Origin of the sequence: Nitrosomonas ureae, assembly GCF_900108305.1 — a bacterium.
GTDB classification, from domain to species: Bacteria; Pseudomonadota; Gammaproteobacteria; order Burkholderiales; family Nitrosomonadaceae; genus Nitrosomonas; species Nitrosomonas ureae_B.
In genome coordinates, this window is record NZ_FNUX01000018.1 from 1 (window position 1) to 57,671 (window position 57,671).

Below are 57,671 nucleotides of genomic sequence, written 5' to 3' on the forward strand. Positions count from 1 at the left end.
ATGCCTATCTTGTAATATTTCGAGTCGTACCACAGCGACATGTCATAGTTGGCGCTCGCCGCGCCGCTAGTTGTGCCATAGGTTGTTGCCATGTTGATCTCCTATTAATTTAACAGATTGTTTGTTAACAGAAAAATTTGTTTGAGATGGAAAATAACTTTTACCACTCAACGTAAATTAGACAGATTCTTTCTTCCTGAAAGTTCCCATCAATCTGTGAAAACTCTATCTGGCATTTACAAAGTATTTAGCAGTTCTATAAATGCAGGGATATTCTATAAATTAATATCCAATCTTTCAATTAATTAAAAAATAAATTCAAGTTCACAAGTAACAATATTGTCACAATTCTGCAAAAAAAATGATGTTGTCACAAAAATGTAACATTGCTGTTATATAACCGCTGTCTCGTCTAGTAATTTATTTTTCAACCCTGGATTAACGACAGATAATGAAATTTCTCAGCCTTATTTTAGCAACCCTCGTGATATTCAATTTATGCGTCATCTCCAACGCTTATGCATTGGATTTGTATGTTGATACAAAAACCAAACAAGTTTTTGCGGAACCCGGAGCGGGTAGAGTTCATATGGGTACGTATGTAAAAGCCGATAATCCGCCGGCGCAACCGGAACCCCCCAAAGTAGCTACAACACCATCCGCGGCACCTGCTGAATCAGAGAAAAAAGAAACAGTGGCCGGATCAACTTCAATGCGTGAGGAAAAAGCCACAGAGGTGGCGGATAAAACCATACACGAACGCCTGGCTAGCCAAGTCTCAGTGCTGGAAGAACGCGTTAAGGATGTTGAAAAGATACATGGTACGTTTGATGATCGGGGTTTACATTGGGCCACCAAGGATGGAAATTTTTCAATGTCGATCAATGGACGATTACAACCCGCTTCACAATATAATTTCGTCAATGATCCTGATCCTGCCTTCGGGTCCAATACCGCGAATGAACTGAATAGCGGCATGAATATCCGCCGCGCCCGCCTGGGTGCTGAAGGCACTTTTTATCGAATATGGGATTATAAATTCGAGTTTGATTTTAGCCGTGGCAATGGCTCTGTCGGATCCGGAATTACGGATGCTTTCGTACGCTTGAATCATACGGATGCACTGTCTTACAAAATAGGCTCATTCAAAGAGCCATTCAGTCTGGAAGAGGCTGCCAGCAATCGATTTCTTACCTTTATCGAACGCCACATGTCGGTCAATTCGTTTGTAGATAACCCCAATACTTACAAAACAGGTATCGGCGCTAATTATGCAGTAACACGATTCCAAACCGGGCTGGCTTTTCAAACCGAGCCTATTGGCGCGTGGTCGGCCGCATCAACTTCAGTGAATGCAAACGGCAACCAGAGTCGCAACAACGGTTCCGGTGACACTGGCTGGCAAGGTATAGGCCGTATCAGCGGCAGACCCTGGATGGAAGATGAAACCAAGTTCTTACATGTGGGCATTTCTGCAGGACACACCGCAGTCAACACGCAATATCGTGCTGATGGCACCATGGTTGGAGAAGGCTCTAATGGCGGCGGCGGCGGTATGTCATTCGTCGCATTCCCGGGAACCAACGTGGATCGCAGCAATGTCCTGAATACCGGCAACTTGAGCACAGGCGCGCTCAACGATCCGAACCGGCGCGAGATTAGCAGCTATGATCGATACGGTGCGGAAGCATGGTTTGTTCATGGCCCTTTCTCAGCGCAAGCAGAGTTCTTACGCACCAATATCAATGGGGTTGGTTATGATGGAGAGCACCTGACGGGTTACTATGGTTTCGTGAGTTACTTCCTGACTGGTGAGTCCAAAGCCTATCATGTCAGAAACGGCGCAGCAAACCGGATTAGACCCAACCGGCCGTTTCAATGGAATGGATCGGGATGGGGTGCATTCGAGCTTGCTGCCGGTTATGATTACATTGATATGAATTCGGGAGTCATCAGGGGCGGGCGGGCTGATATGGTCAGGTTTGGTTTCAATTGGTATCCTCACTCGAACGTTAAGTTTCAGGCAAACGTTATACATATGCTGGATATCAATACGGCTAGAACACCCACCACCAATACCGATGGATTCTCTGGCGGAGCCGGGGCACGGACTAATGGCTGGAATGATGGCGATTTGAGTGCATTCCTGACTCAATGGACTATCGATTTTTAAAGGCGTTTTGCGTTGTGCGCACAGCGGGAACCCGGAAAACTCCGGGTTCCCGCTGCACTTTAAATTTATATTCCGAGTCTTAGCTCATGTCACCTCAAAACTATCCCTGCAATCAAACTATAGGCTAACACGATGTGGATTATGATCTATAGTAGGCTGCACAACACAATCCATCTCACACAAGGAGGATGAAATGCCGCAAATATACACCTTCAAAATACCAAACATAATGTTCTTACTCTGTGTAGGTATAAGTATGCCGAGTATTGCAAATGCACAATCGATCATCCAAACTGATGGCTCCAGCACCGTCTATCCCATTACCAAGGCAGTCGCCGATAAGTTTCAAATCGTAAAAAAAAATACAGTGAATGTTACGGTCAATATTTCCGGCAGTGGTGGCGGCTTCAAGAAATTCTGCCGTGGTGAGATCGATATCGTGAATGCCTCGCGGCCCATTCTGAAGAATGAAATGCAGGATTGTAAAAATTCCCGTATTCAATACGTTGAAATCCCGGTAGCTTTCGATGCCTTAACCGTAGCAGTTAATCCGGAGAACCATTGGGGAACGGCCATGACACTGGCAGAATTGAAAAAAATATGGGAACCGGCTGCACAAGGCACGATTACCCGATGGAAACAGGTCAACTCGGCGTGGCCCGATGAAACCATTAAACTCTATGGCGCCGATCCGGATTCCGGCACTTATGATTACTTCACGAAAGCTATTGTAGGTAAAGCAAAATCAAGCCGCAGCGACTACACTGAATCCGCAGATGATAACGTATTGGTTAACGGTGTGGCCAGCGATAGGAATGGCCTGGGATTTTTTGGATTTTCCTATTACATTGAGAATCAGAATAAAGTCACAGCTATTGCCATAGATAATGGAAAAGGACAAGGTGCTGTTTCTCCAGCGGTCGAAACTGTCGAAAACGGCAGCTATCAACCTTTGTCACGTCCGGTTTTTATCTATGTCAATGTTAAAGCTATCGAGAAGCCTGAGGTTAAGGAATTTGTGGAATTTTATCTAAAAAACGCTCTCTTGCTGGTAAAAGAAGCAAAGTTTTTTCCATTGCCACCTCGAGCTTATACCACTATGCTGGAGCACTTTAACAGAAAAAGATCAGGTTCGGTATTTAGTGGGATACCGGCAATAGGTCTCACTATTGACGAACTGATCAGACGCGAGGACCGGCTTCAGTACGAAAATTTTTAAACCCATACAACGAAATACATAATTGTCTGAAAATTGCTTATCGCTTTAAAGAGGTTGAGAAATTTGCATTTGTCATTACCAGTGGAGTGAGGAATCTTTAACAATCAATGCAGTAGATTTATCGCCTTGCTCGAAATGCGCTTGTTTAGAACTTCCATAACAACAACAGTTAATAATTTCTTAATGAAATTATTAACTGTTGTTTTTTTCAAATTCAACATTCATTTATGATATAAGTCCCCCATTGCAATTAAATAACATTATCTCCTCGCAACCATTATCTAATCTATGCCTTTCAGCCCCATTATCCTGTGGACAGATGCACTTATATATTTATTCATCGGCATTGTATTTTTTTTGATTTGGCATGTAAGACAAAACGAACATCTATTGACACCTTGGAGACGTGTAGGACATAGCACCAGCGGCATGTCCGCGCTGACGGTGCTATTTTTTTTCTTGATCGCAGGGTTACTCGATACTATCCATTTTCGCCCTGCTCTCGATCACAAAACCTCGGACGGAGAAAGCGTTTACAGTGTAGAAGTCTTGAGCGTACTTGATCTTCTGGTAACGCCACTGCGTACGAATATGGAAAAGACCTATTCCGCGCCATTGGCTACACATCTCTACGCAAAAGAAACGATTGAGCTTCCCGATGGCCAGCAGGTTCGAACTTTCGCCCGGCTTAAATATGGCGGGGCTCACCTGCAAAATCCAGATACGGATCATGTCAATGACATTACATGGCGCAGCGCAAAAGGTTTGATGACTGGTTTTCTGACCTGGTGCTCGCTTACCGCAGGTTTAATCATGTTATTGTCGCATCGGCATCAGAAAAGTTTTACCCAAACCATTACAGTCATTTTGCGATGCAAAATGGAGATTCCCTGGCACGCCATTTTGATCACGTTATTAATCCTGTTACTGATCATCGGTTGCGGAACAGCATTAGCCAGTCACTACCATGTCTTAGGCACTGACAAGGTTGGACAGGACATTCTGTATCAATCACTCAAGAGCATTCGTGTCGCTTTGGTCATTGGTACTCTAACCACGCTGATTATGCTGCCGTTTGCACTGTTGCTCGGCATTATGGCTGGTTACTTCAGAGGCTGGATCGATGATGTTATTCAATATATTTATACCACGCTGAATTCCATACCCAGCGTATTACTGATCGCCGCTGCAGTACTCATGATGCAGGTATATATCGAAACCCATTCGGAATTATTCGAAACCATCGCCTCACGCGCCGATCTGCGCTTGCTATTTCTTTGTATTATTCTTGGCGTTACCAGTTGGACCAGTTTATGCCGGCTGCTTCGCGGCGAAGCCATGAAGCTGCGTGAATTGGAGTATATTCAGGCAGCACACGCCTTTGGCGTTTCACATTGGCGCATCATTACGCGCCACATTTTACCGAATGTAATGCACATCGTTTTAATCGCGACGGTCATGGATTTCAGTGGTCTGGTTCTGGCTGAAGCGGTTTTATCTTATGTCGGTGTGGGTGTCGATCCTTCCACGATGAGCTTTGGCACTATGATTAACGCGGCACGTTTGGAAATGGCACGCGAACCGATGGTCTGGTGGACATTACTGGCAGCATTCGGATTTATGTTCACCTTGGTATTGAGCGCCAATTTGTTTGCCGATGCAGTACAAAACGCTTTGGATCCGCGCACAAGAACGTTAAAACAAAGCAAGAAATTCTTTCAGGAATCAGAAAACAAACCACAGACACCAGGCAAAATATCCCAGGCTATCGGATCTACCCAATCTTCTCATCAGCCATGAAAAATTTGCTGGAAATAGAACATCTTGAAACCTTGCTGCATACTGGCAATGCACCCGTGTGTGCAGTCGATGGATTGTCTCTGGCAATTTTACCGGGTGAAACATTTGCGTTACTCGGAGAATCCGGATGCGGCAAGTCAATGACAGCACTTTCCATTATGCGCTTGCTGCCCGAAGCGGGTGAAATTGTTGCCGGGCAAATCAAGCTCAATGGCACGGATATCCTGCAACTCTCTGAAATGGATATGCGCACAATCCGAGGCAAACGCATCAGTATGGTTTTTCAGGAACCGATGTTGAGCCTGAATCCAGTCCTAACCATCGCTGAGCAAATTGAAGAAGTATTGAACCAGCATTTGCAATTATCCAAAGACGCAACCCGGCAACGCATTCGGGAATTGCTGGAGCAGGTCGGCATTCCCGATGCAACGCAGCGCATGCATGAATATCCGTTCCAGTTTTCCGGTGGCATGAAACAGCGCGCCATGATCGCCATGGCGCTTGCGGGCGAACCTGAGTTACTCATTGCCGATGAACCGACGACAGCTCTGGATGTGACGATACAGGCACAAGTCCTGGATTTGATGCGACAAGTCCAGCAACGCACGCGCATGGCAATTTTACTGATCACGCATGATCTGGGTGTGGTTGCCGAAATGGCTGAACGCATCGCAGTAATGTACGCAGGAGAAATCGTCGAACTGGCTTCCCGGGATGATTTCTTTCAGCGCCCAGCTCATCCTTACTCGCAGCAGCTGTTTGCATCCTTACCCGGAAAACAAAAACGCGATCAGGCATTAACCGTTATTCAAGGCAGCGTACCCTCCCTTGCACAACAGTTTCATGGCTGCCGTTTTGTTGATCGCTGCAATCAAGCTCTGGCTATCTGCCACCATACCGTTCCCCAATGGCATCCGGCAACATCGGAGAGCCATCAAGTGCGCTGTCATTTGTATTCGTATCAGCAAAATGCCCCGGAAAAACCACCAGCACATAACGCTGATCAGCAGGTAATCGCTTTAGATACACAATCCGCTACGACAGAAGAAATATTATTACAAGTTACCGACCTCAAAGTACACTTCCCGATTCGCAAAGGATTATTCAAGCGCGTGGTCGGTCACGTTAAAGCAGTCGATGGTGTATCGTTAAAAATTGTTGCTGGACAAACTTTGGCATTAGTCGGTGAATCGGGATGCGGCAAAACAACGATCGGCAAAAGCATTCTGCAATTGATTAAACCAACCGCCGGAAGCGTGCGCTTCAGAAACCAGGAACTGGTTTCTCTAAAACGCGCTCAGTTACGGCAAATACGTTCCCAATTTCAAATTATATTCCAGGACCCCTACTCTTCACTGAATCCGCGCATGCGGATTATTGAGATTTTGCGGGAAGGTATGGATGCGCTGATCATCAGTAAAAAAAATGATTCTAAAACTCACGTTCCATCATCAATTGATTCAAGAGAGGAAGAAATTGATGCATTATTACGTCAAGTGGGTTTGCCTGTTGAGGTAAAATGGCGGTATCCGCATGAGTTCTCCGGCGGTCAGCGGCAGCGTATCGCCATTGCGCGCGCTCTGGCGGTTAATCCGGAACTATTAATCTGCGATGAACCGACCAGCGCACTGGATGTATCGGTTCAGGCGCAAATCCTGAATCTGCTCAAATCGCTGCAAAATAATTTAGGGCTTGCATTTTTATTTATTACCCACAATATCGCTGTTGTGGAATATTTGGCTGATGAGGTTGCTGTCATGTATCTGGGACGAATTGTTGAATATGGGCGTATTAATGAGGTGATGAATCACCCCAGGCATCCTTACACCCAGGCGTTGCTATCATCAGTTCCGCAAATTGAATCCAATCCCGACCGCCAAGTCATTGCGTTGAAAGGCGACCTGCCATCCCCGGTCACACCGCCTGCCGGCTGTCATTTCCATCCACGCTGCGCCAGCGCTATGCCAATTTGCCGCATAACCTATCCTCCGGCCAGCACATTCAGCGCAACGCATACAACCCATTGTTTCCTTTATCCACACTAACAAGTTTCTTGAAATTATGAGTATTCATAACGAAGTGGCGCGTCGCCGCACTTTCGCTATCATTTCCCATCCTGATGCGGGTAAAACAACGCTGACTGAAAAATTGCTGATGTATGCCGGTGCGATTCATATCGCCGGCAGCGTAAAAGCACGCAAAGCCAGCCGCCATGCCACCTCGGACTGGATGGAAATCGAAAAACAACGCGGTATCTCGGTCGCCAGTTCAGTCATGCAAATGGAATACCGCGATTGCGTAATTAACTTGCTTGATACTCCCGGTCACCAGGATTTCTCGGAAGATACCTATCGCGTGCTCACCGCAGTCGATGCCGCATTAATGGTAATTGATGCCGCCAATGGCGTCGAAGCACAGACATTGCGCCTGCTGGAAGTTTGTCGCGCACGCAACACCCCGATCGTCACTTTTGTCAACAAAATGGACCGTGAAGTGCGTGAACCGCTGGATTTGATCGATGAAATCGAACGTACCCTCGGTATGGCCACCATTCCTTTCACCTGGCCGGTCGGTATGGGAAAAAACTTTCAAGGTGTCTGCGATCTGAAAAATGATTGTATGCGCATATTTCAAGCTGGATCTGACCGCATCGACAATAAAAATGAAATGATCGTGCAGCTTGATGATCCGGAGATCCAACAACGTTTCGGCACGGATTTGTCCAGCGCTTTACAGTCAATCGAGTTGATTAAAGGGGCTTCACCGGCTTTTGATCATCAAGTGTTTCTTGCGGGCAAACAAACCCCTGTTTTCTTTGGTTCCGCAATCAATAATTTTGGTGTGCGGGAAATTCTCGATTCGTTGGTCGATTTGGCACCACCACCCGAGTCACGTAACGCTATTCAGCGTGAAGTATTGCCAGATGAAAAAAAATTTTCCGGCATGGTATTTAAAATTCAGGCCAATATGAATCTGGCACACCGCGATCGCATTGCCTTTGTGCGTATATGCTCCGGTCATTTCAAGCGCGGTATGAATTTGAAAGTCGCACGCAACGGCAAGGATATCCGCACCAGCACGGTGGTATCTTTTTTGTCGCAACGTCGTGACATTCTTGAAGAAGCTTACCCCGGAGATATCATTGGCATACCGAATCACGGCACGTTGCAACTCGGCGACACTCTGACCGAAGGTGAGGTATTGCAATTCACCGGACTGCCTTTTTTTGCTCCGGAAATTTTCCGTACCGTGGAAATCTCGGATCCGTTACGCAGCAAACAATTGAAGCTGGGATTGACGCAACTGGGTGAAGAAGGTGCGATCCAGGTATTCCGTCCGCATTTGGGTAACATGCTGTTACTTGGCGCCGTTGGCACGTTACAATTTGAAGTGGTCACTCATCGACTGCAATATGAATATGCGGTGGCTGCCCGGATAGCGCCGGCCAAATATCAACTGGCACGCTGGATTACTTGTGACGATGCGCACGAATTACGACGATTTATTGAAGCCAACGCGCATCGGATCGCCTATGATGCCGTGGATGCTCCCACCTTTCTGGCCGCTTTTGGCGCGGAATTAAGTGTCGCGGAAGAGAACTGGCCGACGATTCGCTTTCATAAACTACGCGAACACGCCGGTTTGGTGTTTCAGGATCATATCAACGCATAATGGCACATAGAATGATATGGATACCGGTTATTTTATTATTCATCTTTTTTACGGCATCCACGTCGGCTAGTAATTCAACTTCCGCATCCGCTGACCCTCTCACCCGGTTTGTTGTTATTGGTGACATGCCTTATACCGATACCGAATATGCACTGCTGGAGCAACCTGATGGCGCCATCGCCAAAGCCATTCGCACCCTCAATCCTCCCGTACTCATTCATCTGGGAGACTTCAAACAGAGCCGGTTAAGCTGCAGCGATGAACTGTTCCTGGATCATTACCGCCAAATCGCACAGCTCAATCCCCATAGAACTGTCTATACCCCCGGCGACAATGAATGGGTGGATTGTGACCGGTTTACCTTTGCCGCACGCTACGACGAATTGGAGCGGCTCAACTTCTTACGTCAGCTCTTTTTTCACCAGGATCACCGTCAATTGACCAAAAACATTCCCGGCCTTATCCGGCAAGAAGGGTTTATCGAAAATGCGCGATGGGAATTCAATCAAGTCGTTTTTGCCACATTGCATGTTCCAGGAACCAATAATGGCCGCATGGAAATTTTACGCAGCAACCTGCAGGATGCCATGGATGAAGCCGATTATCGCGACCAATCCAACGAAAAATGGCTACAGCAATTATTCGTCGCGGCGGAATCCGCGTCAGCGCTCGTCATTGCATTCCATGCCGATATTTTTAATTTTGATCATAAGAAACCGGCCTGCACGATCGAGAATCGCACGAATTGCGATGGCTATCGAAAGCTGCGTGATTTGATTAAGAGCCAAGTTGCGCAATTCGGCAAACCGGTTTTGCTCATTCATGGCGACTCTCAGGCATACTGCCTGCATCAACCGTACACCTCGATTCCTAATCTTTGGCGGCTCAATGCCCCCGGAGACTACAAGTACATCGATGCCAGTCAGGTTGTATTTGATCCGGAAAACAAGAACACACCCTTTACCGCTCGCGGCGTGCTTGACCGCAAACCTGCTCCGGCAACCTGCAGCTATAGTATTTTCGGCTCATCCCGACATTCTCCACCTTTATTTCCAAGAACACAGCTATCATGATATTCAGCATGACCGGTTACGCCGCCGTTAGCCAGGAAACACCTCACGGATCTTTCAGCATCGAAATACGCTCAGTCAATAACCGCTATTTGGATATTCTATTCCGCCTGCCGGATGAGTTCCGCAAGCAAGAAGCCGTTATGCGCGAACTGCTCACTACGCAGCTCAGTCGCGGAAAAATCGAATGCCGTCTGAATTTCTCTCCATCAACCGGCACGGTAAATTTACCACAACTGGATCACACGTTATTAGAGCAATTACTGCAACTGGAACAAACGATTAAAACACGGCATGCCGTAGCGGCATCGCTAACCGTGGCAGAAATTCTTAAATGGCCCGGCATACTGGGAAGTAATCATGCAAGAAGCATCGAAGAACTCGATGAAATCACGGTAATGCTACTGCAAACTGCACTGAACGATTTAAAAGCTGCACGAATACGTGAAGGCAATAAACTCAAATCAATTCTACTGAATCGCATCGAGCAAATGCGTCAACTCTTGCAGATAGCATCACCGCGAATTCCCGCACTCATCGCGGCCTTTGAGGAAAAGCTGCGTACCCGTCTGGAAGAAATTTTAGGTAACTATGAAAATGAGCGGATCCACCAGGAAATTACATTGTTTGCCGGGAAAATCGATGTTGACGAAGAACTCTCGCGTCTGCATGCACATTTACACGAAGTGGAACACATTCTGGATAAGGGCGGCTACGTCGGGAAACGGCTCGATTTCATGATGCAGGAATTGCATCGCGAAGCCAATACCATCGGATCAAAGTCCATTGATCTGGAAATCACGCGAATCTCTATGGAGTTGAAGGTAATCATCGAGCAAATGCGAGAGCAAGTTCAGAATATTGAATGATGAAATTGCCCTGAGACTTCATAATCCCTATATATTTTATTGATAGGCGGTAAAACCATCATTGTTTTATCATTTGCCTAAGCTCAAAATTGCTATGCTTAACTTGTACCGCGCCGGTATAGCCAATTTAATCCGGAAGAAATTAATTCATTCTTTGGCAATCCAAAAAATTTATGTTAATAATTGGATTGATGTCATTCCATAGAGAGCTGAAGAAAAATGGGAAAATTATTCTTTTATATCCTAATCGCACTATTGATCTATTGGATAATTAAGAGCCGTCATTCTAAAAAAGACTCAAATATATCGAATCAGGATTCGATTGAAGACACGGTCAATTGTGTGCATTGTGGTGTTTATTTGCCTAAAAGTGAAGCAATCAAGCATCAAGATAAATATTTTTGCTGTCAGGAGCATTGTGACCAATTTTTAAGCTCTCCACCTTAAATTAATTGTTGTGCCGACATCTACTTATCCATCACAAACAAAACACTCAATATTCTGGCCCTTCCATTCTAAACTAGCGAGTGCTGATTACACCGGCCAGTACTGGTGTTCGCTTTACTATTTCAATATTTACCGCATACTATTGGGCAGTAGTCTGCTCATTAGTGTTTGGAAATTTGAGCTCACGAGTTTTGGTTCGCATCATTACACCCTATTTCTGTACGCAGGACTTTCACATGTAGTTTGCAGCTGTATATCCTTGTTGCTGATTAAATTAAGAACCCCGGGGTTTAGTTGGCAATTAGCCATACAAGTAATTTGTGATATTGTTTTTTTTACCATCATGTTACACGCCAGCGGGGGGCTGCAGAGCGGTTTAGGCGCCATACTGCTGATATCCCTCGCGGCAGCGGGATTGATCAGCCGCGGTCGTTTAGCATTATTTTTTGCATCGATTGCGACAATCAGCTTATTACTGCAAGAAACATATTCCTTGCTTACAGTTAACTATTATTCAGCTCAGTATTCACAGGCCGGTTTATTGAGCATGGCGTATTTCGCTGTAGCTTGGTTGGCGCATCAATTAGCCAAACATACTTTAGCCAGTGAACAGCTAGCAAAAGAACGTGGTATTGATCTGGCAAATATGTCGCAAGTCAATCAATTGGTCATTCAGGATCTGCAGGAAGGCGTACTGGTAGTAGATAAACATGGCGTTATCCGACAACATAATAGCTACGCTGATAAGCTGCTCGATTTAAGATCATCTGCAAATGACACAAAATCACTCAAGCTATCCGATTACGCACCTGATATAGCGGAAAGGCTTAAGAGGTGGCAGGGAGACAGCAAAATGAATTTCGATCTATTGCGATTAACGCATAGTCATGCGTTAGTGCGAACCCGCTTTCTACCCATACAAGCTGATTTCAGCAATGGAGTTGTAGTTTTTCTTGAGGATATGGGGCGTATACAGGCACAGTTACAGCAACTCAAACTGGCAGCTGTAGGGCGCTTGACAGCCAATATTGCACATGAAATCCGTAACCCGCTGTCGGCTATCAATCATGCAGCTGAGCTTCTGGAGGAAGAACAACAAGAGAATCATACAAATCCCCGCCTCGTGCATATCATTTGTGATAATACCCGGCGATTAAACAAGATCGTACAGGATGTACTACAACTAAACCGGCGTAACATTCCGAAACCGGATATCTTGGAATCTCACGATTTTATTAAGAAATTTCTTGAGGAGTTTTGTGATGTGGAAAAAATCGATAGGGATGTATTCGTATTTCAAAACACCAATAAATATTTAGTTAGTTTTGATCGTGATCACTTGGCCCAAATACTCTGGAATTTGTGCCGGAATGCATGGCGGCATTGTCGCAAGCAAGCTGGCAGTGTTCTTATTGAATTGTCTACGACAACCAACGGGCATAATGTTTGTCTGAACATTATTGACGATGGCCCGGGTGTGGATCCGCAGCAAGTCAAAGAAATTTTTGAGCCTTTCTTTACAACTGCCGATGGTGGCACGGGATTGGGTTTATATGTGGCGCGTGAACTGTGTGAAACTAATCAGTCATCGCTTGATTATATTGAAGACTCTTCAAGTGGGCATTTTAGAATAATATTGAGTTGCAGTGAACCATGTCGATAGATAACGAACGGATTAATCTGCAAAAGAAGATTCTATCCCCTAGAATACTAGTTGTGGATGATGAGCCTGATATTATTGAATTGTTAGAGCTCACACTGGCCCGAATGGGAATGGAAGTTTCTAGTGCAATGTGTATCCATGATGCCAAAGCGCTGCTGCAATCGCACTCATTTCAATTATGCCTTACCGACATGCGGTTGCCAGATGGTAATGGATTGGAACTGGTTAAATATATTTCGCAGCACTTTATTGATGTTCCTACTGCCGTTATTACTGCGTATGGCACCACAGAAAATGCAGTAGCTGCGTTAAAAGCCGGCGCTTTTGATTACTTACCCAAACCGGTTTCCTTGAAACAGTTACGTGACCTGGTTAAATCGGCTTTAAGCCTTCCACCGGTAAAGATTGAATCAGCAGGGCAAGGTGAAATAAGTCAACAACGCACGCTACTTGGCGAGTCTGAATCCATGCGCCAGTTACGCGCAACCATCGACAAACTCTCGCGTAGTCAAGCTGCGGTATATATCAGTGGTGAATCGGGTAGCGGTAAGGAGTTAGCCGCAAAAATGATTCATGAAAGAAGTGCGCGCCACAAGCAGCCATTTGTTGCTGTCAACTGTGGCGCAATTCCAGAAAATCTGATGGAAAGTGAATTTTTTGGCTATAAGAAAGGCGCCTTTACTGGCGCGGAAAAAGATCACGATGGATTTTTCCTGACCGCCGACGGCGGTACCTTGTTTCTTGACGAAGTCGCCGATTTGCCATTAACGATGCAGGTTAAACTGCTTCGGGTCATTCAGGAAAAACAAGTAAGAAGGATCGGGGATACACAAGAAAAAAGTATTGATGTACGAATTATCAGCGCTACCCACAAAAAGCTAAATCATTGCGTCGCAATGGGTCAGTTTCGACAGGATTTGTACTACCGTTTGAATGTCATTGAACTGAATATGCCTGCATTACGTGAAATGCGCGAAGATATTCCACTCATTGCAGAAGCCATTCTGGAAAAACATTGCCAGGAAGCCAGTCGACCCATCTGTCGCATCGAAAAAGATGCCATGATAATGCTCAAGAACTATGATTTCCCGGGTAACGTTCGTGAGCTTGAAAATGTACTGGAACGCACGTTAGCGCTTTGTCCGGATGTGAACATTGGAATAGAAGAATTACAATTGCCGGATCAGACGGTTGAAGCAACGCCAAACGATACTGCGGAAGTCACTCAGACTCCCGCCACTACCATTCAAGTAAAGACAGATCATAATCTACCGCTACAGGATTATCTCGATAAACTGGAGAAAGATTCCATCATCAAAGCGTTGAATGAAAGCCGATACAATCGTACCAAAGCTGCCAAAGGACTGGGTATCACGGTTCGTTCATTGCGTTACCGGATGGAAAGATTGGGGTTAAACGACTAACAACCTACCACCAACCAGGCAATATTCGTCTTGCACATCAATGAAAGCAACAAATTCGATGTACAAGACGCCGCGCATTATTTCGATAGATCTGCTCTTTTCCTCTTAGTTACCTGTAAATTCTGCCTTACCTTAACGTCCGGTCAGAGCGGATTGCAACAAACTAGCACTGGCTTGTCCGCTTGTCTTGCTTACATAACTTGTAATAACAGGAATAAATTGACCGATCATATCAGGAGAAAGATCCAATTGCTGGAATGACGCCGCCAATGCAGCGGCATTCCCCAACGAACTACTGCTATCACCCATTAATGAAGATAAATTGCCAGATAAATTTGACATCGCAGGCGCAGCGCTCAACATATTATCCATTCCTGGAATGGATCGGGATATTGTCGCAAATGCTTGCGGATCCATATTGCTCTGAGCCATCTGGAATATGGCTCCCGCCCCGCCTAGTGCTTGTTGCGACGATACGCCCAAGCGATGAGACAAAATATCAACCAAACCAATTTGCGCCATTCCAGCCGGATCGCTGGCAGCCGTCGCTCCGGCATTCAGTATTTGCCGACTGCTTTGTGCCGCACCCTCTACAGTGGACAAGCCTTGATCGATTGTCCCCAATGAACCAGCGCCACCCGTATTAGTTGCACACCCGCTTACGGATAAACACACTGCAGTAGCAATTAAATAATAATTGATTTTTCTCATGACAACTCCTTCAAAATAGAAAATATTAAACATTCAATAAATATTTTAATGACAGCATGCCATCAATCGACGTTCAATGCTACATGATACATGCATTGTCATAAATTCTTCAAAATACGGTCATCAAATTTTCACATTTTTTAGTTATGCTGTTCTACGTCATAAATAACAAGGAGAAGAACAATGTACTGCTTAATTAAAGAATGGCCCAATAAAATGGCAACACTAATGACTGAAGATGGCGTCGTACTCTGGACATTTAGCGATGTGGAAGAAGCTCGCAAAGTATGGCAAGACTGGTGTTCCCTTCAGAATGACAAAAACGCAAGTCAATCGAGCCAAATCGAACACCCTTGTACAGCAGATTTATCCGAGCAAATTTTCTAAACATTCGGTCATAATTTAACATCTCCCCTCTTTTTGGGATGATCCATAATGATCAGATTTATCTTTTGCCTTCCTGTTCAGCCCACTTCTCACCAATCATCCCCCACACGGTAATCAAAATGCTTAAAATAAGCCCCTGTCCTCTTTATTCAGGCAAGCTTAATGCATACAAAATCTTACTCGGAATCTCGGCACCGGCAAACCGATCATACCGCACAAAGCAGCGCAGCCGACAAAGCCGGCCTTCCTGCCGGAACATTGATGCACATTGGAACAAAGCATCAATCAGAATGTAAAATCTCAGTCATACAATACAATGCCGAGACACTGCTCTACCATGAAATTTCAACGATTTCAGATCTGCAACCGTTGCAAAACACCAAACTGATCACCTGGGTAAATATAGACGGACTAAGCAATATTGGTATCGTTGAAGGTATCGGCCATGAATTGAACATTCATCCTTTAGTGCTAGAGGATATTTTAAGTACGCACCAACGCCCCAAGCTAGAGGAATATGAAGATTTTCTGTATCTGGTCATCAAAGGCATCAGTCTTGATCAAAACAAAATTTTCAGCCTCCAGTACGAACAAATCAGTATTTTATTATTAGCCAACTATGTTATTACTTTCAAGGAAAAGTCTGATACTACATTTGATTCCGTCTATCATTACCTGAAAAACCGAAGTGGTCGATTGCGGCTAAAGGGCAGTGATTATCTGACATACGTTATTCTTGACACCATCGTTGATGAATATTTTGTAGTAGAAGACAACTTGGATGACGTCATTGATTCATTGGAAGACAATATTTTGCTCAATTCCAATAAAGAAATACTACAAACCATACAACAAATACGCCGCAGCCTGATTTCAATGAAACGTAATATCTCGCCATTACGCGAACTATTGGCGACAATTCAACGTATTGATACGCCGTTATTACAGGAAAAAACTTTGCGTTATTTTGGTGATGTCTATGACCATGTGCTACGTGTTAATGATTCACTTGAATCCTATCGCGAAAGAATCTCAGCAATGCATGATATTTATCTTTCAAGCATTAGTAACAAAATGAATGAAACAATGAAAATTCTGACTATTTTCGCGACTATCTTCATACCATTGACCTTTATTGCGGGTATTTATGGCATGAATTTTGAATATATGCCTGAATTGAAATGGCGCTGGGCCTATCCTGCAGTATGGATAATATTTATTTTAGTTAGCGTAAGCTTACTTATTTATTTCAGAAAGAAGAAATGGCTATAGCTGCATGCAGCTCATCGACTCTGTACTCCACTCGGACATAGGCTAACCGTATAGTCATAGATATAAAACAAAAAAGAGATTCAATTCTGAAATTGGATTGAATCTCTACCAAACATTCTTTTTAATAGAATTCTCAAAAAGAAACTAATCTTCTCTGACTGCACATCGAAAATCCGACTAATCCTAATCCAATTAACATCATGGCATAGGTTTCTGGCTCTGGAACTGCACTGACCCCGATAACAAAATCATCCCAATCACCCAGATACTTTTGGCCAGCGCTATCGTTGTATCCTATTACAAAATCATAAACCGTAGACCCCACCTGCATATTTGTCCCAATCAGTCCTATCGAGGTACCTTTATCCCAAGGACCACCATTCACGGCAAATTTATCAACATTACCCTCAAACTTAAAAATGGGAGGATTACCATCTTCATTCTCATTGTCTTCTGAGTTACCAAATAAAAGATCAACGAAAAGTTTTTACGATATCAAACGAAACAATCTAAATAAGGATTAAGTGTATATATTTTATATAAAATACGCATAATAATTGAATACTTAAATATAATTTTCGATGAAGGAGGATGGTCATGAGCACTACAATTGAGCATAAATCCACGCCAGGTTCAGATAAAAACGCTGAAGGTGAAATCAATTGGTATGAACATATTGGAGGAGTAATAATTCAAACTATATATTTAGTGCCATACATATTTGGTGCTTTAGCGTTTACCGGTTTTGTTTTGGGGCTTAAATTTTTCCTCGACAAACCGCCACCTTCATATCCACCGTATGGGCAAATAAATGAAGAGCATATAAGTAGTACAACTGAAATTGAAAGTGATGTTGATAAAATTATTAATTTGTTAGAACAAAATACAGATAAGCAAAACAAGCTATTAATTAATGTAAGCACTCAATTAAATAATTTGCAATCAGAAATAGAAAGACTCAGCTTTGAAGTTTCACTTCTAAAGAGTGAATTAGAAAGCCATAAAATTCAAGAGGACTTGGAAAAAATCTCAGAGCTCGTTGAAAATTGTAAATTATGTAAATAAGTGGTGAAATTTAGAGTGAAAAATTAGGAATAAAAATATGAAGGGAATAATTGGATTCTTTGACATTTTAGGCTATCAAAATTTTTTAGAAAATAATTCTGAAATTGAATATGCAAAAAAAATTATTGAATTAATTGAAAGACTTCAAAAAACATTCTACAAGATCTCAGAGATGGTGATTTTAGTATTGAGATAAAGGAAATAAGTAAAAAACTCGATTATCTAGTATTTTCCGATACTATTATTTTAGCGATCCATTTTGATGATGATCATACCAATGAACACGCTGCGCGAGAAATAATGGTAATGGCAGCTTCAAAGCTAATGATGCATATGTTTTATATTGGGCTGCCATTAAGAGGAGTAATACATGAGGGTGAATTTATAATTCAGCATCATTGTCTGACAAGTAAAGCAGTAGTAGATTCTTATAGGCTATGCGAGAAATTAAATTTCTCTGGCCTTGTTTGCTCCCATGAATTTGCTTTCCATTTTAGAAATGAATTGAGAAATACACCTATTACGCAAGTATTCCTTTTTGAGTATTTAACACCTTTAAAAAATAACGATGAAGATAAGCTCCTAAATGTAAATTGGGTTCTCTATACTGAGTTTGATCATGATATAGAGGATATGGTCTTATATAAATTCTGAATGCATCAAAAAGATTGCGCAATTTCAGTCGATGTAAAAATTCGTAACACAGTTAAATCAATGCGAAAGATGATACATTTAAAAAGAGAAAGGGAAAAAGCAAAACTAGAAACTGATAGCAAATAAGCTGATAAAAGTTTATTTAAAAATCGTTTATCAGAAAGAAAAACAATGTAGAAAAATAGCTTTGAAATATTAGAATTAAGTATATACCCGTTCTCTTAAACTTGAGAATCTCTACGTTTTGCTTTCGGCAAAGCCTTGAGGCCTCCTTTCAAGATTTGCTACTATTCATTGACATACTCTTATAAATTAATAACACACCAATTAAAACAATTTCAAAGATATTTTTTTTCAAATTCATCCAAAGTACAACGAAATATTTGAGCTAAATATAAACGATTTGGGCCAGGTGTATGATCTAATAAATAATGGCAATTTTTCTCAAGTGAAATAATCAATATGGGCCGTATTTTTCAATATATTTTTTATCAAAAAGCGACATCCCTATTAAAGGAAATTCTTCCAAAAAACTATTAAGATCAACAATAAGCTCATCAGTATTTAATAAAGCTCTTTCGGTCATTAATACCAAATCCAGTAAATCGGAACCTCCTGCCAATGACATTAATTCATCACTAGAAAGTATACCTTTAGCATTATCGATTCTGCTTCTAATGAGCAAATAAAGCTCATTACGTTTATTCCACATGTCTATATTTCTATTATATGAATCAATAAGTTCCCGTAATTTAATTAAATTCTGCCATTTTGATGCTGTGGCAATTGCAATTTTAGTAATAGGAACAATAAAAGACAATTTGGTTAAATCTACAGCAATTTTTGTTGTAGCAAACACTGTTGATTTAATATCTAGAGCTTTGTGAATTGGATTGAGTTTAAAATCTTGAGGATAATAAGTCGCTTTAATATGAAAGAGAGCAAAAAGGGCATCTGCTGCCACTAATAAAATTTCGTTGATTGCCCTAATCTGGTCTTTATTTATTTGAATATTTTCTTGATGCTTTATGGTCAAATACGCAACAAATGCTCCTAGTAGTGTCGAAGAAATGCTTGCTATTAATGGGAACACATAATCTGAGGTCGAAGATTCTAATTTTTCTATGGCTTGTACTAACAAATCAATTTCTTCGTGCATTTTAAATTCGCAAATTTAGTATAAAATTATATTATCAATAAATATTTCTAAATTTCAATAATTTATTGTTATAAATTTTACCCTTTTCTGCCCCAATCATTTTTAACCGCTAATTCACAAATTTCCTTTGGGATTACCAGATCCCTCTTCTTTTTTGGTACGCTTCTGTTTCTAATGTAACTCCGGGTGCTTATGATCTGTAGTAACGCCAATCCTTTCTTTTTTATTTGTTGGCTCTTTGCGCTCTAATAATTCGTAGATATAGCATAGCGCACCTAATCCAGTTATAACAATTATTAATAGAATGGGCGAAGGAACTGGCACGTCAAGATACCAACTACACCACTCTAAGCCAGCAAAACTAATAAAAATTAATGGTGCAATGATTAACGGTAATATGTCATTGTCCATACTTTTATTAATTTTTTCTCTTATGCTCTGACATAAGATATTAAATAAGCCTCTGATCCTAGAATATTTCTTTCTTACTCTCGGTTTAATATTTTTTAATTGATATTTTTTCATTGAATAACGCACCAGCATTGTTATAAAGATAATGAAGTTAATTAAATCAACTACTTAGTATATGAATTGAAGTTTTTAGAATACTTAACGGAAGTGACTACCAAAAGTTGATAGCATATAAAAGGAATATGTCAGATATATTAATTGCGAATGGAACGTTTGTTAAAGCATCGTGTTCGTTGAAAGCATATTATTTACGGTAGCTGCTACAGAGGGGTTCGAAAAATAAAACACCTCGCCATAAGCGGCGAAGTATCGAGTGTGCGCTCTTCAGACTGCTGGTTTTCAACCAGCTTGCGCCTTAGCTGAGAATTAAACCCGGTAGAAATTAATATAATCAGATATCTGAATCTTATTCCGTTGTGGCACCAACACAAATCATTTTTCCATGACCTGCAAACTAGAATAATCGGACTACTACTATCCTAATAATGTAATAAACAAAGAATTAATTTATACTTCTGTAGCGCTTTGCTTGCTTACAAAAATCCCATCGCTCTAATTATTCGCCAAACGCATCTCTGAGCCACTCGATTTCCTGCCCATTAGCACCGGACAACAGAAGTGCATCAAATCGACAAGCTGATTCTATTTCTAATTCAGTTATATAATATCGTGCAGTACGTAATATTTTTGCTTGTTTCCTAGAAGTAATACTCGCTGCTGCCCCACCATATTTTTCATTTGTGCGCATGCGCACCTCAATGAAAACCAGTGTTTCTCCATCGCGCATTATCAGATCAATTTCTCCAAAACGACAGCGATAGTTTTGTTTGACCAAAACCAAGTGCTGCCGCTGCAAATATAATAAGGCGATTTTTTCAGCTCCACTACCATTCATCTTCTGCAATATTTTTTACATTTTTTATGAGTTGAACTTTACCATTCTCAAACTGTGCTGGGACAAGTTCACGCACAAATTGATTAGGTGATTGAAAGCGAATTTGCCCGGTAACACCATCAATAGAGATTGCGCTAATAGGTTGTGGCAACATCAAATTTGCCAGTAATCGGAAAGCATCAATACCCAGCGCATAAAGGCGCTCCATATCCACGCTTCTAGCTGGGCTGAGATGACGATAAGCCATGACAGCGGGATGATCAGGCTGCAATAGCCAAGGCATATCAAGAAACTGAATACCATTAAGATCATTATTGAGTAAAAAATTGTCTGCTCCTGAAAAAACCTGCGATGTAGCATACACAGGCACTTCGGGATCAAGGTAGGAGCGTAGCAAACGTGACTTAGCTGCGTCCAGAGCAAGAAAAACCAAATGACCACTACCGGCAGTCAAATTACGAAATTGTTGAAGCATAATCGGATTATCAGCATAAAAAAATGATTCTGCAGTTTTATCAATTTCATTTTGCCATCGCAGTGTAAAAGCATTCTGGAGCCGTTTGGATAAGGAGCTGTCATCACCGATGATAATGGCATGATCTATACCGCTTGACAGTGCTAATTCGGCGAGTTGATTCGCTTCGGATTCCATCTGCAAGCCAAAAAAATATAACTTCGGCGGTAAGGTTGCATTACTGTCTGCCGTGTTCAGTGCTAAAGTAGGTACATTCGAGAAATGACTGGAGGCTACTGCCGAAACACCATCGCGCGTAAGAGGGCCGACGATGAATATTGCACCGGCATTGAGTGCCTGATAATAAGCAATCAAAATATCGAGCGGATCTTCAGTAGTGGAATATAACCGAATAATCGCTGGAAGCGGTTCTCCGCGTTGTGTAGCAGCCACAAAACCTTCTTTCACAACATTAGCAGCTTCACCAAATGAAGCAGACTCTAAAGGCAGTAATAGCGCAATATGAGGTACTAGTGCGGATTCCGGCAAACTTTCCAATTGACCTTGTTCATCGGAATCAGCTGCCATTAATGAAAAGTTAAAACTTAACAACAGGATTACCGCCAGGGTAATAGTAAGAAAACGTTGCATAGTGAGGATTATGCTGAACAAAAGTACATTATATGTGGTTGCCACACCAATAGGAAATTTAAACGATATCAGCTTACGTGCCTTAGATGTTCTGGCAAAAGTGGATGTGGTTGCCGCAGAACACACACAGATTTCCGGGCATTTATTCGCTGCACACACAATCTCCACAAAACTTATCAGCCTCCATCAGCACAATGAAACCATTGTTTCCTCCAAGATTCTGGCACTATTGAATAGCGGGAAAAATGTTGCTTTAGTAACCGATGCAGGCACCCCCGCAATTTCCGATCCAGGCGCAATTCTAGTTCAACGCGTACGTGAGCACGGATATTCGATTATTCCCATTCCCGGTGCGAATGCGGCGATTTGTGCTCTATCAGCCAGCGGCATTACAAATCCGCATTTTCTATTTTATGGCTTCTTACCCACTAAAACCGGGTTGCGTAAACGGACATTAATCGAATTAAAACCACAGCTATACACATTAATATTTTATGAAGCACCTCATCGGATTCTAGAATGCATAACCGACATGATCGAGGTTTTTGGTCCTCAGCGGGAACTGACTATTGCCCGCGAATTGACTAAATTATTTGAAACCATCCATAGGGGAACTTTAAAAGAAGCTTATTCCTGGCTGCAAGAAGACACTAATCAGCAAAAAGGTGAATTTGTTTTATTGTTGTCCGGCGCGGAAACTACGGACAAATCCGAAATCAGTGAACATGCAGAACACACATTAAAATGTCTACTCATTGAACTTCCGTTAAAACAAGCGGTTAAACTAACAACAGAAATCACAGGTGAAAACAAAAATTCGCTCTATCAACTGGCACTGAAGTTAAAAAATGCACCATGTTCCGAATAGCACAATGGCGCCTACGCTATAATTTAGTCCTTATCCTTATTTTAGTCCTTATCCTTATATTTGATGGCTGACATCCTTGACTAGCATAACCATTATTCGCCCAGATGATTGGCACTTACATTTGCGTGACGACGAGCAATTACGCTTCGTGCTACCGCATACAGCAAAACAATTTGCTCGCGCAATCATTATGCCTAATCTTAAACCGCCGATTGTAACAACAGATATGGCTTTATCTTACCGTGCAAGAATATTGGCCGCTTTACCTGAGCCTTTGCATGGCAGCTTCGATCCGCTCATGACGCTGTATTTAACTGACAATACAGTACCTTTAGAAATCATTCGAGCAAAAGAAAGTAAAGTGGTGCAGGGAGTAAAACTGTATCCGGCCGGTGCAACCACAAATTCGGATGCCGGAGTGACCGATATTACCAAGTGCTATGCAACTTTGGAGGCAATGGAACAAAATAATCTGCCGTTGCTGGTGCATGGTGAAGTAACAGATGCCAATGTAGATATATTTGATAGAGAAAAGATTTTTATCGATCGGGTGCTGGATCCTCTGATACGGCGTTTCCCAAGTTTGCGCATCATATTCGAGCATATCACTACCAATGATGCAGTAATGTTTGTAAAAGAAGCATCCAGATTTATTGCTGCCACGATTACGGCACATCACTTATTGTTGAATCGTAATGCGATTTTTCAAGGCGGTATCCGTCCTCATCACTTTTGCTTACCTGTCTTGAAGCGCGAAACTCATCGTCAAGCATTACTAAGTGCGGCGACCAGCAGTAACCCGAAATTTTTTCTGGGTACTGACAGTGCGCCGCACGCACAGGTCAATAAAGAAAATTCCTGCGGCTGCGCTGGCATTTACACAGCCCATACCGCTATTGAATTATATGCCACAGCATTCGAACAAGCGGGCGCGCTTGACAAACTGGAAGCTTTTGCCAGTTTCTATGGTGCGGACTTCTATCAATTACCCCGCAATAACAGCCGTATCACATTAAAAAAAGAATACTGGACTGTTCCCGAGCAATTCGAATTTGCAAATGAAAAATTGATCCCTCTTTATGCCGGAAAGAGTTTAACTTGGAAAATGTCATAATTATCAGGAGACATTTTGTACAGTCACGGTACACCCGAATAATCTGCAAAATCAATTCCAATACTCTCTACTCCCTACAGTAATCGACCGAGCCCTACAAGTTATTATCTTCTTTAGTCAATCACTTCCCCTTGTATCGTTAACAACCTAAATATCCTGAAAATTCGATGCAATAAATTGGCTCTTCTCTCTTCTTTAACTAAAGCCTAAACAGGCTACCACACCGGCATTAAAGCAATAATCGATTGAAAATATTTATAAAGTCCTATCTCTTCTACCAAAACTTATCCGGTTATTGCAATGCATTAAGAAACACTTAATAAGTTTGCATTCAGCTCCTATTAAGCAAAAAACTTGCACAATTGAAACCCAAATACAAAATAGATTGTTGGATTGCACTAAAGGACATAGATAAAGTTTATATAAAAATTCTTATGAATTATCCATGCCTTAAGTTTAATCAGGAGATAAGTCATGAACACAAAAAGCATTCTTACTGGACTCATAATAATTGGAGTACTTTCTCTGAGTGGATGTGTGGCCACCCCTTACTATGGAGGCTTGGGATACTATCGAAGCACAGTCTACGGTTATGGACATCAATCACCCATTTACATCAATCCAGGTCGCATCGGAGCACATAAGCACTTTATCGGCGGACATAGACATATGCACAGGGGATACCAATACTCTATCGGTAGACATAAGCACATGCATGGAGGGCACAATTTCATCGGCGGGTACCACAACCAAGGAAGGCACTATCGAGGAGGACATCATCGTTGATAAAAAAGATTAAATTTTGGCGGCGCCTTCCGTATGCACATACTTGACCTAAAATCCGCTTTCAATAATTGAGAAATCTGCTATCTTTGCTCATGATAAATTTCCAGCGGTTTCACTTTATCGCTGATTGTTCAAAATATCAGGTTGCTAATATCGTACCCCATGATAATTTCTAAAAACCGCTATTAGTCTTGCTTCTGTTGTGTTTTAAAACTGGAAGGTTTTAGATTTTTTGACGGCAAGATATAATATCTATTTTTTTGCGGATTCATATGAAGCTTTTATTCGTATTATTGCTAATGTGCCTGGCTGTTTCATCAGTATCTGCACAGCAACAAGAAATTCCCGTAGCTGCTAAAGCTTTTATGCTATCAGATTATCAAACGGGACAAGTATTGGCTGGACAGAACGTGCACGAGCGCATAGAGCCCGCATCTCTCACTAAACTGATGACTGCTTATGTGGTGTTTTCGGCATTAAAGCAGGGACAACTTACGCTGGATCAAACTGCCCTGGTATCCGAAAGTGCTTGGCGCATGATTGGTTCACGCATGTTTATCGAGCCCAATAAACGGGTTACTGTGGATGAGTTAATCCGCGGAATGATCGTCCAATCCGGCAATGATGCCTGCATTGCTCTGGCTGAAACCGTCGCAGGTTCGGAAGCAAACTTCGTGACCCTCATGAATAAGGAAGCGAAGCATCTAGGAATGCAGAACACACATTTTACCAATACAACCGGATTGCCTGACCCCAATCACTATACGACAGCCCATGATTTAACATTACTGGCAACTGCTATCATTCGTGATTTTCCGGATTTTTACCCACTTTATTCGTTAAAAGAATATACCTATAACAATATTACCCAACCCAATCGGAATCGGCTGCTATGGATCGATCCGCATGTTGATGGCATGAAAACCGGCTGGACTAAAACTGCCGGTTATTGCCTGATTACATCGGCGATACGGGATAAACGACGATTGATCTCCGTAGTTATTGGTGCTAAATCGGCCAATGCACGCAGCATAGAAAGTCAACGCCTGCTTAATTATGGTTTTCAGTTTTACGATACGCTGCAGCTATACAAAAAAAATGACTCACTTGCCACTATCCATTTATGGAAAGGCACCCAGAATGAATTGAAAGCCGGATTTGACCGCGATGTTTTTTTCACACTGCCCAAAGGTCAGGCCGACAAGTTAAAAGCCACCATGGAGTATAAACAACCTCTGATTGCGCCAGTTCAACTTGGACAGGAAGTTGGCACGGTCAAATTTACACTCGATGATAAGACTGTCGAAATTTACCCCTTAGTGGCCTTGGAAAAAGTTGATTCAGCCAGCTTCCTGGGTCGTGCATGGGATAGTGTAAAATTGTTGTTTAACTAATCTCCAATTAACTCACAAAAAGAATCTCGCATGATATATCTGAATGGCAAGTTTATGCCTATCGAAGAGGCATTCATTCCTGTGTTGGATCGTGGCTTTATTTTTGGAGATGGTGTGTATGAGGTTATACCCGTATATTCACGTAAACCTTTCAGACTTGCTGAACACCTCACACGACTGCAACACAGCTTGGATGGTATACGTCTGAAGAATCCATGCAGTAATGATGAATGGAGAAACATTTTAGAACAGATCATTGCCAATAATGACGGAGAAGATCAATATCTTTATCTGCACATCACCCGCGGAGTGGCCAAACGCGATCATACCTTTCCCGCGAACGTCCTCCCCACTGTTTTCATTATGAGCAATCCCCTGCCGCAGCCACCTGAAGAATTACTCAAAACTGGTGCACCGGCTATTACAGCTAGCGATAATCGCTGGATCCGCTGCGACGTCAAAGCCATTTCTCTGTTACCCAATGTACTGCTGCGACAACTGGCAGTAGATATGCATGCACTTGAAACTATCTTGATCCGGAATCAATTCCTGACTGAGGGTGCCGCCAGTAATATTTTCATCGTAAAAAATAAAGTGCTGCTTGCCCCTCCCAAAAGTAATCTGATGCTACCTGGAATCACGTATGATGTAGTGCTCGAATTAGCTGCAGCTAATCAGATTCCTCATGAGATCCGGGAAATTTCTGAAACGGAAACGCGCATGGCTGATGAAATTTTGCTGACATCATCGACCAAAGAAATCATGCCGATTACTCTATTAGATAATCAACCCGTGGGAGATGGAAAACCAGGAGAACTGTTTAGGCAATTGCATACGCTCTATCAAGAATATAAAGCAACTCACATGCGCGGACAAGTCACAAATCATTTAACAAATTGATTCAGAATCAAGTTATCTTCGATTGGCAGTTATGACAGAACAAGCTTCATTAATTGAATATCCTTGTGATTTTCCAATCAAGATTATGGGGAAAGCACAACAGGATTTTACTCAGACCACACTGGCTATTGTTAAATACCACGCCCCGGATTTCGACGTTAACACTACGGCGATTAAAACCAGCAGGAATGGTACTTATTTAAGCCTCACCTGTACCATTCGAGCGACTTCCCGATCCCAACTGGATGATTTATATCAGGCGTTATCAGAACATCCCATGATCTCGGTGGTATTGTGATTACCCATGCGACACCAGCATTTATTATCCACTCATGAACGGCAGCGCTTTATTATAAAAACTATCGGGTTATCGGATTATCTACCCACCTGGCAAGCCATGAAATATTTCACCCAAGCCAGAACTGTTCAAACTCACGATGAAATCTGGTTGTTACAGCATCCACCTGTATTTACTCAAGGCATTGCAGGAAAGGATGAGCATTTATTAAACAATCATGGTATTGATGTCATTAAAACAGATCGTGGCGGTCAAATCACCTATCATGGACCGGGGCAGATTGTTGCTTATTTGCTGCTGGATATACGCCGGTTAAAACTCGGCGTGCGCGAATTAGTCAGAAACATGGAAAGTGCTGTAATTGATTTATTGAAGAGCTATCATATCGATGCATCAGGACGGATTGAAGCGCCGGGCGTTTACGTCAAAAACGCTAAAATTGCATCAATGGGACTCAAAATCAAAAAAAGCTTCTGTTATCACGGCATCGCTTTGAATGTGGATATGGATCTGACTCCATTCTCCTACATTAATCCATGCGGCTATCAAGGCTTACAAGTTACACAAACCAAAGATCTGGGAATTCCCGATGGATTAGAAATATTAAGCAACAAGCTGGCAGATCAACTACAAGTAAAACTTCTTAAAGGATAACCAACTTCTCATCATGACCACCGATACCCGGCAAAAAGGCGCTGACAAGACTGCGCGCAATCCTGTCAAAATAGCGCCACAATCACGCAATAATCTGTTGCGTAAACCCTCGTGGATTCGCGTTCGTTCCTCCAGTAGCGAGAATTATTACGAAGTTAAGCGATTGTTGCGCGAACATAAGCTTCATACGGTCTGTGAAGAAGCATCATGCCCAAATATCGGTGAATGCTTTGGAAAAGGAACAGCAACTTTTATGATTCTGGGTGACTTATGTACGCGCCGCTGCCCTTTTTGTGATGTCGCTCATGGCAGACCCAAACCACCGGATGCCGATGAACCGTTACATTTGGCGCAATCAATTGCCGCAATGCGATTGAAATATGTAGTGATTACCAGTGTAGATCGTGACGATTTGCGCGATGGCGGCGCTCAACACTTCGTCGATTGTATTCGCGAAATACGTACCCACTCTCCAAACACTAAAATTGAAACCTTGGTACCGGACTTTAGAGGCCGTCTGGAAATTGCTCTGGAAAAACTCACAGCCTACCCGCCGGATGTCTTAAACCATAACCTCGAAACCGTACCCAGATTATACAAGCAGTGCCGACCCGGTGCAGATTATAACAATTCATTGAAATTATTAGAAGATTTCAAGAATAATTTTCCTCATATTCCGACAAAATCAGGTTTAATGCTGGGCTTGGGAGAAACAGACGAGGAAATTATGGAAGTATTGCACGATTTGCGCAGGCACAATGTGGAAATGCTGACTATCGGTCAATATTTACAACCCAGTATCGGCCATTTACCGGTCATGCGTTACGTTACGCCCGAAGGATTCAAAGCTTTCGAGCATGCGGCGCTTGCGATGGGGTTTAGTCACGCCGCTTGTGGGCCAATGGTACGCTCCAGTTATCACGCCGATCAGCAAGCCCATGAATCGGGGTTACTTTAGCGGCATAGACTTATGCCCATACAATTTATTGATAACTAGGAATTAATAATCTCGAAATCATGCGTGATCTTAACCGTCTGTTTAAGCATGATCGAAGCCGAGCAATATTTCTCAGAGGACAAATTTATCGCTCGTTCTACCTGTTGTGGACTCAAATTGTGACCCGTGACAATGAAATGCAAATGAATATGAGTAAATACTTTTGGATCGACCGGTGCACGCTCGGCTTCAATTTCCACTTCGCAATCGGTAATATCCTGACGGCTCTTTTTCAGAATCAGCACCACATCAAATGTAGTGCAACCACCCAGCCCCATTAACAACATTTCCATTGGACGTGGCCCTTGATTCTGTCCTCCTGCTTCAGGTGCGCCATCCATCAATATTGAATGACCGCTACCGGATTCAGCCACAAAACTAACGTTGCCTTTCCACTTAATACGAGTCTTCATTTTTACCTACCGCAGTAATAAAAATTTTATGCAAACAAAAAGCCGACGCTTTTAGACGTCGGCTTTTCTGAATTCTGAATGCTTATTACTTCAGTGTCAGGATAAAATCAGCTAACACTTTAGCATTTTCTGGACTAACGTTAGCATTTGGTGGCATTGGAATCGGACCCCAAACTCCATTGCTTCCTTTTACAATCTTATCTGCCAGATATGCAGACGCATCCGCTTGATCTGCATATTTAGCGGCAATATCTTTCAGGCTTGGGCCCACCAACTTAGTATCAACATTATGGCAATTCAAACAACCACTGTTTTTTGCCAGATCGGCATCTGCTTGTGCAACACCAACTAAGAAAAAGGCAGATGCAGCTACTGCTCCAATTAATACTTTTTTCATTTCTCTTCCTTATTTTAAAATTATAAATGGGCTGATATTCTAACCCGAACTTTACAGACTTGCAGCAATTCCTATAAGTTTTGTGATTTTCAACGTTAAATCTGCTGCTCTACATCCTCACGCACTTACCATCCAACCGCAAGCTCTGATGATACTGCCTTGCTGAGACTTCAAAGTAAATTATTTAGTTCCAGTATCACATAAAACGCTTGAGCCAAACAATACCGATAATACGCGGAATCAATCCGTTATTGCACCTGTACTGGCACTTGATACCAGTTTTGCATATTTTGCCAGAACTCCACGCACATAACGCGGCGGCGGCGATTGCCAGGATACACGGCGTTGCGCAAGCACATCGTCAGGCACATTCAATTGCAACAATCGCCGTTCAGCATCGATGGTAATTGAATCCCCCTCCTGCACCAGTGCAATGGTTCCACCGACAAAAGCTTCCGGTGCCACATGGCCGACTACCATGCCGTATGTTCCACCGGAAAAACGCCCATCGGTAATCAATCCAACCGAATCGCCCAAACCTTCGCCGATCAAGGCGGAAGTCGGTGACAACATTTCGCGCATTCCCGGGCCGCCTTTAGGACCTTCGTAACGAATGACCACTACGTCACCGGGTTGAATTTTGCGCGCCAGGATTGCCACCATGCACGTTTCTTCCGATTCAAATACACGTGCAGGCCCGGTAATCTTCGGATTTTTGATTCCAGAAATTTTCGCCACGCACCCTTCAGTGGATAAATTACCTTTCAAAATAGCCAGATGTCCTTGCGCATACATTGGATTGTCCCATTGGCGAATCACATTCTGATCGGCACGTGGTGCATCCGGAATATCGTGCAATACTTCCGCGATGGTTTGTCCGCTGATCGTGGTGCAATCGCCGTGCAGCAACCCATGATTCAGCAGCATTTTCATCACTTGCGGAGTACCGCCGGCTTGATGCAAATCTGCGGCCACGTAACGCCCGGAAGGTTTCAAGTCACACAATACCGGCACTTTAGCGCGCATCCGTTCAAAATCATCTATGTTCCACTCAACTTCTGCGGCGTGCGCAATAGCCAGGAAATGCAGCACCGCATTGGTCGAACCGCCCACCGCCATGATCACCGCAACGGCATTCTCGATCGATTTACGGGTAATGATATCGCGCGGCAGAATCTGTTTCTTGATGGCACTCACCAATACTTCTGCAGATTGCCCGGCGCTGATCATTTTCTCGCCGTCTTCAGCGGACATGGTGGAAGAATACGGCAGACTCATGCCCATCGCCTCGAAAGCGGATGACATGGTGTTCGCGGTATACATACCGCCGCAGGAACCTGCACCCGGGCAAGCATTACGCTCAATCTGCAGCAATTCCTGATCATCAATCTTATGTGCGCTGTGTTGCCCCACCGCTTCAAACACGCTGACAATAGTCAGATCCTGATTTTTATAATGCCCCGGCTTGATCGTGCCGCCATACACAAAAATTGCCGGCACATTCATGCGCGCAATCGCAATCATCGCGCCCGGCATATTTTTGTCGCAACCGCCGATGGCAATTACACCATCCATACTTCCTCCCTGCACGCAGGTTTCAATCGAATCGGCAATCACCTCGCGGGAAACCAAGGAATACTTCATGCCTTCCGTACCCATCGAGATCCCATCTGACACCGTAATGGTGCCAAACATCTGTGGCATGGCACCTGCTTGCTTTAGTGCCGATTCAGCTTTTAACGATAGTTCGTTGAGTCCCTTATTACACGGCGTAATCGTTGAGTAGCCATTAGCGACTCCCACAATCGGTTTATTAAAATCCTCATCGTTAAAACCGACCGCACGCAACATGGCACGACTCGGCGCGTGTTGAGTACCCTGAGTAATAGCCTGACTACGTTTATTATCTGGCATGCTTGCTCCTGAATAAGATAAAAATACAATTTATGATACGGTGTATACCAGCGCAATTGGTATAATGCGTGATATTTTACCGTAAATAAGGCCGAAACTATGCTCGTTCACCCGCAAATTGATCCGGTTGCCATCTCGCTGGGGCCGCTTTCTGTGCATTGGTATGGATTGATGTACCTGCTGGGTTTTGTGGCGTTCATTCTGCTCGGGCGGTACCGTATCAAACATAATCCACAAGCCACCTTTACCTATGAGATGCTTGATGATGCACTCTTTTACGGCATGCTGGGAGTAGTTGTGGGTGGGCGGTTGGGGCATGTACTTTTCTATCAATTCGGCTATTATCTAGAACATCCATTGCATATTTTCGCCATATGGGAAGGCGGCATGTCCTTTCATGGCGGATTTCTTGGCGTCTTTGTTGCGATGATATTGCTCGCTCGCAAATATCATTTGCCATGGCTTGCAGTAACCGACTTTGTCATTCCACTGATTCCACCGGGATTGGCCGCTGGCCGCATTGGCAACTTCATCAATGGCGAACTATGGGGACGCCCTACCGATGTCCCATGGGGTATGGTTTTCCCGCATGTTGACAGCCTTCCCCGTCACCCTTCCCAATTGTATCAATTTGCGCTCGAAGGTGTAGTGCTGTTCATTTTTATCTGGATTTACTCAGCCAAACCACGCGCAACTGGTGCAATCACAGGGGCATTTATGATTGGCTATGGTGTTTTACGTTCATTTGCAGAATTTTTCCGTGAACCGGAGGATGGCTTCATGGGCGTACTGACTTTAGGAATCACAATGGGGCAATGGCTATCGATTCCAATGATTCTGGCAGGAATAGCAGCCATTATTTGGTCACGACACCAAACCAATACTGTTCGACCACCTGCTCATTCAAGAAAACATAACAAAAATAAAAAACATAACGTCTAATGGAAACCATTAGATAAAAAACAGGGTTTCCCTAATATACTCGCTCCATCAAGTGAAGCTATTATGACAGTCATCAATCTACCATTGGAGAAACTGATCATGAAAGCACAAAAATTCTTAACATTAATTTCTGTTTTGGCATTCAGCTTAGCTGCTTCATCAGTATTCGCCGTAGAAGTAGAAGGTATTGATGACAACGATCATGCCGCCTTGACACAGCATTATGAAAATGCTGCCAAGGAAGCCGAAGCAAAATTACAAAAAAACAAAGCTGCACTCAAAGATTACGAAGCTCATTCTTATAACTATGGTAGACAAGGTCAGGATTTCAAATCGCATGCAACCGCTAATATCCGCGAATACGAGGAAGTGTTGGCAGAAAGCCTTAACAATGCGGATCTACACAAAAAAATAACGATGGATCATCATGATCATTCATCGGTCAACAAAGCTCGGGTTAATCTGGATCAAAATACATCAGCGATTAGATAGTTAGTAGCAACGCAATTGGATCCGCGAAAGATCCAATAGAGAGCTGACAGCTGCTGGGTAACCGGTGGCTGTTTTTTTATTCCTACAACGCTCTTTCTATCAGTTATTTGAACTATCACCTACTCAAAATTCAGCTTGGATGCAGGCGCTCAAGTCATCTACCGCAGCAAGTATCAACACTTTTAAGTCACGGTCACCGTATAAACACGGTGTTTCTTACCAGATTCATGGAAATAAAATACAAGTTATCACGTTTTCCTCATAGATACTGAGTGATCACGCATTTCCAGAAACTAGACGCTTAGCTGGAAACCAGATATTAAACCGGCTACCCTTGCCTACTTTACTAATAACTTCGAGATGCGCCTCATGCCGGTTCAAAACATGTTTGACAATTGCCAATCCAAGCCCTGTGCCACCAGTTTCTCTTGAACGGCTGTTATCAATACGGTAAAAACGCTCCGTCAACCGCGGAATGTGCTCCGGTTCAATCCCGATTCCACTATCTTGCACAAAAAACAATCCTTGATCATGGCGCTTTTCCCAACTAATAATTATTTCCCCGCCGTCCGGAGTATAACGAATCGCATTACTGACCAAGTTCCCAAAAGCACTACGTAATTCTTCCTCGCTCCCCAAGAGCTGATCTTGCGAAGCAACAGTTAATTTGATTTGATGCCGCCCTGCACTCAGAGATTCCGCATCTTGCAAGAGATCTTGCGCCAAGTTAACTACATTCACTATTTTTTCGCTGACCTTATTCTGCTCATTTTCAAGACGTGACAGAATCAACAAATCTTCAATCAATCCCTGCATGCGAGTTGTTTGCTCAGTCATCAATGCCAGGGCACGCTTATTGAAACTGCTATTAACATTATCATCAGCGGATAATGTTTCAAGAAAACCACCGATGACGGTAAGCGGTGTGCGCAATTCATGCGAGACATTAGCAATAAAGTCGCGCCGCATCGTCTCTATTTTCTCAAAACGCGTAATATCACGACTGATTATAAGCTTCTGATTATAACCATAAGGCACCAGCTGCAAGGAAATGATCAATCCTTGCAATCGGGTCTGCTTTAGAATTAATGGGCTACTATATTGGCGTGCTGTCAGATATTCAACAAACGGTATCTGCCTCACCAAATAGGTAATCTGCTGACCGACATCCAAAACAAGATTGATGCCCAAGTGCTGCTCCGCAACCGGGTTACACCATTCAATACGATCATTCATATCGAGAATAACAATGCCATCCGGCATAGCGGAAGTAACGCTTTGCACGCGCTTTAAAGCAATACTCAGCATTTCCTGGTTCTGACTATGTTGACGCACATAGCGCGCCAAATGTGCGTATACCTCATCCCAAGCTCCGGAACCGGCTGGGATGCTTGCTGGAGAATGATCAGAAAGCTGTAACCAGCGCTCCAACAAGACCAAATGACGAATGTGATGAAACACAACCCAGAGCATGGCCACACTGAAAAAAATCAGCGCTTTCACAGCACCAAAGATCATCCATAGCAACACTGTAATGAAGGCAAGAAAAAAAATATTTGATGAACGCTGCCAGATATCAGACACTTAAATGCTACCCTACAATAAGACGATTATCCGAGAAAATTTGCAACCATTACTCAATTTCACCGCGTTTGAAGAAGCATCGCAATACACATGGATCAATGTTCTGATTGATCGGATTCATCACTGCAACACTCTGCAACACAAACATTATCAGATTTCCTTATTTGAAACATCAGCGAGGGCTATGGCAACTGCGGAGAACCGATAACCTGTTCCCCTGACAGTTTGTATCCAGTTGTCTTTACCTGACCAGTGCAAAGCTTTCCGTAACCGGAGGATATGCACGTCAACAGTACGCTCCTCGACAAATACACGATCGCCCCATACTCGATCCAATAATTGACTACGCGAATAGGTACGTTCGGCATGCAACATCATAAAATACAGCAAGCGATACTCTGTCGGCCCCAGTTCAATTTCTTTATTTCCGTCGGTAACACGATGATTGACTGGATCCAATCGCAACCCATGGATTTCAACCACTTGTGCAGAAGCTTCCGGGATCAGCCGACGCAAGACCGCATTAATTCGTGCGATCAATTCACGCGGTGAAAAAGGCTTTGTCACGTAATCATCCGCGCCTATCTCCAGGCCGGCCACTTTATCCGCTTCCTGGGTTCGTGCTGTCAGCATAATAATCGGGATAAGGCGAGTGCGTTCATTGCGCCGTAGAATTCGTGCAAAATCTATACCGGCCATATTGGGCAGCAACCAATCCAACAAAATCAAATCCGGCAGTGCATCATGGATGATCGCCATTGCTTTCTCCGCATCTTCAGCACAAATGCTTTCATATCCCGCCTGCTGCAAATTATAAGCAATCAGCTCCCGGATAGCCGCTTCATCTTCCACGATCAGTATTTTTGCACTCATGCTTATATTCCTGCATCAATAATTTTTTGCACAGTTTGCTACAATGGAGCCATTGCACATCCTTAATTCATCATATTAAATAAAGAACATGGCTGGTTTAACTAAACACACACCGCATCCGACAGAAATCAAGCTGCATCAGAAATCCGGAATTCTGGATATTACTTTCTCTGATGGCAAATCCTTTCAATTCTCATGTGAATTTTTGCGCGTTCATTCACCCTCTGCCGAAGTCAGTGGCCATGGTCCGGGGCAAGAGGTACTGCAAACTGGCAAGAAGACGGTCGGTATCAGCAAAATCGATCCTGTTGGTAATTATGCCATACAACTCAATTTCACCGATGGCCATAATACAGGGCTTTATTCATGGGATCTGTTATATAACTTTGGTCTTAATCAGGATACAATGTGGCAGCGTTACTTGCAGCGCTTAGAAGCAGCCGGTGCCAGCAGAGAACTCGAAATTAAACCTCAAAAGACGCATCATTCCTGCAAATAACTTATTATCAATAATTATTCACCCGCCACACCCAATTCAATTCAAATTAATGTCATGACTAAAACAACTCATTTTGGTTTTAATACTGTTGCAGAGGATGAAAAGGCGGGCAAAGTCGCTGAGGTTTTTCATTCTGTCGCGGAACGCTACAATTTAATGAACGATCTTATGTCAATTGGAATGCACCGGTTATGGAAACGTTTTGTAATGGAAACCAGCGGAATAAAACCGGGTGACAAGGTATTGGATATCGCCGGAGGCACTGGAGATTTAAGCGTATTATTTTTACAGAAAGTAGGGAAATCCGGGCAGGTGTGGCTAACTGATATTAATAATTCCATGCTTTCGATCGGACGCGACCGCCTGATTGATAAAGGTACACCGACTCCGGTCGCTCAATGTGATGCCGAAAAACTACCTTTCCCAGATAATTATTTTAACTGCGTCAGTGTAGCGTTTGGTTTGCGAAATATGACCCATAAGGATATCGCACTTAAAGAAATGTTACGAGTCATAAAACCGGGCGGAACGGTTCTCGTACTGGAATTTTCCAAAATTTGGAAGCTGCTTCAGCCTGCCTACGATGCCTATTCGTTCAAATTACTACCCGCAATGGGAAAAATGATTGCCAATGACGCGGAAAGCTATCAATATTTAGCGGAATCCATTCGCATGCATCCTTCTCAAGACGAATTAAAAGAACTTATGGAGCAGGTTGGTTTCGAGCGCGTGGAATACTTCAATCTAACCGCAGGCATTGTGGCGCTCCATCGAGGATATAAATTTTAACCCTTTCCCGATTCCATCGATATGCGTCTCAATAAGAAGTGAGCTGCACCGTCAAAGATAGAATCCGTTTTTTTACGGCACAGCTCCGAAACAGGGAATGCAATATCAAAGTAGTTTTTACCTGGCCATACGCCACCCAATATAATCAGAATCTTTCGAGAAATCCTCCCAAACGAACAACGGGTCAGGGGTTGGATAAGTTGGAAGCCAAAAAGTGGCAAGATCCAATGCACCAGACCCAGTACGGCCTGCAGTGTGAAAAATACCCCATAACAATCCTTCGGCAGCGCCTATGACAGCATTGCTATCTCTTTGGCTCCACAAATTAATATTTTTTGGCAACTCCATCCATCCGGTGGCTACATTAGCAATACCACTTACAATCTTCGTACCTGCCCTTTTAACATAAACTCTACTAGAAATTTCTTCCATTGCCTGAACCTGCGACGAAAAAATAAAACACAGCAACATTCCCAAAACTAATTGTTTAATTATTCTCATTATTCATATCTCCCCAACAATTTTAAACAATAGCGGCCATCAATCCATTGAAATATTCAGTGCATGATATCGAGTATAGTATGATTGAAACTCAGTTAATTAACTATGGAGAGATTCTAAAATGTCTAATATGCTGGAAATCGTTTTATATTCTGCAATTGCATTAGTTGCGGGATTACTTGTTGCGCAGTTTATCAATGAGAAATTTCGCAAGTAATAGATCTGCTCAAGAATCTTTCATGCAGCCTTGTGCTCCTAATTCCGATTGGGCATCTCATCCTTATTCATCTTCAATCTTCGTTGCTTTCTTTTGCCCGATTACTGATAACCGCTAATTGCTACACAACTACAAAATGAGTCAATCAGAGATATGCCTGGAATCAATAAATCCGGTACGCTCAGGTAACATAGTTTTTAAAAAATAAAAAACTAACTAACTTATATGCATGCAATTGGTATAACACCTTTAATTACACAAAAAATCTAAAAAATGACAAAACCAATATTGATAATCACATTGATGCTTTCATTGATTCTATACGGATATTATGCAGTAACCGGTAATGAATCAGTCTTGGCGCCCATACTGCTTGGTCTCCTTGTTTCATTTACTTGTGCAATGCTATTGCTGACAAAGAAATAGCGATGCAAACCAGGACCCAATCACTCACAGAATCATTTGCTAATGTTACTATTGGCTATTTTGTAGCCTTAGCCGCACAAATGATCGTATTTCCGCTTTATGAAATAGAAGTCAGCATAAGCCAAAACATTCAAATCGGATTGATCTTCACAGCTGTTTCGATAGCGCGCAGCTATCTGTTGAGGCGGTTTTTTAACCATTACCATCACCCATCCGCAAGATAGAGTGACCATACGCAAATAGTCACAGTAAATAGTTTCTCAAAGCATATCTCAACGCTGCTGCAATAATAACCGTATGAATATTTCCATTGATCAATCCTGCAATTCAAACTAAAGCTTGCAGCAAGAGTCTTAGCAACAAACTCACACATTGAATTTGTTGTACAACGATTAAATTAATACATTGCGCCGGATCAATTTCAAATAAATCGCAGGAGAAAAATCATGAAACCATTTTTACTATTGCTTTATTTGCTATTGAGCGCCTGCGCCGGATTACCGTCGGCTATCGAAAATGCGCCGGCAATAAACGTTTCCTATAATCAGATCAGTCATGACATCAATAATTATAAAGATGCGCCTGTTCGCTGGGGGGGCGTGATTATTGACGTGGAAAATGAAGCGCATGCAAGTTTGATACAGGTTTTATACTACCCTCTCGATTTCAGCGGCCGCCCGCAGTTACACAAAACAGGTGCAGGCCGCTTTGTGGTTAAAAGCGCCGAGTTCCTGGACCCGGCCGTCTATGCCAAAGATAAGGAAATTACCGTTGCCGGGGTAATTACGGGGGATATTGAACAAACTGTTGGCAAAAGAGTTATTCAAGTACCATTGTTATCTGCAACGGCAATTCATCTTTGGCCGACCTATCCTAATTATAATGACTACCGGGGTTACAACGGACCTTATCCTTATTTTGGCTATCCAGGCTACTATCCTTATTTCCGTGGAGGGTTTTATGGGCCATATTACCGCTGGTAATCCACAATTATTTTTAGTCGCAACTAAGCAATCGCTTATGCAGCGCCAATAGTCACATAGTTAAAGGACGTCTATTGCACTGGCTTCTCTTTTCTCGAAAACATGCCCATTTTCTAAAAGATTTTCATAAAAATGCAACTGATTCTTACCGCTCTGCTTAGCATGATAAAGCGCTTGATCTGCGCGTCCGATGATTTCGGAAGCCAGGTAATTCAATTCATTAATCAAGGTCGCGCCCATGCTGATTGTCACGGTCTCAATTTGTGGAAAGTGATATTCTTGAATCTTGTTGCGAAAACGCTCCAGTGCTTTATAAGCCTCTTCCTTATCGGGCGCACGGAAAATCACCACAAACTCCTCTCCGCCAAAGCGAAACAATAAATCCCTTGCGCGGAAATTTTGCTTCATCACATAGGATAACAACAGTAAAACCTCATCTCCCATGATATGGCCAAACCGGTCATTGATCGACTTAAAATCATCAATATCAATGATAGCGAGGCAGAATTTTTCCGTTTCCACTTTTGGCCTTCTTCGGTTCAACATATTACCGTCATGGTCTTGACCAATATCGGGGCCCGCAGTAAGTGCGCTTATTTTCTTGATATTCTCTTCAAAAGTTTGACGATTCAATAAACCGGTTAGTTTGTCTTTCTGACTTTCATCCAACAAGCTACGGAAGTTATGCGTAATACTCAGCAAGCTGGAAATGATCAGCATTTCTCCTTCAGTCAATGGATGAGGAAGCTCAAAAGTCAACATCTCCTCAATTTTGTTCACAGTCAGTATGGGATACACCACCAGGCACCGATCTCCCCGGTAATGAATATAAGGTTTCCTGGTTGTTTCCATCCATAGCTGGGCAGACTTGATTTCCTCAGGAATCGTGATTTCCGATGTACAAATCTCCTGTGATTCTGAAAATTGTCTTTTACTATCATCTTGAATAAAATCAATCGAATAGGTAGACAACCAACACGTAGTATTGGTCTGATCAAGCTTGTACATTGAAATCTGATTAATACTTAAAAGTTCAGCCAAAGTTTTCAATAAACTGAACTCGAACAATTCAATATCCCGAATTGTAGTCAAAGATACTAATTTATTAAGCAAAGAAGGTGGCGCAACATCTTTTTTATTAAGCATATATAAGATTCTGATGACAAGGCGATATTGTGATTATAGCCATATTACCAAGTAGGGAAAACTTCAAAATCAATAAAAGGATCCTGAAATCACACCCGAACAAAACTATTAAATCCGATAAAAGATTCGCTATTGAAACTCCAAGACGCCGCGAATGCCTGAAAAACTCCCACAGAATTAGTAGTAGAATACCCGCAGACTTGCATACCCGGATTGACTATCCGGGCAGTTCTGACAGCAAACACAACGCTCAGCAGCCAGCCATCGGATAAACAAGGAAAAAATAACCTGTGCCTGACAAATAAGAATTCTGAGCTCGTTTTTAGCGCCACAACGGTAACGCAAATGATTTCTCAGTCACCCGTTAAACGACAAAAATTGATGAAAGGAATAAAATCATGCATGTAACCATCGTCACTGTTTCAATCAAACCGGAAAAAGTGGAAGCATTCAAGGAAGCTTGCCGATACAATCACGAAAATTCCATTCTTGAGCCGGGTAATGTGCGTTTTGATATTTTGCAATCCGCGGATGATCCGGCAAAATTTGTATTGTACGAAGCCTATAAAACCCGGCAGGACGCAGCCGCCCATAAAGAGACGGCGCATTACCTGACATGGCGCGATGCCGTTGCGGATTGGATGGCCGAACCCCGCAAAGGTATCGTCTATCAAGGCTTATATCCGATCGTAAAAAGCTAATGGTCAATTTCTCCATCGCCCGATTACCGCGCATTGAATTTGGCGCGGGCGTTATCAAGAAACTACCAGATATCATTACAGGCTATGGATCGAATATTTTGCTTGTCACGGGCGCCCGCTCGTTCTTGGGTACCAGTCACGGGCAATCTTTTCTTGATCAACTCAAACAGCGTGCAATTACCTGGCAGCATTGCATGATTGCCGAAGAACCCTCCCCCACTCTGATCGATGACCTTGTCAAAACCTTTGCAAATGAAACTTTTGATGCCGTGATCGGAATCGGCGGCGGCAGTGCACTCGATGCCGCCAAAGCGATTGCCGGATTACTGAAAGTACAACGCTCTGTCATGGATTATCTCGAAGGCGTCGGCCCGGAGTTACCGTACCACGGCCCGGCCATTCCATTCATTGTCGTACCTACCACCGCTGGCACGGGTAGCGAAGCCACCAAAAATGCCGTGCTCAGCGTGCAGGGCGAAAACGGGTTCAAGAAATCCTTCCGTCACGACAAACTGGTCGCCGAATACGCCATCGTCGATCCGGATTTGCTTGCCAGCTGCCCGCCCAGTGTGATCGCCGCCAACGGCATGGATGCGTTGACGCAACTACTGGAATCCTATGTTTCCACCAAATCCAACGCTTTCACCGATGCTCTGGCGATCAGCGGCCTGCAGGCCGTGCGCGATGCGCTGATCCCGCTTTACCACCAGCAAGGGAAGCTTGCACAACATCGCGAAAAAATGGCCTATGCCGCGCTGTTATCAGGAATCACACTGGCGCAAGTCGGCCTCGGTTCGGTACATGGCCTGGCATCGCCATTAGGTGCTTTTTACCCGATCCCGCACGGCGTGGTATGCGGCACCCTGGTCGCATCTGCCACGCGAATCAACATTCAAAGCATGCTGGCACGGGAACCCACCAACAAAGCACTGGCAAAGTACCTGCACGTCGCAGAAATTCTCTGCCAGAAACGCTTTATCGATCCCCAAGCCGCATATAACGCATTAATTGACCTGCTGGCGCGATGGACCAACGAACTCACCCTGCCGCGTCTGTCACTTTACGGACTGCAGGAAACCGCATTGGATAAAGTCATCGCCAATTGCCGCGGCAGCAGCATGAAAACCAACCCTATTGTGCTCACCGATGAAGAAATCAGGCGGATTTTGCTGGAACGTTTATAGTCAATTGACATTCCTCAATCTATGAACTACAAATAAATTTTTGTTAAAAATTAGAAAGTGGACACAAATCAAATTAAGCAAGGTGGATAGAACCATGAAAAAATAACCGCAGCAGATGCCATTTCACTCTTCATCCCTGAGAGAATCCAATTAGTGGAAGATATTTGGGATACGATAGCCGCTGAAGCTCAGTCCATCGAACTAACGGCAGAAGAGAAAAAAACAATTGATGAACGATTGGAGTCCTATCATAAAAACCCTGATTTAGGCTCTCCCTGGGAAGATGTTTATAAGAGGATTTAAGCAAGCCATGAAATATAAAGTCATTGTCAGCGTGTTTCCTGCTGGGCATTCTGAACCGGATCGGGCGCTTTGAGCCGGTTCAGTCTTAAGTCGTTTTTCGCAGTTTAGCAAAAAATCTCCCTCAGAAAATCAGCAACCGACCGATACGCCCGATTTGCCGCGATTTCCTTGTATACCGTGCCAAAGCCGGGATTATTGGCTTTGGGGTTGGTGAAGGCGTGCATCGTACCGCCGTAGACGTGCACTTGCCAATCCACATTCGCTTGGGTCATCTCGGTTTCAAATGCGAGCACTTGCTCGGGCGGCACCATCGGGTCATCGTGGCCATGCAGACAAAGCACTTTTGCGGTGATGTTTGCATTCGCAACATTGCCCGGCGCAAAAATGCCGTGAATACTGATCACGCCTTTAACATCCGCACCGGAACGCGCCAGCTCCAGCACGCACATGCCGCCGAAACAATAGCCCATCGCGACAATTTTAGTGGCGTCGACCTGTGGCAATTGGCACACGGCATGCAATGCGGCGTTGATTCTGCGCCGCAGCAGGGCGCGATCCTGGGCAAACGGCGCCATCAAGGCGCCATTCTTTTCCGCATCGCCATCGGCGCCGAATATGCCTTTGCCGTACATATCCAGCGCAAAACCGGCATAACCCATATCGGCGATTCTTTCCGCCCCTTTGCAGGCCATTTCGCGCCGTCCGCTCCAGTCGTGTGCAACCAATACCACGGGCTGCGGCTTGCCGGTGTCGTTATAGGCCAGATAGCCCTCCAAACTTGTGTTTCCATCCAGATAATCGATCGTTTTTGTAATCATGCCATTACCTCTTTTCGCAAATAATAGGATTTGTTGTCAATTAAAACAGTGATAATCTTATGGTGCAATGTTTAATGTACTTGTATGAAATACTCATTCAAAGGATTCGATTATGACCCCTACACTCAAATCATTATTAACCGGCATTTCCGCGTTTACGTTGTATACAGCGTCCGTTCAGATCTCGGCGCAGAGTTTTCCTACACAAAAAACCCTGCCGCTTGAATTATCAACCCAGGCAGCAATGTCGGCAATCAAAAAATGCCACGACGATGGATTTAAAGTCAGCGTAGCTATTGTGGACCAATCCGGTTTGCTCAAGGTGCAGTTGAAAGCCGATGGCGCCGGGCCGCACACGCTCGATAGCAGCCGTCGCAAAGCCTATACCGCCAATAGCTTGCGCGATTCGACGCATAAATTTGCCGTACTGGTAGCGCAAAAACCGGAATTGCAAAGCTTAATGCGCTTGAACGAAAGCATTCTGTTATTGGGCGGCGGTTTCCCAATCAAAATCGGCGGTGAAGTGATGGGCGGTATCGGCGTCGGCGGCGCGCCCGGGATTGAGTATGATGAAGTGTGCGCCAGCGCAGCATTGAAAGTCTTGAAAGCGGATGATACGTTTGAGAAAAAATGACGGGGGATTACTCTCCCTGCATCATGACAGTGTACGCGATGAACATTTCCTCCAAAAACAGGCGTGGATTGAGCGGATGATGCGACAGGTGCTGTTTGGTGTTGAGTTCGCGGGTAAATCTCACGCACTCAACGAGGTTGATTTGCCCGCTTAGCGCTTGAATGGCTCGCAACTGTTTCAAATAGTAGCGGATTTTCCCGGTAGTGCGATAGCTGACCAAGTCATAGCACCATTTTTGCAGCCAACCGACTACAATTGACAGACTCGTTTGCTGCAATGCTCCGGCCAGCATCAGTGGATCAAACTGCTTGGGATGGGCCATGTGCTGGATAAATTGTTCATAGTGCGCCGCGTACTCCCCCTTATCCAACAACAATGCGGATAAGGGCGCATAACCCGCGGCAGCGAGCTTGCTTTCAGGATCACTGACCGCTTGCTGCTGCAACCACGCCACGGAAGACTCAACATCCGGCATCGGCATCGAAATCTGCTGACAACGGCTGCGTATGGTCGGCAGCAAATGCTGCGCCTGGTGCGTGATCAGTATGAACAATACATTCTCCGGCGGCTCTTCAAGTTTTTTCAGCAAGGCATTGGCCGAGGCGGTATTCATCGTTTCCGCAGGATAAATCAGAATAATCTTGTAACCGCCTTGATGGCCGGTCAGATAAACAAAATCAGTCAATTTCCGAATCTGCTCGATGCTGATTTGCTGGCTGGCGCTTTTCTTGGCCGTAGCGCTGGCGGATTTTTCTTCGCCTTCTTCCTTCTCGCCGCCTCCCCCGGAAATGACAGCGAGCGCTTCCGGCATCACCGGATAAAAATTAGGATGGCTATCGTGTTCAAACCAGCCACAACTCAAACATTTTCCGCAAGCCTGATGATCAACCAGGGGAGCGGTGCAAAGCAATGATTTGGCCAGTTGACACGCAAAATCATATTTGCCAATGCCCTGCTTACCTTTGAGCAGCAATGCATGACCCCGGAATTGACGGCTATGCATCAATTTCGACCAGATCTCCTGTTGCCAGTTATAAATTTCACTCATGATGCAACAAAGGCTGCAAGATTTGTTCAACCGCAGCTTTGACTTCCGGTAACGATCGGTTGCTGTCGATAATTTTGATGCGGTCAGAAAACCGCTGCGCTCTATCCAGATACGCTGCGCGCACCCTCAGGAAGAAATCGGCTTGCTCTTGCTCGAACCGATCCACGACTCCTCCTCGACTCACACGCTGCTGCCCCACATCCACCGGGACATCGAAATACAATGTCAAATCCGGCTGCAAACCATTTTGCACCCATTGCTCCAGAATAACCAGCTTAGCGCTATCCAATCCCCTGCCTCCACTCTGATAAGCAAAACTGGCATCGGTGAAACGATCCGACAACACCCATTGATCCTGCGCGAGAGCGGGCAAAATAACTTTATCCAAATGTTCACGCCGCGCGGCGAACATCAGCAATGCTTCGGTTTCCGCATGCATGGCCATGGATCTATCCAGCAACAGTGCACGCAATTGCTCGCCCAATGCAGTCCCACCCGGCTCGCGCGTCACCACAACCCGTTTTCCAGCGCGTTGCAATAGTTCGGCTATCCACGCCAACTGGGTCGATTTACCCGCACCGTCGATACCTTCCAGCGTAATGAATTTGCCTTGCTTCATGCGATTCCGGTTTTCAAGTTTGATTAAGCTAGGCTACCATGCAACATCATTTTTTAATTTTCAACTTATTCTATCGCATGCAAATAGATACATCCGGTCTGATTGATACCGTTCCATTCATTGCTTCGCCTAATTGCGACGAACGCCCGGCGGGTGTGGAAATCAACTTATTAGTGATCCATAACATCAGCCTCCCCCCCGATGAATTCGGCGGCACGGGCGTAATTGAGTTGTTTACCAACCAAATCGATCCGCAAGCACACCCTTATCATCAATCGTTACAAGGATTGAAAGTATCGGCGCATTTTTTCATCCGCCGTGATGGCGTAATCATCCAATTTGTCCCCTGTATTAAGCGTGCCTGGCATGCCGGCGTATCTTATTGGCAAGGAAAAGAGCGATGCAACGACTTTTCGATAGGCGTAGAACTCGAAGGCAGTGACATGTCACCGTTTGCTGATAGTCAATATTCATCATTGATTGCACTGACGCAATGTCTGTGCAATCAATATCCCATCCAGCATATCGCCGGGCATTCGGATATCGCACCCGGACGCAAAACTGATCCGGGGCCTTATTTTGATTGGAAAAAATATGCATCCGATTTAGGCGAGAAAAAATTCTTCAATGCAATCCAGAACTTCTTATGATGCGGCAAACGACCGCATCATACTCTTCTCAATCAGTTACGTATCACCCGATAGTTCGCAGTTAATCGGCATTCACTTCCCGGCACGATTTCTATCACATCATTCGCGGCATTCGTGGTTTCAACACACAGCAAGCGCTGATAGTCGGCATCTTCCAGATCGGCCATTTCCTTGGAAATTTTTTCCCAGGGATTCCATACCACTGCGGTTTTGCTGCCTTGCGAAGTAATCCGGATGCGTCGGTTCAGCGCACTATCGTCGATCGTTAAGGTATTGCCGACATCCAGATAAATGCGGTCGACTTCGGATTCGATGATCACTGCATCCGATTGCCGCTTTTGCGCATTGCCGCCGCCCGCCTTATCGATATACTCACAACCTTCCAGACCGAGCACTTTCGTCCGTGCGATATCACCCACTTTAAAGTACGTGTGAAACGCCTGTGTAATGGAGAGTGTTTCTTTTCCGGTATTGCGCGTGATCAACGAAAGATTCAGGGCATCGCCAATTATAATTTCTTGCAACAGACTGAACGATTGCGGCCAGATGGCACGCGTATCCGGCGTATCTTCCAAGCCCAGCGTGACTTTGACATCGCCATTGGCCATAGCTTCGGTTGCCACAACATTCCACGCACGATTACGTACAAATCCATGTCCAGGGCGGCCTTTCCCTTCCGGATCGGCACCAAACCACGGCCAGCAGATCGGCGCGCCGCCTTTAATTGCTTTGCCATCCTGGTAATACGCTTTTTCACTCAGAAATAGAACATCCTCCGGCTCTCCGGCTGGCCGGTACGACAACACCTGTCCGGCATGAAGCGAAATCAGCGCCCCGGCTTTGGCGCTCTTCACCTGGATCATCGGCAATCCGCTGTTGCCGGCTATAAATTCAAGTTGACCTGCAATTTTGTACTTGGCGTTGAGTTCTTCAATAGTCATCATTTTCCTTATCAAGTTATTGGTTATTTTGCTTATTTATACTTTGACAGGCATCACCCGGCTGGCCGCAAGTTTAGCACGGCTTCGCGCTTCGTCCGTGTTAACGCCATTCGCCAACGCAACGCCCATGCGCCGGCGCTGGAATGATCCCGGCTTGCCGAACAAGCGTAAATCGCTATGCGGCACGCTAAGCGCTTCAATCACGCCAGAGAATGCAATGCCTTGCGCTTCCAGTTGACCATAAATCACCGCGCTGGCACCCGGCGCCAACAAGATGGTATCCACCGGCAATCCCAGGATGGCACGCGCATGCAAATCAAACTCGCTCTGTTTCTGGCTGCACATGGTCACCATGCCGGTATCATGCGGCCGCGGACTGACTTCGCTAAACCAGACCTCATCGCCTTTAATAAACAATTCCACACCGAAAACGCCTAAACCGCCCAGGTCATCAGTAATTTTCTTAGCCATCTCACGTGCGCGTTCCAATGCTATCGGTGACATTCCCTGCGGTTGCCAGCTTTCCACATAATCACCCTGCACCTGCACATGACCGATCGCTTCACAGAAATGCGTTTTCACGCTCCCATCTGCACCCAGCGCACGTACCGCCAGTTGCGTGATTTCGTAGTCAAAATGAATCACTCCCTCGACAATCACCCGCCCTTGATTCACCCGGCTGCCACTCGCAGCGTAATGCCATGCCGCTTCAATTTCATCTGCATTTTCGATACGCGACTGTCCCTTGCCCGAAGAGGACATCACCGGTTTTACGATACAGGGATAGCCGATCTTGCCATCAATTGCCACGCGCAGTTCATCCAGACTATTGGCAAAGGCATAAGGTGAAGTGGGCAAATCCAGTGTTTCCGCCGCCAAACAGCGAATTCCTTCGCGATTCATCGTAAGTTTAGCGGCACGCGCAGTCGGAATTACGGTCGCAATCCCCGCTCGCTCGATTTCTATCAACATATCGGTCGCGATAGCTTCAATTTCCGGCACGATGATATCCGGACGCTCCCGCTCGATCAGCACCCGAAGCGCCTGACCATTCGCCATGTTGATCACATGCGCGCGATGCGCCACCTGATGCCCCGGCGCATCGGCATAGCGGTCTACCGCGATGGTCTCCACACCCAGACGCTGCAGCGCGATAATCACTTCCTTGCCGAGTTCGCCACTGCCCAGCAGCATGACTTTGGTCGCTGACGGACTCAGCGGCGTGCCGATAACGGATCGTTCATTCATCATATGTCCTCTGTTGCTGTTCTGTTCGTTTCATATCCTGTTGTTGTAATGCCCATTGCACATGTTCCCGCACCAAAACTGAAGCATCATTTAACCGCGCTTGCAACGCCTGGACGATTTCCGCCGAGTACGGCGCATTCCCCAAGCCAACCGCGATATTACGTAGCCACTGTATATGACCAATACGGCGAATCGCACTGCCAGCCAATTTAGCTTCGAATGTCTCTTGATCCCAGCTAAATAATTCAATCAACGATACATCATCCAATCCATTGCGCACATGAAAATCATTTTCGTTAGTGATTTGGGCAAATTTATTCCACGGACACACCAACTGGCAATCATCGCAGCCATAAATACGATTGCCAATGAGCGGACGTAACGATTCGGGAATGCTGTCTTTTAATTCAATGGTCAAATAGGAAATACAGCGCCGCGCATCAACTTCATACGGTGCAACAATAGCTTGTGTCGGACAAATATCGATACATCGGCTGCAACTGCCACAATAATTTTCAGTTTCTTCATCAACGGGGAGCGGCAGGTCGACATACATTTCACCGAGGAAAAACATCGAACCCGCTTGGCGCGACAACAGCAAAGTATGCTTACCGCGCCAACCCAGGCCGGCTTTCTGCGCCCACGCCACCTCCATCACCGGCGCACTATCGGAAAATACCCGATAATTGAACGCACCTGCTTCCGCTGTCATTTTATCCGCCAATTTTTGCAACCGGGAACGCAGAACCTTATGGTAGTCTCGTCCCAGTGCATAGCGTGAAACAAATGCGCGCTCACCTGAGTGGATCACGTCCCAGCTGTTTTTGACGGCAGGTGGCGCATAATTGATGCACACGGAAATAATTCGCAGTGTTCCAGGTTCAAGTTCGGCGGGACGGGTGCGTTTGGTGCCATGTTTCGCCATATAATCCATTTCGCCGTGATATCCTTTATCCAGCCATGAGAAAAAACCGGATTCGATTACAGCGATATCCGCATTCGCATCGGCGATACGGACATCATGAAAACCCAGTTCCTTGCCCCATGTTTTAATGACAACTGCCAAGGCCGCAAAATCAGATATTTTATTTGTTGAGGTATTCTCTTGCATAGCGTTCATTCGACAGATTCTGAATCAATACAAAGCCATACGCACTATCTTGCCGATGAAGCAGAAACCTTGAAATTCGGTGAAAGATTAGCAACTTGCTTACACCCTGGCTTGATAATTCATCTGCTTGGTAATCTAGGCGCCGGTAAAACCACTTTAACCCGGGGTATTTTACACGGCCTTGGATACTCGCATATCGTCAAAAGCCCTACCTATAATTTAGTTGAAATCTACAAAATCTCTGGGTTATACTTGTATCACTTTGATTTTTATCGATTCAATCATTATTCGGAATGGGAAGAAGCAGGTTTCCGCGATTATTTTAATTCAGATTCGATTTGCTTGGTGGAATGGCCTGAAAAAGCAGGGAGTTTATTGCCAAGCGCCGACCTGCAGTGCTTTCTTAACATACTTGATTCGGGCAGAAATATTGAAATCCGGAGCAGTACAGAGACAGGAAAACAATGCCTGACACATTGGACTACAGAAAAAAGTACCTGATGGCATATTTTAGCGTCTGCAGTAATGCGAACGTGAAAAGTGTTTTTCTGCCATCGCTGATACTAATCTTTTTTTGTTGCTGGATGCTGTTAAGTCAATCCACGCTGGCTGCGGATGCCACTGTTCAATCCGTTCGCGTTGGATTGACTCCTGACTATACACGCATCACCCTTGAATCCGATCGGCCGCTTGAATATGAGCTGAGTATGCTGGATAACCCGCACCGCGTGGTTATTGATCTAAACAATACCAAGCTTAATCCGGTACTGCATGCCTTGCCCCAGAAAGTGGATGCTATCGACCCTTTTGTGCAAAATATCCGTATCGGTCAATTTACTCCGCACGTTATCCGGCTGGTATTTGATCTTAAAGCGCACGTCGTTCCTCGTACATTTGTTGTACCGCCCAAAGAAAATTTTGCTTATCGATTGATATTGGATATTTATCATCCGCACAAAGCGGCTAAAGCGGATTTGAACACTCGTACCCATCCTGCTGCTGTCAAGGCAAATTTTGAAACGGATACTCTGGATGAATTGGTAGCTTCATTAATACAAGACAGCAGCAAACAAGAATCCAACCTGATCCGGGTTGTTCCTCCGTCCTCCCCCAGACTCCAACCGCAACCTGTGAAGCAAGCTGAACAACCAGGCAGTTTTCAAGCGGCGCAATACCGCAAACCCAATTCGACACCACAAAAAAGCAGGGCGCCGCGGATTATCGTTGTAGCAATTGATCCCGGTCACGGTGGCAAGGATCCCGGGGCGGTCGGAAAACAGGGCACTTACGAGAAGGATGTTACGCTGGCAATTGCCAGAAAACTTAAGGAAAAAATTGATAAAGATCCCAGTATGCGGGCTGTTCTAACACGGGATGGCGATCATTATATTTCGCTTCCGCAGCGACGGATAATCGCACGGCGCGCCAATGCCGATTTGTTCGTATCAATACATGCAGACGCCAATCCGAAGTCACACGCTCATGGTTCTTCGGTATTCACCTTATCTGAGCATGGCGCAACTTCAACTACGGCCAGTTGGCTCGCCGACAAGGAAAACAGCGTTGACGGTGATTTGATGGGGGGAATTGACATCACATCGAAATCAAAAGATATCAAAGAATTGCTGCTGGACCTGTCACTCAATGCCGCCATCAACGATAGCGTTAAATTGGCCGAGTATGTACTGAAACAACTTGGTAGTATCAATCACCTGCACAAAAGGAATGTAGAGCAGGCTGGTTTTGCGGTACTCAAATCACCGGATATTCCTTCAATTCTGGTGGAGACCGCTTTCCTCAGCAATCCCAAAGAAGAAGTAAAATTACGCAGCGGCGACTATCAAAACAAAATGGCGGATGCAATGTTTCTGGGGATAAAGAAATATTTTTCCGATAACCCAGCATTAGCTCGCGCTGCGGTAGCGCAAACCAAGTAAGCTTGCTGAATGTTTGTCAGTAGCATAATGAGCCTGATTAAACCACTCTGGTTGTCATAATCCTATACAATGGCATCTTCTGTTTTACGTAGATTTGCAATCTACGCAGTCTAATCAAGAAGCACAAATTTTCTTGTGAGTATTAGATTAACCTCGATCGTTTTTAAATATATTTGGTATTTCTATAAATAGGCCACGCCCAAATTAATATCTGTTCATTACTCTTAAAAAACAATGAATCACTGGTATCAACTGTGTACTAAAGATGGTTCTCCTCACATTCTCCTGACGGGCAGCTATACTTTAGCGGCACTGGGATCCTTGCTGAAAACGTTGGAAGATGGGCTGTCCCGTGAGGCTAAAAATCAGAATCTCTATTGGGATTTAACGGGTATTGACCAAATCGATACTGCTGGCACCATCCTGCTCTGGCGCGTATGGAAAACCAAGCGTCCCGAGCATTTACAACTACGCCCCGAACATGAAAAGATGTTCGAACGGTTAGAACGGCTGCCCACCCTTCAGTCAGGAATCAAACACCGGGACTTACTCTGGCCAATCACTACCTTAGGAAAACTGGTACTGGTGTTATGGCAGCATTCCGTGGATTTGATTGCATTGGTTGGTCAGCTACTGCTTGATATGATTTACTTAATCCGGCATCCTGCTTATATTCCTTGGCGGGAAATCTCTGCAAATCTATACAGAACCGGTGCTCAGGCACTGGGTATCACCGCATTGGTGGGATTTCTAATCGGGATTGTGTTAAGTTATCTCTCTTCCAAACAATTACAAGTATTTGGTGCCGATATCTTCATTATCAACATACTGGGAATTAGCATTATTCGCGAACTAGGCCCCGTGCTGGCGGCAATACTGGTAGCCGGTCGTTCTGGTTCAGCGATGACGGCGCAACTGGGCGTCATGCGTGTAACTCAGGAACTGGATGCTTTGACTGTCATGGGAATTTCCCATAGTCAACGATTAGTCCTACCCAAAGTTGCGGGTCTTGGCATTGCAATGCCGCTGCTGGTCATGTGGACCAGTGCAGTGGCATTATTAGGCGGCATGGTTGCGGCAGAAATACAGCTGGGCTTGCACTATCACTATTTCATTACTGCGCTACCAGATTCTGTGCCGATTGGAAATTTGTGGTTAGGATTAGGAAAAGGAGTTGTATGCGGAATAATGATAGCGTTGATTGCATGCCATTTTGGACTAAAAATTAAACCAAATACTGAAAGTCTGGGTGAGGGTACCACCACTTCTGTCGTAACCGCCATCACCATGGTAATCATTATTGATGCAATTTTTGCAGTACTCTTCTCTGACGTAGGGCTTCCTTAGATTCATGACGGAACCGGAATGTATTATTGAGGTTGAATCATTACACACCCGCTATGGTAATCATGATGTTCATCGCGATGTCAATTTAAATGTGTATCGCGGCGAGATTCTGACTTTGATCGGCGGCTCGGGTAGTGGAAAAACGACTTTGCTGCGTCATATGTTGGGATTAGAGCAACCTTCCCAGGGTACGGTAAAAATTTTCGGCCATTCCCGTAACGATGCCAGCTTCAATCTTCAAGAAAAAATCATACGAAGCCGTTCCGGTGTGCTTTTCCAACAAGGGGCATTATTTAGTGCATTGACTGTGTTTGATAATGTTGCACTGCCCTTGCGTGAGTTGCATATACTCAATGAAGACATGATTCGTGATTTGGTGATGGTTAAACTCAATATGGTGGCAATTGAACCGGAACACGCCAATAAGATGCCGGCAGCCCTATCCGGTGGAATGATCAAGCGCGTCGCTTTAGCCCGCGCACTGGCATTGGATCCAAAAGTATTATTTCTCGATGAACCTACAGCAGGCTTGGATCCCGAGCTGAGTGAAAGTTTTGTGGAATTGATTCTTGCTTTACGCAATGAAATGGATCTCACAATTGTTATGGTTACCCATGACCTTGAAACACTTGTGGCATTGTCTGATCGTATTGCCGTGCTGGCCGATCAACAAGTTATCGTGACAGGTACCTTGGATGAGATATGCCGCTTTCAACACCCATTCATTACCAGTTTTTTTAAAAGCATACGGCATAAAATCGAGCAAAAAAATCACTCGGAGCAAACATGGAAAACCGTGCCCATGCCCTTATAGCCGGCATCTTTGTTATTTTATTGAGTATCTCTGTGGCCTTGGTCGCCATGTGGTTCAGCGGCAACAGCACCAAACGCACAGATTATCTCGTGGTAACCAAGGAATCGGTGAGTGGGCTGAATCCTCAATCTGCCGTGCACTATCGCGGCGTAAATATTGGTAAAGTGGAAAAAATTCAATTTGATCCTGATAATCCACACCAAATACTCATCCATATTGCAGTCAACGAGAATGTTATCCTGAGAAAAAGTGTTTATGCACAATTAGGCTACCAGGGTGTTACAGGACTCGCTTATATTCAGCTAAACGACGATGGCGTGAATAATGAGATACTGAGTGATGAGAGAATTCCAATGCGCCGATCATTACTGGATGAAGTCACCGGCTCCGGTCAGGATTTGCTAACTAATGTCAATAAGTTAGTATTAAAGATGCATCATTTGTTGAATGAGCAAAACCAGAGTCATATCTCACAAATTTTACAAAATATCGATAAAGCAACCAAAAATTTTGACGATATTGCTGGCCACTTACAACCGGTGTTAAGCTCATTTACTGAATTAACCATAGAATCAGGTACCTTGGTCAAACGTTTGGATCAACTGCTGGGCGAGCTCAATCTTACAGTAGCCAAAGCCAATGAAAAAGAAGGTATTTTTGATAGCTTGTCGCAAAGCACCCAGGAACTCGCCACTACTATCCCTGAATTGCGAAAATTGAGTAACAGCCTATTACGTAACTCCAGTAACTTGGATAAAGTGCTTCATCAATTAGAAGAAAACCCACAGAGCTTGATCTTTGGCCGCTCCCCGTCATCACCTGGTCCGGGCGAAACCGGTTTCATTCCACCCACAGAAAATAAACCATGAAGCAAATGCTATTGTTGATCTTCACTATTTTTTTACTCACGAGTTGCACTGGATTGCATAAACCTCAACTCGCGATATCGACTTACGCTTTTGGCATGCAGCATTTACCACTCATTGAACAAGTACCGGATCAACCACATCTACACCGAAAAAGCTTGCTAATTGCTGATGCGGCAACACTCACCTGGCTGGATAATACTGCTATCCATTATCGGTTGATTTATCATAATCCCTCGCAATCATACGCTTATGCTAATAGCCGCTGGATAGCGACACCTGCTACATTGCTCACTCAACAGATACGTAACCGTATCGTTACCAGCACACCTGAGCAAGTCATAAGAGACAGCGGCATAGTAAAACCTGACTATATTTTGCAAATTGAACTGAACGAATTTATTCAGCTGTTCGATGCAGCTGACTCTAGCCATGCCGTGGTTAGCATTCGTGTTAGCTTAATTGAATATAACTCTCGCAAGCTATTTGCTCAAAAAGATTTCAGTGCTACAGAAAGCACCCCTTCCGCTGATGCCGCAGGCGCGGTATTTGCCCTAAGTTCTGCAAGCAATAAACTGATTAATGAATTAGTAAACTGGCTGATCGTAGAACTACCTCCCACTTAACCTAATACGATTGCCAAAATTAATCGCAAGTTCGATTAATTCGTCATTCGCTTATGATAGTATCCGGTAAATTATCATTTAAGGTTTATTCATGCGTTTAATCTGTGCTGCCATTTTCTTAGCTTATTATTTAAGTGCATGCGGTCATAAAGGTCCGCTTTTTCTTCCTCAAACTGATGAAGCTAATCGTATGACATCAAGTGAAAGTGAAATTGAAAGAAAATGAGCGGTTTTCCGGAATTTACCTACCACGATGACGAACTCTGTGTTGAATCAGTGCCTCTAAAACAGATTGCTGAAAAATTCGGAACACCATGCTATGTCTACTCACGGTCAGCCTTGACCAAGGCTTATCAAGAATTCGATACAGCGTTTGCAAATCGTGATCATCTGATTTGTTTTGCAGTTAAAGCCAATTCAAACATTGCCATACTCAATCTTTTCGCCCAACTTGGCAGCGGGTTCGACATTGTATCCGGCGGGGAATTGCAGCGCGTCATTAAAGCTGGCGGAGATCCCGGAAAAACAGTTTTTTCCGGTGTTGGAAAAAGTGCGCATGAAATGCGTATGGCTCTAGAAGTCAATATCTTATGTTTCAATGTAGAATCTGAAGCTGAATTAATTGCTTTAAATAGGATTGCCAAAGACATGGACAAGCTTGCACCGGTCAGTTTACGTATAAATCCGGATGTCGACGCCAAAACACACCCATACATCTCCACCGGCCTCAAAGAAAACAAATTCGGTATTCCTGCCCGTGAAGCTGAAAGGATTTATAAATCCGCGCACTTATATCCCAATATTCGTTTTATCGGCTTGGATTGTCACATTGGCTCGCAGTTGACAGAACTCGAGCCTTTCATGCAAACCAGTAAAAAAATGCTCCACCTACTTGATAGTCTTCAAGCGCAAAATCTGGAGATTGAGCACCTGGATTTAGGTGGAGGATTAGGCATCCGCTATAGCGATGAAATTCTGCCATCGATTAGTGATTATGTTTCCGCGCTTTGTACCAGCACGCATCAAATAAAACAACGCCTCCTAATTGAACCAGGCCGATCTCTGGTGGGTAACGCAGGCACTCTTCTGACACGCATTGAATACTTAAAACATACACCTGCACGTAACTTTGCAATTGTTGATGCGGCAATGAACGATCTGATGCGTCCAGCACTTTATGATGCTTATCATGAAATTTTACCCGTTAACAAAAATTCTGGAGAAATCAAAGATTATCAGATCGTGGGACCTGTATGCGAAACTGGTGATTTTTTAGGTCATGATCGTCGGATCGGTCTGATCGATGGTGATCTTTTGGCTATCATGTCAGCCGGTGCATATGGCATGAGTATGAGCTCAAATTACAATTCGCGGCCGCGCGCTGCTGAAATCATGGTAGACAAGGATACTACCCACATTATCCGGCAACGTGAAACGATTGATCAGTTATTTTCTAACGAGAAAACCCTATCATAGTAAGTAGCATGAATCAGAAGATACATTTATTATTAGTTATCACGCTGTACTGTTTATGATAAATCTGCAATGACAAGCCACTCTCGCATCAACGATGAACAATATCAAGACTACATTCTGCAGGGTGTCTCGCGCACTTTTGCATTAACCATCCCACAATTACCCGAGGCTTTACGACGCATCATAGGCAATGCATATCTGCTTTGCCGTATCACGGATACGATTGAAGATGACAATGCTCTGACGATAGAACAAACCCGGGAATTATCGGACATGTTTGCCGAAGTAGTATGTGGAAATGCATCAGCGGAGGAATTCTCACTAAAATTGTACCCTCTCCTTTCTAACCAAACCATTCCTGCCGAACATGACTTGATTAAAAATACTCCCGCAGTGATTCGTATCACGCACAGTTTTAATCCCGTACAGCGTAAGGCACTGGAACGATGCGTCAGAATCATGGCGCAAGGTATGGCAGACTATCAGGAAACTGAGTCTTTGGAAGGGCTCAAAGATTTATCCGCGATGAATCAGTATTGTTATTACGTTGCAGGCGTTGTCGGTGAAATGTTAACCGAGTTATTCTGTGATTACTCAACGGAAATCAATGCGCACAAACCCGTCTTGATGAAACTTGCCGTATCATTTGGGCAGGGGCTACAAATGACCAATATTCTCAAAGATATATGGGATGACCGTAAACGGGGTGCCTGCTGGTTGCCACAAGATATTTTTCTTAAAAATGGATTTAACCTCGGCAAATTACAGCCTGGTACGAACGATACTAAATTTCAAGCTGGATTGGCAGAACTATTGGGAGTGGCTAAAGGACATCTACTTAACGCCCTGATCTACACCAGTCTAATCCCTCCGCACGAGAAAGGCATCCGCCGATTTTGTTTATGGGCAATCGGCATGGCCATCTTGACGCTTAATAAAATAAATCGACACCGGAATTTTTCTGAAGGAGCGCAAGTCAAGATCAGTCGCCGTAGTGTTAAAGCAACCATCCTAACCACTAGTTTGTTCGCCAGTCACAATTGGATGCTCAAGCTATTGTTCAAGTATACTTCCAGAAATCTCCCTAAAGCTAGCTCACACCAAG

General features: G+C 44.1%; 61 protein-coding genes (1 of these 61 running past the window's edge). 42 read left to right on the forward strand and 19 right to left on the reverse strand.

The window, feature by feature from the left end; genetic code table 11:
* Nucleotides 1-451: 451 nt before the first annotated feature.
* The 10 genes from C4S39_RS10175 to C4S39_RS10220 all read left to right on the forward strand — a co-directional run bounded on the left by C4S39_RS10175 (nucleotide 452) and on the right by C4S39_RS10220 (nucleotide 14,337).
* Nucleotides 452-2,173: an OprO/OprP family phosphate-selective porin gene (locus C4S39_RS10175; RefSeq protein WP_103966899.1), complete on the forward strand. Its 1,722-nt coding sequence runs from the start codon at nucleotides 452-454 to the stop codon at nucleotides 2,171-2,173.
* 256 nt (nucleotides 2,174-2,429) lie between these two features.
* Nucleotides 2,430-3,392: a PstS family phosphate ABC transporter substrate-binding protein gene (locus C4S39_RS10180; protein WP_308457313.1), complete on the forward strand. Its 963-nt coding sequence runs from the start codon at nucleotides 2,430-2,432 to the stop codon at nucleotides 3,390-3,392.
* A 288-nt stretch (nucleotides 3,393-3,680) separates the two neighbouring features.
* A complete protein-coding gene (locus tag C4S39_RS10185; RefSeq protein WP_103966901.1) occupies nucleotides 3,681-5,192 on the forward strand; it encodes an ABC transporter permease in 1,512 nt (503 codons plus the stop codon).
* On the forward strand, nucleotides 5,189-7,237 hold the full coding sequence (locus C4S39_RS10190) for an ABC transporter ATP-binding protein (protein ID WP_103966902.1): 2,049 nt from the start codon (nucleotides 5,189-5,191) through the stop codon (nucleotides 7,235-7,237). Before C4S39_RS10185 ends, C4S39_RS10190 begins: the two co-directional genes overlap by 4 nt.
* A 16-nt stretch (nucleotides 7,238-7,253) precedes the next feature.
* On the forward strand, nucleotides 7,254-8,864 hold the full coding sequence (locus C4S39_RS10195) for a peptide chain release factor 3 (protein WP_103966903.1): 1,611 nt from the start codon (nucleotides 7,254-7,256) through the stop codon (nucleotides 8,862-8,864).
* On the forward strand, nucleotides 8,864-9,937 hold the full coding sequence (locus C4S39_RS10200; RefSeq protein ID WP_258039397.1) for a metallophosphoesterase: 1,074 nt from the start codon (nucleotides 8,864-8,866) through the stop codon (nucleotides 9,935-9,937). The genes C4S39_RS10195 and C4S39_RS10200 overlap by 1 nt, the downstream gene beginning before the upstream one ends.
* Nucleotides 9,934-10,803 carry a YicC/YloC family endoribonuclease gene (locus C4S39_RS10205; protein WP_103966904.1) on the forward strand — a complete coding sequence of 290 codons (870 nt, stop codon included), beginning with the start codon at nucleotides 9,934-9,936 and terminating at the stop codon, nucleotides 10,801-10,803. Before C4S39_RS10200 ends, C4S39_RS10205 begins: the two co-directional genes overlap by 4 nt.
* A 219-nt stretch (nucleotides 10,804-11,022) precedes the next feature.
* Nucleotides 11,023-11,250, forward strand: coding sequence for a PP0621 family protein (locus C4S39_RS15850; RefSeq protein WP_103966905.1), 228 nt, complete (start codon nucleotides 11,023-11,025; stop codon nucleotides 11,248-11,250).
* 10 nt (nucleotides 11,251-11,260) lie between these two features.
* Nucleotides 11,261-12,913 carry a two-component system sensor histidine kinase NtrB gene (locus C4S39_RS10215; RefSeq protein ID WP_103966906.1) on the forward strand — a complete coding sequence of 551 codons (1,653 nt, stop codon included), beginning with the start codon at nucleotides 11,261-11,263 and terminating at the stop codon, nucleotides 12,911-12,913.
* Entirely contained in the window at nucleotides 12,904-14,337 is a 1,434-nt protein-coding gene (locus C4S39_RS10220) for a sigma-54-dependent transcriptional regulator (RefSeq protein ID WP_103966907.1), read from the forward strand. The genes C4S39_RS10215 and C4S39_RS10220 overlap by 10 nt, the downstream gene beginning before the upstream one ends.
* A 132-nt stretch (nucleotides 14,338-14,469) precedes the next feature.
* Here the strand turns inward: C4S39_RS10220 and C4S39_RS10225 are convergent, their stop codons facing one another.
* On the reverse strand, nucleotides 14,470-15,048 hold the full coding sequence (locus C4S39_RS10225; protein WP_103966908.1) for a DUF2780 domain-containing protein: 579 nt from the start codon (nucleotides 15,046-15,048) through the stop codon (nucleotides 14,470-14,472).
* 183 nt (nucleotides 15,049-15,231) lie between these two features.
* On the opposite strand from C4S39_RS10225, the gene C4S39_RS10230 reads away from it, so the two are divergent.
* Nucleotides 15,232-15,435: a hypothetical protein gene (locus tag C4S39_RS10230; protein ID WP_103966909.1), complete on the forward strand. Its 204-nt coding sequence runs from the start codon at nucleotides 15,232-15,234 to the stop codon at nucleotides 15,433-15,435.
* Nucleotides 15,436-15,597: 162 nt separating this feature from the next.
* Nucleotides 15,598-16,707 (forward strand): magnesium/cobalt transporter CorA, encoded by a 1,110-nt coding sequence (corA, locus tag C4S39_RS10235; protein WP_103966910.1) that lies wholly within the window; start codon nucleotides 15,598-15,600, stop codon nucleotides 16,705-16,707.
* A 133-nt stretch (nucleotides 16,708-16,840) separates the two neighbouring features.
* Here the strand turns inward: corA and C4S39_RS16045 are convergent, their stop codons facing one another.
* Nucleotides 16,841-17,092, reverse strand: a complete 252-nt coding sequence (locus C4S39_RS16045; protein ID WP_374953029.1) for a PEP-CTERM sorting domain-containing protein — start codon at nucleotides 17,090-17,092, stop codon at nucleotides 16,841-16,843.
* A gap of 212 nt (nucleotides 17,093-17,304) precedes the next feature.
* Here C4S39_RS16045 and C4S39_RS10245 point away from each other — a divergent pair, with 212 nt between their 5' ends.
* From C4S39_RS10245 to C4S39_RS10250, 3 genes are all read left to right on the forward strand, one after another.
* Nucleotides 17,305-17,772, forward strand: a complete 468-nt coding sequence (locus C4S39_RS10245; protein WP_103966911.1) for a hypothetical protein — start codon at nucleotides 17,305-17,307, stop codon at nucleotides 17,770-17,772.
* Nucleotides 17,773-17,809: 37 nt separating this feature from the next.
* Nucleotides 17,810-17,968, forward strand: a complete 159-nt coding sequence (locus C4S39_RS15345; protein ID WP_181023805.1) for a hypothetical protein — start codon at nucleotides 17,810-17,812, stop codon at nucleotides 17,966-17,968.
* A 110-nt stretch (nucleotides 17,969-18,078) separates the two neighbouring features.
* Complete coding sequence (locus C4S39_RS10250) at nucleotides 18,079-18,426, forward strand: hypothetical protein (protein WP_146059763.1); 348 nt, start codon at nucleotides 18,079-18,081, stop codon at nucleotides 18,424-18,426.
* A 457-nt stretch (nucleotides 18,427-18,883) separates the two neighbouring features.
* On the opposite strand, the gene C4S39_RS10255 is transcribed toward C4S39_RS10250, so the two are convergent.
* From C4S39_RS10255 to C4S39_RS10270, 4 genes are all read right to left on the reverse strand, one after another.
* A complete protein-coding gene (locus C4S39_RS10255; RefSeq protein WP_103966913.1) occupies nucleotides 18,884-19,585 on the reverse strand; it encodes a hypothetical protein in 702 nt (233 codons plus the stop codon).
* Between the two features lie 171 nt (nucleotides 19,586-19,756).
* The gene (locus C4S39_RS10260) at nucleotides 19,757-20,110 is read right to left on the reverse strand and encodes a hypothetical protein (protein ID WP_103966914.1); all 354 of its coding nucleotides are present in this window, start codon (nucleotides 20,108-20,110) and stop codon (nucleotides 19,757-19,759) included.
* A 502-nt stretch (nucleotides 20,111-20,612) separates the two neighbouring features.
* A complete protein-coding gene (locus C4S39_RS10265; RefSeq protein WP_103966915.1) occupies nucleotides 20,613-20,951 on the reverse strand; it encodes a YraN family protein in 339 nt (112 codons plus the stop codon).
* On the reverse strand, nucleotides 20,941-22,056 hold the full coding sequence (locus tag C4S39_RS10270) for a penicillin-binding protein activator (RefSeq protein WP_103966916.1): 1,116 nt from the start codon (nucleotides 22,054-22,056) through the stop codon (nucleotides 20,941-20,943). Before C4S39_RS10270 ends, C4S39_RS10265 begins: the two co-directional genes overlap by 11 nt.
* Before the next feature lie 10 nt (nucleotides 22,057-22,066).
* On the opposite strand from C4S39_RS10270, the gene rsmI reads away from it, so the two are divergent.
* From rsmI to lipA, 8 genes are all read left to right on the forward strand, one after another.
* On the forward strand, nucleotides 22,067-22,924 hold the full coding sequence (gene rsmI, locus C4S39_RS10275) for a 16S rRNA (cytidine(1402)-2'-O)-methyltransferase (protein ID WP_103966917.1): 858 nt from the start codon (nucleotides 22,067-22,069) through the stop codon (nucleotides 22,922-22,924).
* Nucleotides 22,925-23,000: 76 nt separating this feature from the next.
* Complete coding sequence (gene pyrC / locus C4S39_RS10280; protein ID WP_103966918.1) at nucleotides 23,001-24,038, forward strand: dihydroorotase; 1,038 nt, start codon at nucleotides 23,001-23,003, stop codon at nucleotides 24,036-24,038.
* 529 nt (nucleotides 24,039-24,567) lie between these two features.
* Nucleotides 24,568-24,837, forward strand: coding sequence for a hypothetical protein (locus tag C4S39_RS10285; RefSeq protein ID WP_103966919.1), 270 nt, complete (start codon nucleotides 24,568-24,570; stop codon nucleotides 24,835-24,837).
* 259 nt (nucleotides 24,838-25,096) lie between these two features.
* Nucleotides 25,097-26,218 (forward strand): D-alanyl-D-alanine carboxypeptidase family protein, encoded by a 1,122-nt coding sequence (locus tag C4S39_RS10290; protein WP_103966920.1) that lies wholly within the window; start codon nucleotides 25,097-25,099, stop codon nucleotides 26,216-26,218.
* Between the two features lie 30 nt (nucleotides 26,219-26,248).
* Complete coding sequence (locus tag C4S39_RS10295; protein WP_103966921.1) at nucleotides 26,249-27,118, forward strand: D-amino acid aminotransferase; 870 nt, start codon at nucleotides 26,249-26,251, stop codon at nucleotides 27,116-27,118.
* 31 nt (nucleotides 27,119-27,149) lie between these two features.
* Complete coding sequence (locus C4S39_RS10300) at nucleotides 27,150-27,416, forward strand: HP0495 family protein (protein WP_074721181.1); 267 nt, start codon at nucleotides 27,150-27,152, stop codon at nucleotides 27,414-27,416.
* Nucleotides 27,417-27,422: 6 nt separating this feature from the next.
* A complete protein-coding gene (gene lipB, locus C4S39_RS10305) occupies nucleotides 27,423-28,070 on the forward strand; it encodes a lipoyl(octanoyl) transferase LipB (protein ID WP_103966922.1) in 648 nt (215 codons plus the stop codon).
* 13 nt (nucleotides 28,071-28,083) lie between these two features.
* Complete coding sequence (lipA, locus tag C4S39_RS10310) at nucleotides 28,084-29,028, forward strand: lipoyl synthase (RefSeq protein ID WP_103966923.1); 945 nt, start codon at nucleotides 28,084-28,086, stop codon at nucleotides 29,026-29,028.
* A 35-nt stretch (nucleotides 29,029-29,063) separates the two neighbouring features.
* On the opposite strand, the gene C4S39_RS10315 is transcribed toward lipA, so the two are convergent.
* The 3 genes from C4S39_RS10315 to ilvD all read right to left on the reverse strand — a co-directional run bounded on the left by C4S39_RS10315 (nucleotide 29,064) and on the right by ilvD (nucleotide 31,791).
* Nucleotides 29,064-29,480: an OsmC family protein gene (locus C4S39_RS10315; RefSeq protein WP_103966924.1), complete on the reverse strand. Its 417-nt coding sequence runs from the start codon at nucleotides 29,478-29,480 to the stop codon at nucleotides 29,064-29,066.
* Between the two features lie 85 nt (nucleotides 29,481-29,565).
* A complete protein-coding gene (locus tag C4S39_RS10320) occupies nucleotides 29,566-29,877 on the reverse strand; it encodes a c-type cytochrome (protein WP_013648163.1) in 312 nt (103 codons plus the stop codon).
* A 240-nt stretch (nucleotides 29,878-30,117) separates the two neighbouring features.
* Nucleotides 30,118-31,791, reverse strand: a complete 1,674-nt coding sequence (ilvD, locus tag C4S39_RS10325; RefSeq protein WP_103966925.1) for a dihydroxy-acid dehydratase — start codon at nucleotides 31,789-31,791, stop codon at nucleotides 30,118-30,120.
* Between the two features lie 99 nt (nucleotides 31,792-31,890).
* Between ilvD and lgt the strand changes: the two genes are divergently transcribed.
* Nucleotides 31,891-32,733 (forward strand): prolipoprotein diacylglyceryl transferase, encoded by an 843-nt coding sequence (gene lgt, locus C4S39_RS10330; RefSeq protein ID WP_103966926.1) that lies wholly within the window; start codon nucleotides 31,891-31,893, stop codon nucleotides 32,731-32,733.
* Between the two features lie 99 nt (nucleotides 32,734-32,832).
* A complete protein-coding gene (locus C4S39_RS10335) occupies nucleotides 32,833-33,225 on the forward strand; it encodes a hypothetical protein (RefSeq protein ID WP_103966953.1) in 393 nt (130 codons plus the stop codon).
* Nucleotides 33,226-33,501: 276 nt separating this feature from the next.
* On the opposite strand, the gene phoR is transcribed toward C4S39_RS10335, so the two are convergent.
* Together phoR and phoB are read right to left on the reverse strand one after the other, a co-directional pair.
* On the reverse strand, nucleotides 33,502-34,809 hold the full coding sequence (gene phoR, locus C4S39_RS10340; protein WP_103966927.1) for a phosphate regulon sensor histidine kinase PhoR: 1,308 nt from the start codon (nucleotides 34,807-34,809) through the stop codon (nucleotides 33,502-33,504).
* Nucleotides 34,810-34,959: 150 nt separating this feature from the next.
* A complete protein-coding gene (gene phoB, locus C4S39_RS10345) occupies nucleotides 34,960-35,682 on the reverse strand; it encodes a phosphate regulon transcriptional regulator PhoB (protein ID WP_103966928.1) in 723 nt (240 codons plus the stop codon).
* Nucleotides 35,683-35,770: 88 nt separating this feature from the next.
* Here phoB and C4S39_RS10350 point away from each other — a divergent pair, with 88 nt between their 5' ends.
* Together C4S39_RS10350 and ubiE are read left to right on the forward strand one after the other, a co-directional pair.
* Nucleotides 35,771-36,181, forward strand: a complete 411-nt coding sequence (locus C4S39_RS10350) for a gamma-butyrobetaine hydroxylase-like domain-containing protein (protein ID WP_103966929.1) — start codon at nucleotides 35,771-35,773, stop codon at nucleotides 36,179-36,181.
* Between the two features lie 54 nt (nucleotides 36,182-36,235).
* Nucleotides 36,236-36,970 carry a bifunctional demethylmenaquinone methyltransferase/2-methoxy-6-polyprenyl-1,4-benzoquinol methylase UbiE gene (gene ubiE, locus C4S39_RS10355; protein ID WP_103966930.1) on the forward strand — a complete coding sequence of 245 codons (735 nt, stop codon included), beginning with the start codon at nucleotides 36,236-36,238 and terminating at the stop codon, nucleotides 36,968-36,970.
* A gap of 117 nt (nucleotides 36,971-37,087) precedes the next feature.
* On the opposite strand, the gene C4S39_RS10360 is transcribed toward ubiE, so the two are convergent.
* Nucleotides 37,088-37,471: an exosortase system-associated protein, TIGR04073 family gene (locus tag C4S39_RS10360; protein WP_103966931.1), complete on the reverse strand. Its 384-nt coding sequence runs from the start codon at nucleotides 37,469-37,471 to the stop codon at nucleotides 37,088-37,090.
* Nucleotides 37,472-38,116: 645 nt separating this feature from the next.
* On the opposite strand from C4S39_RS10360, the gene C4S39_RS16130 reads away from it, so the two are divergent.
* Together C4S39_RS16130 and C4S39_RS10370 are read left to right on the forward strand one after the other, a co-directional pair.
* Nucleotides 38,117-38,338, forward strand: coding sequence for a DUF7220 family protein (locus C4S39_RS16130; RefSeq protein WP_103966932.1), 222 nt, complete (start codon nucleotides 38,117-38,119; stop codon nucleotides 38,336-38,338).
* Nucleotides 38,339-38,560: 222 nt separating this feature from the next.
* A complete protein-coding gene (locus C4S39_RS10370) occupies nucleotides 38,561-39,097 on the forward strand; it encodes a Slp family lipoprotein (RefSeq protein WP_103966933.1) in 537 nt (178 codons plus the stop codon).
* 60 nt (nucleotides 39,098-39,157) lie between these two features.
* On the opposite strand, the gene C4S39_RS10375 is transcribed toward C4S39_RS10370, so the two are convergent.
* A complete protein-coding gene (locus tag C4S39_RS10375; RefSeq protein WP_181023806.1) occupies nucleotides 39,158-40,105 on the reverse strand; it encodes a GGDEF domain-containing protein in 948 nt (315 codons plus the stop codon).
* A gap of 536 nt (nucleotides 40,106-40,641) precedes the next feature.
* Between C4S39_RS10375 and C4S39_RS10380 the strand changes: the two genes are divergently transcribed.
* From C4S39_RS10380 to C4S39_RS10390, 3 genes are all read left to right on the forward strand, one after another.
* Nucleotides 40,642-40,944, forward strand: a complete 303-nt coding sequence (locus C4S39_RS10380; protein ID WP_103966935.1) for an antibiotic biosynthesis monooxygenase — start codon at nucleotides 40,642-40,644, stop codon at nucleotides 40,942-40,944.
* Nucleotides 40,944-42,128: an iron-containing alcohol dehydrogenase gene (locus C4S39_RS10385; RefSeq protein ID WP_103966936.1), complete on the forward strand. Its 1,185-nt coding sequence runs from the start codon at nucleotides 40,944-40,946 to the stop codon at nucleotides 42,126-42,128. The genes C4S39_RS10380 and C4S39_RS10385 overlap by 1 nt, the downstream gene beginning before the upstream one ends.
* Nucleotides 42,129-42,260: 132 nt before the next feature.
* Entirely contained in the window at nucleotides 42,261-42,431 is a 171-nt protein-coding gene (locus tag C4S39_RS10390) for an addiction module protein (RefSeq protein WP_258039402.1), read from the forward strand.
* Nucleotides 42,432-42,535: 104 nt separating this feature from the next.
* On the opposite strand, the gene C4S39_RS10395 is transcribed toward C4S39_RS10390, so the two are convergent.
* Complete coding sequence (locus tag C4S39_RS10395) at nucleotides 42,536-43,249, reverse strand: dienelactone hydrolase family protein (protein ID WP_103966938.1); 714 nt, start codon at nucleotides 43,247-43,249, stop codon at nucleotides 42,536-42,538.
* A gap of 112 nt (nucleotides 43,250-43,361) precedes the next feature.
* Here C4S39_RS10395 and C4S39_RS10400 point away from each other — a divergent pair, with 112 nt between their 5' ends.
* Nucleotides 43,362-43,883 carry a GlcG/HbpS family heme-binding protein gene (locus C4S39_RS10400; RefSeq protein ID WP_103966939.1) on the forward strand — a complete coding sequence of 174 codons (522 nt, stop codon included), beginning with the start codon at nucleotides 43,362-43,364 and terminating at the stop codon, nucleotides 43,881-43,883.
* Between the two features lie 7 nt (nucleotides 43,884-43,890).
* Here C4S39_RS10400 and holB read toward each other — a convergent pair whose 3' ends face one another.
* Together holB and tmk are read right to left on the reverse strand one after the other, a co-directional pair.
* Nucleotides 43,891-44,931, reverse strand: coding sequence for a DNA polymerase III subunit delta' (gene holB / locus C4S39_RS10405; RefSeq protein ID WP_103966940.1), 1,041 nt, complete (start codon nucleotides 44,929-44,931; stop codon nucleotides 43,891-43,893).
* Nucleotides 44,924-45,550 (reverse strand): dTMP kinase, encoded by a 627-nt coding sequence (gene tmk, locus C4S39_RS10410; protein WP_103966941.1) that lies wholly within the window; start codon nucleotides 45,548-45,550, stop codon nucleotides 44,924-44,926. Before tmk ends, holB begins: the two co-directional genes overlap by 8 nt.
* Nucleotides 45,551-45,627: 77 nt before the next feature.
* Between tmk and ampD the strand changes: the two genes are divergently transcribed.
* Nucleotides 45,628-46,200, forward strand: coding sequence for a 1,6-anhydro-N-acetylmuramyl-L-alanine amidase AmpD (gene ampD / locus C4S39_RS10415; RefSeq protein WP_103966954.1), 573 nt, complete (start codon nucleotides 45,628-45,630; stop codon nucleotides 46,198-46,200).
* Nucleotides 46,201-46,232: 32 nt separating this feature from the next.
* Here the strand turns inward: ampD and C4S39_RS10420 are convergent, their stop codons facing one another.
* The 3 genes from C4S39_RS10420 to queG are packed head-to-tail and all read right to left on the reverse strand — an operon-like array spanning nucleotide 46,233 to nucleotide 49,500.
* On the reverse strand, nucleotides 46,233-47,144 hold the full coding sequence (locus tag C4S39_RS10420) for a D-hexose-6-phosphate mutarotase (RefSeq protein ID WP_258039399.1): 912 nt from the start codon (nucleotides 47,142-47,144) through the stop codon (nucleotides 46,233-46,235).
* Between the two features lie 33 nt (nucleotides 47,145-47,177).
* Nucleotides 47,178-48,392: a formate-dependent phosphoribosylglycinamide formyltransferase gene (gene purT, locus C4S39_RS10425; protein WP_374953030.1), complete on the reverse strand. Its 1,215-nt coding sequence runs from the start codon at nucleotides 48,390-48,392 to the stop codon at nucleotides 47,178-47,180.
* The gene (gene queG / locus C4S39_RS10430; protein WP_103966943.1) at nucleotides 48,382-49,500 is read right to left on the reverse strand and encodes a tRNA epoxyqueuosine(34) reductase QueG; all 1,119 of its coding nucleotides are present in this window, start codon (nucleotides 49,498-49,500) and stop codon (nucleotides 48,382-48,384) included. Before queG ends, purT begins: the two co-directional genes overlap by 11 nt.
* Here queG and tsaE point away from each other — a divergent pair.
* The 8 genes from tsaE to C4S39_RS10470 all read left to right on the forward strand — a co-directional run.
* Nucleotides 49,495-50,001: a tRNA (adenosine(37)-N6)-threonylcarbamoyltransferase complex ATPase subunit type 1 TsaE gene (gene tsaE / locus C4S39_RS10435; protein ID WP_103966956.1), complete on the forward strand. Its 507-nt coding sequence runs from the start codon at nucleotides 49,495-49,497 to the stop codon at nucleotides 49,999-50,001. The genes queG and tsaE overlap by 6 nt on opposite strands.
* Nucleotides 49,965-51,437, forward strand: a complete 1,473-nt coding sequence (locus tag C4S39_RS10440; protein ID WP_103966944.1) for an N-acetylmuramoyl-L-alanine amidase — start codon at nucleotides 49,965-49,967, stop codon at nucleotides 51,435-51,437. Before tsaE ends, C4S39_RS10440 begins: the two co-directional genes overlap by 37 nt.
* Nucleotides 51,438-51,671: 234 nt before the next feature.
* Nucleotides 51,672-52,784 (forward strand): MlaE family ABC transporter permease, encoded by a 1,113-nt coding sequence (locus tag C4S39_RS10445; protein WP_103966945.1) that lies wholly within the window; start codon nucleotides 51,672-51,674, stop codon nucleotides 52,782-52,784.
* Nucleotides 52,785-52,788: 4 nt separating this feature from the next.
* On the forward strand, nucleotides 52,789-53,598 hold the full coding sequence (locus C4S39_RS10450; RefSeq protein WP_103966946.1) for an ABC transporter ATP-binding protein: 810 nt from the start codon (nucleotides 52,789-52,791) through the stop codon (nucleotides 53,596-53,598).
* The gene (locus C4S39_RS10455; protein WP_103966947.1) at nucleotides 53,571-54,467 is read left to right on the forward strand and encodes an MlaD family protein; all 897 of its coding nucleotides are present in this window, start codon (nucleotides 53,571-53,573) and stop codon (nucleotides 54,465-54,467) included. The genes C4S39_RS10450 and C4S39_RS10455 overlap by 28 nt, the downstream gene beginning before the upstream one ends.
* The gene (locus tag C4S39_RS10460) at nucleotides 54,464-55,090 is read left to right on the forward strand and encodes an ABC-type transport auxiliary lipoprotein family protein (RefSeq protein ID WP_103966948.1); all 627 of its coding nucleotides are present in this window, start codon (nucleotides 54,464-54,466) and stop codon (nucleotides 55,088-55,090) included. The genes C4S39_RS10455 and C4S39_RS10460 overlap by 4 nt, the downstream gene beginning before the upstream one ends.
* Nucleotides 55,091-55,312: 222 nt before the next feature.
* Nucleotides 55,313-56,566 carry a diaminopimelate decarboxylase gene (gene lysA, locus C4S39_RS10465; RefSeq protein WP_103966949.1) on the forward strand — a complete coding sequence of 418 codons (1,254 nt, stop codon included), beginning with the start codon at nucleotides 55,313-55,315 and terminating at the stop codon, nucleotides 56,564-56,566.
* A 69-nt stretch (nucleotides 56,567-56,635) separates the two neighbouring features.
* Nucleotides 56,636-57,671, forward strand: the 5' portion of a protein-coding gene (locus C4S39_RS10470; protein WP_103966950.1) for a phytoene/squalene synthase family protein. Its footprint extends 23 nt past the window's final position; 1,036 of the gene's 1,059 nt are visible here — the first part of the coding sequence; the start codon lies at nucleotides 56,636-56,638; its stop codon lies off the right edge, out of view.

Coding starts and splice junctions, on each gene's coding strand:
- C4S39_RS10175 (WP_103966899.1), top strand. CDS start 452: ATGAAATTTCTCAGCCTTATTTTAGCAACCCTCGTGATATTCAATTTA.
- C4S39_RS10180 (WP_308457313.1), top strand. CDS start 2,430: ATGCCGAGTATTGCAAATGCACAATCGATCATCCAAACTGATGGCTCC.
- C4S39_RS10185 (WP_103966901.1), top strand. CDS start 3,681: ATGCCTTTCAGCCCCATTATCCTGTGGACAGATGCACTTATATATTTA.
- C4S39_RS10190 (WP_103966902.1), top strand. CDS start 5,189: ATGAAAAATTTGCTGGAAATAGAACATCTTGAAACCTTGCTGCATACT.
- C4S39_RS10195 (WP_103966903.1), top strand. CDS start 7,254: ATGAGTATTCATAACGAAGTGGCGCGTCGCCGCACTTTCGCTATCATT.
- C4S39_RS10200 (WP_258039397.1), top strand. CDS start 8,864: ATGGCACATAGAATGATATGGATACCGGTTATTTTATTATTCATCTTT.
- C4S39_RS10205 (WP_103966904.1), top strand. CDS start 9,934: ATGATATTCAGCATGACCGGTTACGCCGCCGTTAGCCAGGAAACACCT.
- C4S39_RS15850 (WP_103966905.1), top strand. CDS start 11,023: ATGGGAAAATTATTCTTTTATATCCTAATCGCACTATTGATCTATTGG.
- C4S39_RS10220 (WP_103966907.1), top strand. CDS start 12,904: ATGTCGATAGATAACGAACGGATTAATCTGCAAAAGAAGATTCTATCC.
- C4S39_RS10225 (WP_103966908.1), bottom strand. CDS start 15,048: ATGAGAAAAATCAATTATTATTTAATTGCTACTGCAGTGTGTTTATCC.
- C4S39_RS10230 (WP_103966909.1), top strand. CDS start 15,232: ATGTACTGCTTAATTAAAGAATGGCCCAATAAAATGGCAACACTAATG.
- corA (WP_103966910.1), top strand. CDS start 15,598: ATGCATACAAAATCTTACTCGGAATCTCGGCACCGGCAAACCGATCAT.
- C4S39_RS10245 (WP_103966911.1), top strand. CDS start 17,305: ATGAGCACTACAATTGAGCATAAATCCACGCCAGGTTCAGATAAAAAC.
- C4S39_RS15345 (WP_181023805.1), top strand. CDS start 17,810: ATGAAGGGAATAATTGGATTCTTTGACATTTTAGGCTATCAAAATTTT.
- C4S39_RS10250 (WP_146059763.1), top strand. CDS start 18,079: ATGGCAGCTTCAAAGCTAATGATGCATATGTTTTATATTGGGCTGCCA.
- C4S39_RS10255 (WP_103966913.1), bottom strand. CDS start 19,585: ATGCACGAAGAAATTGATTTGTTAGTACAAGCCATAGAAAAATTAGAA.
- C4S39_RS10260 (WP_103966914.1), bottom strand. CDS start 20,110: ATGAAAAAATATCAATTAAAAAATATTAAACCGAGAGTAAGAAAGAAA.
- C4S39_RS10265 (WP_103966915.1), bottom strand. CDS start 20,951: ATGAATGGTAGTGGAGCTGAAAAAATCGCCTTATTATATTTGCAGCGG.
- C4S39_RS10270 (WP_103966916.1), bottom strand. CDS start 22,056: ATGCAACGTTTTCTTACTATTACCCTGGCGGTAATCCTGTTGTTAAGT.
- rsmI (WP_103966917.1), top strand. CDS start 22,067: ATGCTGAACAAAAGTACATTATATGTGGTTGCCACACCAATAGGAAAT.
- C4S39_RS10290 (WP_103966920.1), top strand. CDS start 25,097: ATGAAGCTTTTATTCGTATTATTGCTAATGTGCCTGGCTGTTTCATCA.
- C4S39_RS10295 (WP_103966921.1), top strand. CDS start 26,249: ATGATATATCTGAATGGCAAGTTTATGCCTATCGAAGAGGCATTCATT.
- C4S39_RS10300 (WP_074721181.1), top strand. CDS start 27,150: ATGACAGAACAAGCTTCATTAATTGAATATCCTTGTGATTTTCCAATC.
- lipB (WP_103966922.1), top strand. CDS start 27,423: ATGCGACACCAGCATTTATTATCCACTCATGAACGGCAGCGCTTTATT.
- lipA (WP_103966923.1), top strand. CDS start 28,084: ATGACCACCGATACCCGGCAAAAAGGCGCTGACAAGACTGCGCGCAAT.
- C4S39_RS10315 (WP_103966924.1), bottom strand. CDS start 29,480: ATGAAGACTCGTATTAAGTGGAAAGGCAACGTTAGTTTTGTGGCTGAA.
- C4S39_RS10320 (WP_013648163.1), bottom strand. CDS start 29,877: ATGAAAAAAGTATTAATTGGAGCAGTAGCTGCATCTGCCTTTTTCTTA.
- ilvD (WP_103966925.1), bottom strand. CDS start 31,791: ATGCCAGATAATAAACGTAGTCAGGCTATTACTCAGGGTACTCAACAC.
- lgt (WP_103966926.1), top strand. CDS start 31,891: ATGCTCGTTCACCCGCAAATTGATCCGGTTGCCATCTCGCTGGGGCCG.
- C4S39_RS10335 (WP_103966953.1), top strand. CDS start 32,833: ATGAAAGCACAAAAATTCTTAACATTAATTTCTGTTTTGGCATTCAGC.
- phoB (WP_103966928.1), bottom strand. CDS start 35,682: ATGAGTGCAAAAATACTGATCGTGGAAGATGAAGCGGCTATCCGGGAG.
- C4S39_RS10350 (WP_103966929.1), top strand. CDS start 35,771: ATGGCTGGTTTAACTAAACACACACCGCATCCGACAGAAATCAAGCTG.
- ubiE (WP_103966930.1), top strand. CDS start 36,236: ATGACTAAAACAACTCATTTTGGTTTTAATACTGTTGCAGAGGATGAA.
- C4S39_RS10360 (WP_103966931.1), bottom strand. CDS start 37,471: ATGAGAATAATTAAACAATTAGTTTTGGGAATGTTGCTGTGTTTTATT.
- C4S39_RS16130 (WP_103966932.1), top strand. CDS start 38,117: ATGCAAACCAGGACCCAATCACTCACAGAATCATTTGCTAATGTTACT.
- C4S39_RS10370 (WP_103966933.1), top strand. CDS start 38,561: ATGAAACCATTTTTACTATTGCTTTATTTGCTATTGAGCGCCTGCGCC.
- C4S39_RS10375 (WP_181023806.1), bottom strand. CDS start 40,105: ATGTACAAGCTTGATCAGACCAATACTACGTGTTGGTTGTCTACCTAT.
- C4S39_RS10380 (WP_103966935.1), top strand. CDS start 40,642: ATGCATGTAACCATCGTCACTGTTTCAATCAAACCGGAAAAAGTGGAA.
- C4S39_RS10385 (WP_103966936.1), top strand. CDS start 40,944: ATGGTCAATTTCTCCATCGCCCGATTACCGCGCATTGAATTTGGCGCG.
- C4S39_RS10395 (WP_103966938.1), bottom strand. CDS start 43,249: ATGATTACAAAAACGATCGATTATCTGGATGGAAACACAAGTTTGGAG.
- C4S39_RS10400 (WP_103966939.1), top strand. CDS start 43,362: ATGACCCCTACACTCAAATCATTATTAACCGGCATTTCCGCGTTTACG.
- holB (WP_103966940.1), bottom strand. CDS start 44,931: ATGAGTGAAATTTATAACTGGCAACAGGAGATCTGGTCGAAATTGATG.
- tmk (WP_103966941.1), bottom strand. CDS start 45,550: ATGAAGCAAGGCAAATTCATTACGCTGGAAGGTATCGACGGTGCGGGT.
- ampD (WP_103966954.1), top strand. CDS start 45,628: ATGCAAATAGATACATCCGGTCTGATTGATACCGTTCCATTCATTGCT.
- C4S39_RS10420 (WP_258039399.1), bottom strand. CDS start 47,144: ATGATGACTATTGAAGAACTCAACGCCAAGTACAAAATTGCAGGTCAA.
- purT (WP_374953030.1), bottom strand. CDS start 48,392: ATGATGAATGAACGATCCGTTATCGGCACGCCGCTGAGTCCGTCAGCG.
- queG (WP_103966943.1), bottom strand. CDS start 49,500: ATGCAAGAGAATACCTCAACAAATAAAATATCTGATTTTGCGGCCTTG.
- C4S39_RS10440 (WP_103966944.1), top strand. CDS start 49,965: ATGCCTGACACATTGGACTACAGAAAAAAGTACCTGATGGCATATTTT.
- C4S39_RS10445 (WP_103966945.1), top strand. CDS start 51,672: ATGAATCACTGGTATCAACTGTGTACTAAAGATGGTTCTCCTCACATT.
- C4S39_RS10450 (WP_103966946.1), top strand. CDS start 52,789: ATGACGGAACCGGAATGTATTATTGAGGTTGAATCATTACACACCCGC.
- C4S39_RS10455 (WP_103966947.1), top strand. CDS start 53,571: ATGGAAAACCGTGCCCATGCCCTTATAGCCGGCATCTTTGTTATTTTA.
- C4S39_RS10460 (WP_103966948.1), top strand. CDS start 54,464: ATGAAGCAAATGCTATTGTTGATCTTCACTATTTTTTTACTCACGAGT.
- lysA (WP_103966949.1), top strand. CDS start 55,313: ATGAGCGGTTTTCCGGAATTTACCTACCACGATGACGAACTCTGTGTT.